The organism is Stenotrophomonas mexicanensis (assembly GCF_032911605.1).
Lineage (GTDB): Bacteria > Pseudomonadota > Gammaproteobacteria > Xanthomonadales > Xanthomonadaceae > Stenotrophomonas > Stenotrophomonas maltophilia_A.
In genome coordinates, this window is record NZ_JAWJTG010000009.1 from 55,837 (window position 1) to 101,645 (window position 45,809).

At 65.3% G+C, this 45,809-nt stretch carries 36 protein-coding genes (1 of these 36 running past the window's edge); 18 read left to right on the forward strand and 18 right to left on the reverse strand.

The annotated features are described in order from the left end of the window. From sufD to R1L06_RS06305, 4 genes are all read right to left on the reverse strand, one after another. Nucleotides 1–770, reverse strand: partial view of a Fe-S cluster assembly protein SufD gene (gene sufD / locus R1L06_RS06290; protein WP_317217212.1) — the 5' portion only. It extends 493 nt beyond the left edge of the window; the window shows 770 of its 1,263 coding nt (coding positions 1–770); the start codon lies at nt 768–770; its stop codon lies beyond the left edge, outside the window. Further along, nucleotides 770–1,534, reverse strand: coding sequence for a Fe-S cluster assembly ATPase SufC (sufC, locus tag R1L06_RS06295; RefSeq protein ID WP_019337095.1), 765 nt, complete (start codon nt 1,532–1,534; stop codon nt 770–772). Before sufC ends, sufD begins: the two co-directional genes overlap by 1 nt. A 74-nt stretch (nt 1,535–1,608) precedes the next feature. Continuing rightward, complete coding sequence (sufB, locus tag R1L06_RS06300) at nt 1,609–3,084, reverse strand: Fe-S cluster assembly protein SufB (protein WP_043396952.1); 1,476 nt, start codon at nt 3,082–3,084, stop codon at nt 1,609–1,611. Between the two features lie 18 nt (nt 3,085–3,102). Further along, on the reverse strand, nt 3,103–3,558 hold the full coding sequence (locus tag R1L06_RS06305; protein ID WP_005408436.1) for an SUF system Fe-S cluster assembly regulator: 456 nt from the start codon (nt 3,556–3,558) through the stop codon (nt 3,103–3,105). Between the two features lie 209 nt (nt 3,559–3,767). Between R1L06_RS06305 and R1L06_RS06310 the strand changes: the two genes are divergently transcribed. Further along, nucleotides 3,768–4,235 (forward strand): SET domain-containing protein, encoded by a 468-nt coding sequence (locus tag R1L06_RS06310; RefSeq protein ID WP_012479369.1) that lies wholly within the window; start codon nt 3,768–3,770, stop codon nt 4,233–4,235. A 72-nt stretch (nt 4,236–4,307) separates the two neighbouring features. On the opposite strand, the gene R1L06_RS06315 is transcribed toward R1L06_RS06310, so the two are convergent. The 4 genes from R1L06_RS06315 to R1L06_RS06330 all read right to left on the reverse strand — a co-directional run bounded on the left by R1L06_RS06315 (nt 4,308) and on the right by R1L06_RS06330 (nt 6,552). Next, entirely contained in the window at nt 4,308–4,904 is a 597-nt protein-coding gene (locus R1L06_RS06315; protein ID WP_012510326.1) for a YceB family lipoprotein, read from the reverse strand. A gap of 81 nt (nt 4,905–4,985) precedes the next feature. Continuing rightward, nucleotides 4,986–5,534 (reverse strand): hypothetical protein, encoded by a 549-nt coding sequence (locus R1L06_RS06320; RefSeq protein ID WP_317217213.1) that lies wholly within the window; start codon nt 5,532–5,534, stop codon nt 4,986–4,988. Nucleotides 5,535–5,589: 55 nt separating this feature from the next. Further along, nucleotides 5,590–5,898, reverse strand: a complete 309-nt coding sequence (locus R1L06_RS06325; protein ID WP_032129232.1) for a DUF3861 family protein — start codon at nt 5,896–5,898, stop codon at nt 5,590–5,592. 255 nt (nt 5,899–6,153) lie between these two features. After that, entirely contained in the window at nt 6,154–6,552 is a 399-nt protein-coding gene (locus R1L06_RS06330) for an HU family DNA-binding protein (protein ID WP_010483539.1), read from the reverse strand. 371 nt (nt 6,553–6,923) lie between these two features. On the opposite strand from R1L06_RS06330, the gene R1L06_RS06335 reads away from it, so the two are divergent. Beyond that, on the forward strand, nt 6,924–7,355 hold the full coding sequence (locus tag R1L06_RS06335; protein WP_005408443.1) for an OsmC family protein: 432 nt from the start codon (nt 6,924–6,926) through the stop codon (nt 7,353–7,355). 162 nt (nt 7,356–7,517) lie between these two features. Here R1L06_RS06335 and R1L06_RS06340 read toward each other — a convergent pair whose 3' ends face one another. Together R1L06_RS06340 and R1L06_RS06345 are read right to left on the reverse strand one after the other, a co-directional pair. Continuing rightward, entirely contained in the window at nt 7,518–8,396 is an 879-nt protein-coding gene (locus R1L06_RS06340; protein ID WP_317217214.1) for a PhzF family phenazine biosynthesis protein, read from the reverse strand. A 131-nt stretch (nt 8,397–8,527) separates the two neighbouring features. Next, nucleotides 8,528–9,400, reverse strand: coding sequence for a PhzF family phenazine biosynthesis protein (locus R1L06_RS06345; RefSeq protein ID WP_317217215.1), 873 nt, complete (start codon nt 9,398–9,400; stop codon nt 8,528–8,530). 75 nt (nt 9,401–9,475) lie between these two features. Here R1L06_RS06345 and R1L06_RS06350 point away from each other — a divergent pair, with 75 nt between their 5' ends. From R1L06_RS06350 to murD, 3 genes are all read left to right on the forward strand, one after another. Next, nucleotides 9,476–12,070 (forward strand): bifunctional aspartate kinase/diaminopimelate decarboxylase, encoded by a 2,595-nt coding sequence (locus R1L06_RS06350; protein ID WP_100437481.1) that lies wholly within the window; start codon nt 9,476–9,478, stop codon nt 12,068–12,070. Between the two features lie 76 nt (nt 12,071–12,146). Continuing rightward, nucleotides 12,147–13,499, forward strand: a complete 1,353-nt coding sequence (murL, locus tag R1L06_RS06355) for a UDP-N-acetyl-alpha-D-muramoyl-L-alanyl-L-glutamate epimerase (protein WP_317217216.1) — start codon at nt 12,147–12,149, stop codon at nt 13,497–13,499. Next, on the forward strand, nt 13,480–14,889 hold the full coding sequence (gene murD / locus R1L06_RS06360) for a UDP-N-acetylmuramoyl-L-alanine--D-glutamate ligase (RefSeq protein WP_317217217.1): 1,410 nt from the start codon (nt 13,480–13,482) through the stop codon (nt 14,887–14,889). The genes murL and murD overlap by 20 nt, the downstream gene beginning before the upstream one ends. A gap of 60 nt (nt 14,890–14,949) precedes the next feature. Here the strand turns inward: murD and R1L06_RS06365 are convergent, their stop codons facing one another. Then, nucleotides 14,950–15,537: an SMI1/KNR4 family protein gene (locus R1L06_RS06365; RefSeq protein ID WP_317217218.1), complete on the reverse strand. Its 588-nt coding sequence runs from the start codon at nt 15,535–15,537 to the stop codon at nt 14,950–14,952. 133 nt (nt 15,538–15,670) lie between these two features. Between R1L06_RS06365 and R1L06_RS06370 the strand changes: the two genes are divergently transcribed. Beyond that, entirely contained in the window at nt 15,671–16,462 is a 792-nt protein-coding gene (locus R1L06_RS06370) for a dienelactone hydrolase family protein (protein ID WP_125894214.1), read from the forward strand. Nucleotides 16,463–16,665: 203 nt separating this feature from the next. Here R1L06_RS06370 and R1L06_RS06375 read toward each other — a convergent pair whose 3' ends face one another. Continuing rightward, nucleotides 16,666–17,664 carry a polyprenyl synthetase family protein gene (locus R1L06_RS06375; protein ID WP_100437486.1) on the reverse strand — a complete coding sequence of 333 codons (999 nt, stop codon included), beginning with the start codon at nt 17,662–17,664 and terminating at the stop codon, nt 16,666–16,668. Nucleotides 17,665–17,878: 214 nt separating this feature from the next. Here R1L06_RS06375 and R1L06_RS06380 point away from each other — a divergent pair, with 214 nt between their 5' ends. Further along, a complete protein-coding gene (locus tag R1L06_RS06380) occupies nt 17,879–19,492 on the forward strand; it encodes an alpha-glucosidase (protein WP_032129592.1) in 1,614 nt (537 codons plus the stop codon). Nucleotides 19,493–19,737: 245 nt separating this feature from the next. On the opposite strand, the gene R1L06_RS06385 is transcribed toward R1L06_RS06380, so the two are convergent. Together R1L06_RS06385 and R1L06_RS06390 are read right to left on the reverse strand one after the other, a co-directional pair. Then, nucleotides 19,738–22,506, reverse strand: a complete 2,769-nt coding sequence (locus R1L06_RS06385; RefSeq protein WP_032129600.1) for a TonB-dependent receptor — start codon at nt 22,504–22,506, stop codon at nt 19,738–19,740. A 251-nt stretch (nt 22,507–22,757) separates the two neighbouring features. Next, nucleotides 22,758–24,809, reverse strand: a complete 2,052-nt coding sequence (locus tag R1L06_RS06390) for a glycoside hydrolase family 97 protein (RefSeq protein WP_317217219.1) — start codon at nt 24,807–24,809, stop codon at nt 22,758–22,760. A 237-nt stretch (nt 24,810–25,046) separates the two neighbouring features. Here R1L06_RS06390 and R1L06_RS06395 point away from each other — a divergent pair, with 237 nt between their 5' ends. The 6 genes from R1L06_RS06395 to R1L06_RS06420 all read left to right on the forward strand — a co-directional run bounded on the left by R1L06_RS06395 (nt 25,047) and on the right by R1L06_RS06420 (nt 31,846). Beyond that, nucleotides 25,047–27,248, forward strand: coding sequence for a glucosidase family protein (locus R1L06_RS06395; RefSeq protein WP_317217220.1), 2,202 nt, complete (start codon nt 25,047–25,049; stop codon nt 27,246–27,248). Continuing rightward, nucleotides 27,245–28,732 (forward strand): MFS transporter, encoded by a 1,488-nt coding sequence (locus R1L06_RS06400; RefSeq protein ID WP_107433653.1) that lies wholly within the window; start codon nt 27,245–27,247, stop codon nt 28,730–28,732. Before R1L06_RS06395 ends, R1L06_RS06400 begins: the two co-directional genes overlap by 4 nt. Continuing rightward, the gene (locus R1L06_RS06405; protein WP_317217221.1) at nt 28,732–30,447 is read left to right on the forward strand and encodes an alpha-amylase family glycosyl hydrolase; all 1,716 of its coding nucleotides are present in this window, start codon (nt 28,732–28,734) and stop codon (nt 30,445–30,447) included. Before R1L06_RS06400 ends, R1L06_RS06405 begins: the two co-directional genes overlap by 1 nt. 142 nt (nt 30,448–30,589) lie before the next feature. After that, nucleotides 30,590–30,976, forward strand: coding sequence for an SseB family protein (locus R1L06_RS06410; protein ID WP_049462191.1), 387 nt, complete (start codon nt 30,590–30,592; stop codon nt 30,974–30,976). 115 nt (nt 30,977–31,091) lie between these two features. Then, nucleotides 31,092–31,556: a GNAT family N-acetyltransferase gene (locus R1L06_RS06415; RefSeq protein ID WP_317217222.1), complete on the forward strand. Its 465-nt coding sequence runs from the start codon at nt 31,092–31,094 to the stop codon at nt 31,554–31,556. Next, nucleotides 31,553–31,846, forward strand: a complete 294-nt coding sequence (locus R1L06_RS06420; protein ID WP_049398843.1) for a hypothetical protein — start codon at nt 31,553–31,555, stop codon at nt 31,844–31,846. Before R1L06_RS06415 ends, R1L06_RS06420 begins: the two co-directional genes overlap by 4 nt. Before the next feature lie 115 nt (nt 31,847–31,961). Here the strand turns inward: R1L06_RS06420 and R1L06_RS06425 are convergent, their stop codons facing one another. From R1L06_RS06425 to R1L06_RS06435, 3 genes are all read right to left on the reverse strand, one after another. Next, nucleotides 31,962–35,546 (reverse strand): ABC transporter permease/M1 family aminopeptidase, encoded by a 3,585-nt coding sequence (locus tag R1L06_RS06425; protein WP_317217223.1) that lies wholly within the window; start codon nt 35,544–35,546, stop codon nt 31,962–31,964. A gap of 12 nt (nt 35,547–35,558) precedes the next feature. Continuing rightward, entirely contained in the window at nt 35,559–36,461 is a 903-nt protein-coding gene (locus R1L06_RS06430) for an ABC transporter ATP-binding protein (protein ID WP_024956967.1), read from the reverse strand. Between the two features lie 132 nt (nt 36,462–36,593). Next, on the reverse strand, nt 36,594–37,625 hold the full coding sequence (locus R1L06_RS06435) for a LacI family DNA-binding transcriptional regulator (protein ID WP_317217224.1): 1,032 nt from the start codon (nt 37,623–37,625) through the stop codon (nt 36,594–36,596). Between the two features lie 138 nt (nt 37,626–37,763). Here R1L06_RS06435 and R1L06_RS06440 point away from each other — a divergent pair, with 138 nt between their 5' ends. From R1L06_RS06440 to R1L06_RS06460, 5 genes are all read left to right on the forward strand, one after another. After that, the gene (locus R1L06_RS06440; RefSeq protein ID WP_317217225.1) at nt 37,764–38,159 is read left to right on the forward strand and encodes a hypothetical protein; all 396 of its coding nucleotides are present in this window, start codon (nt 37,764–37,766) and stop codon (nt 38,157–38,159) included. Nucleotides 38,160–38,329: 170 nt separating this feature from the next. Further along, nucleotides 38,330–38,884 carry a single-stranded DNA-binding protein gene (locus R1L06_RS06445; protein WP_317217226.1) on the forward strand — a complete coding sequence of 185 codons (555 nt, stop codon included), beginning with the start codon at nt 38,330–38,332 and terminating at the stop codon, nt 38,882–38,884. A gap of 140 nt (nt 38,885–39,024) precedes the next feature. After that, nucleotides 39,025–40,353, forward strand: a complete 1,329-nt coding sequence (locus R1L06_RS06450; protein WP_317217227.1) for a site-specific integrase — start codon at nt 39,025–39,027, stop codon at nt 40,351–40,353. Beyond that, entirely contained in the window at nt 40,340–41,884 is a 1,545-nt protein-coding gene (locus R1L06_RS06455) for a site-specific integrase (protein WP_317217228.1), read from the forward strand. The genes R1L06_RS06450 and R1L06_RS06455 overlap by 14 nt, the downstream gene beginning before the upstream one ends. Nucleotides 41,885–41,904: 20 nt before the next feature. Further along, nucleotides 41,905–43,959 carry a hypothetical protein gene (locus R1L06_RS06460; protein WP_317217229.1) on the forward strand — a complete coding sequence of 685 codons (2,055 nt, stop codon included), beginning with the start codon at nt 41,905–41,907 and terminating at the stop codon, nt 43,957–43,959. A 937-nt stretch (nt 43,960–44,896) separates the two neighbouring features. On the opposite strand, the gene R1L06_RS06465 is transcribed toward R1L06_RS06460, so the two are convergent. Next, the gene (locus tag R1L06_RS06465; RefSeq protein ID WP_317217230.1) at nt 44,897–45,754 is read right to left on the reverse strand and encodes a DUF4238 domain-containing protein; all 858 of its coding nucleotides are present in this window, start codon (nt 45,752–45,754) and stop codon (nt 44,897–44,899) included. Nucleotides 45,755–45,809 lie beyond the last annotated feature (55 nt).

The following is a 45,809-nucleotide window of genomic DNA, read 5'->3' on the forward strand; positions in this document are numbered from 1 at the left end:
CGCACGTTCAGTTCATGGCGGCTGAGCGCGGCGCCCAGTTCCAGGTCGACGCGGTGGTACTGCGCGTCGCGGGCCAGCACCGCGTCGGTGCGCAGGAAGCTGGTCTGGCGCGCGCTGCCGGCCTGCACGCGGGCGTGCTTGAGCACGGCATCACGGGCGACGTGGGCATGCAGCACGGTGTTGTCCAGGTGGGCGGAGTCACCCACGCTGAAGCGATGCTCGACCACGCCCAGGCTGGCGCCGGCACGCAGTTCGATCAGGTGACGGTGGTGCCAGGCCAGATCGGTGTCGCCGGCGACGCTGGCGAACACCAGCTGCAGCGGCACGTCGACCTGTACGCCTTCATCCACGCGCAGCACCACGCCTTCATCGGCCAGCGCGGCATTCAGGCGGGCGAAGATCTCCTCGCTGCGCTCGTAGCGGCGGCCGAGGAAACGCACGGCGTCTTCACCGGCGGCCAGTGCGGCCGACAACGGCTGCAGCTGCACGCCGGCCGGCAGCGCCTGCACGTCGCTCAGCGCGGCATCCAGGCGGCCGTTGACGAACACCAGGCGCGGCGCCGGGATGTCGTCCAGCAGCGCGGTGTCCAGCGCCGGGCCCTGCAACGGTGCCGCGGCGAACGAACGGCGTTCCAGCTGGCGCAGCGAGGTGTACTTCCAGGCTTCGTTGCGGGCGGCCGGCAGGCCGTCGCGCAGGGCCGCATCCAGCACTTCGCGGCGCGCATCGCTGCCGCAGAAGGCCTGGGCCATCGAATCAAGCAGGGCGCTCATCAGACCGCCGCCTCGGGCACGACCCGGTCCTTCAGGAAATCATAGCCGTGCGCTTCCAGTTCCAGTGCCAGCTCCGGGCCGCCACTCTTGACGATGCGGCCATCGGCCAGCACGTGCACCACGTCCGGCTTGATGTAGTCCAGCAGGCGCTGGTAGTGGGTGATGACCAGGAACGAGCGGTCGGCGGCGCGCAGTGCGTTGACGCCGTCGGCCACGCTCTTCAGCGCGTCGATGTCCAGGCCCGAGTCGGTCTCGTCCAGGATCGCCAGCTTCGGTTCCAGCACGGCCAGCTGGAAGATCTCGTTGCGCTTCTTCTCGCCACCGGAGAAGCCTTCGTTGACGCCACGGTGCAGCAGTTCGTCCTTCAGGTGCAGCACGGCCAGCTTCTGGCGCACCAGCTTGAGGAACTGCATGGAATCGAGTTCTTCCTCGCCACGTGCCTTGCGCTGGGCGTTCAGTGCCGCGCGCAGGAAGTAGGTGTTGTTCACGCCCGGGATTTCCACCGGGTACTGGAACGCCAGGAACAGGCCGGCAGCGGCGCGCGCTTCCGGGTCCTGCTCCAGCAGGTCGACGCCGTCGAACTGCACGCTGCCTTCGGTCACTTCGTAGCCGTCGCGGCCGGCCAGGACATTGCCCAGGGTGGACTTGCCGGCGCCGTTCGGGCCCATGATGGCGTGCACCTGGCCCGGCTGGACGTCCAGCGACAGGCCCTTGAGGATTTCCTTGTCGCCGATGCGGGCGTGGAGGTTTTCGATCTTCAGCATGGTGGGGGTTTCCGTGGGGCGGGCCGCGGCCCGCCGGTAAAGAGAATGCGTTTGCGAGGGGCAGGGGCGGGCGGTCAGCCCACCGAACCTTCCAGCGAGACTTCCAGCAGCTTCTTGGCTTCCACCGCGAACTCCATCGGCAGTTCGCGGAACACCTGCTTGCAGAAGCCGTCGACGATCATCGACACCGCGTCTTCCTGGCTGATGCCACGGGCGCGGCAGTAGAACAGCTGGTCGTCGGAAATCTTCGAGGTGGTGGCCTCGTGCTCGACGGTGGCGCCCGGGTTCTTCACCTCGATGTAGGGGAAGGTGTGCGCGCCGCACTGCTTGCCGATCAGCAGCGAATCGCACTGGGTGTAGTTGCGCGCGCCATCGGCATTGCGGTCCACACGCACCAGGCCGCGGTAGGTGTTCTGGCCGCGGCCGGCGCTGATGCCCTTGCTGACGATCTTGCTCTTGGTGCGCTTGCCGACGTGGATCATCTTGGTGCCGGTGTCGGCCTGCTGGCGGTGATGGGTCAGCGCCACGGAGTGGAACTCACCGACCGAGTCGTCGCCCAGCAGCACGCAGGACGGGTACTTCCAGGTGATCGCCGAGCCGGTTTCGACCTGGGTCCAGGTGACCTTGCTGCGCGCACCACGGCACTCGGCACGCTTGGTGACGAAGTTGTAGATGCCGCCGACGCCGTTCTCGTCGCCCGGGTACCAGTTCTGCACGGTGGAGTACTTGATCTCCGCGTCTTCCAGCGCGACCAGCTCGACCACCGCAGCGTGCAGCTGGTTCTCGTCGCGCATCGGCGCGGTGCAGCCTTCCAGGTAGGACACGTAGGCCTTGTCCTCGCACACGATGAGGGTGCGCTCGAACTGGCCGGTGTGGCCGGCATTGATGCGGAAGTAGGTGCTCAGTTCCATCGGGCAGCGAACGCCTTTGGGAATGAACACGAAGCTGCCATCGGAGAACACCGCCGAGTTGAGCGCGGCGAAGTAGTTGTCGCCCACCGGCACCACGGTGCCCAGGTACTGGCGGACCAGTTCCGGGTGTTCCTTGATGGCCTCGGACATCGAGCAGAAAATGATGCCCTTCTCGGCCAGTTCCTTGCGGAACGTGGTGCCGACGGACACCGAGTCGAACACCGCGTCCACCGCCACGCCGGCCAGCTTGGCACGCTCGTGCAGCGGCACGCCCAGCTTGTCGTAGGTGTCGAGCAGTTCCTTCGGCACGTCATCCAGCGAGGCGTACTTCGGGCCCTTCGGCGCGGAGTAGTAGCTGAGCGCCTGCAGATCGATCGGCGCGATCTCCAGCTTGGCCCAGTCCGGCATCGGCATGGTCAGGAAGTGGCGGTAGGCGTCCAGGCGCCACTGCGTCATCCACTCCGGCTCTTCCTTCTTGGCCGACAGGGCACGGATGGTGTCCTCGTCCAGGCCCGGCGGCAGGGAGTCCGATTCGATCTCGGTGATGAAGCCGGCCGAATACTTGCGGCCGAGCTGCTCGTGGATCTCGCGGTTGGGGGTGTCGTCGTGGGCGACGTTTTCGATGGTTTCGGTGGCCATGGGGGGGCTGCCTACGGATCAGGAGACGACGTCGACAGCGATGGTGCGGCGCTGTTCGTCATCGGCAAGGGGGAGAGGGGGCAGGATCTGCGCAAGGGTGACATCGCGCAGGGCCTCGGAGACCACGTCGTTGATCAACCGCCAGCTGCTGCGCGCGCCGCACTTGGGCGCCATGCCGCACTGGTGGTGGTCGTGGCTGCATTCGGTCAGGGCCAGTGGCCCCTCCATCGCTTCGACCACTTCGAACAGCGAGATCTCGATGGCCGGGCGGGTCAGGCGGTAGCCGCCACGCACGCCGCGCAGGCCTTCAACCAGGCCGGCCTGGGCCAGCGGCTTGAGCACCTTGCTGACGGTGGGCGGCTCCAGACCGGTGAATTCGGCCAGCTCGGTGGCACTGAGCACCTCGCCCGGACGGGCGGCGAGCACGGTCAGCACGACGGTGGCGTAATCGGTGAGTTTGGTGACGCGCAACATGGGGATGCGAGTGGTTCTTAAAGCGGACTGAAATTGTACGCTTTTATTCGCCGCCATCCAACCCGGGCATTCAGCCGGCGCTGGGGCCGGGCCGGGAGGACACACCGGGGCCGTTGCCAGGGCGCAATGCTGCGCCAACGGGGTGATTTTCGCAATCACCCGGAATGGGCGAGAATCCCTGTTCCATTCGCTGCAAACAGCCCGTGCCGATGCCGAAGAAGATCCAAGCCCGCAAGTCCGCCATCCATGGCAACGGCGTGTTCGCCGTGGCCCCGATCAAGCAGGGCGAGCGCGTGATCCAGTACAAGGGCCTGCTGCGCAGCCACGGCGACGTTGATGCCGATGACAGCGGCGACGTCGAAAGTGGCCATACCTTCCTGTTCACCCTCAACGACGACTGGGTGATCGATGCCAACTACAAGGGCAATGACGCGCGCTGGATCAACCACAGCTGCGACCCGAACTGCGAGGCGGTGATCGAGGAAGACGAGGACGGCGACAGCCGCGGCGACAAGGTGTTCATCGAGGCGCTGCGTGACATCAAGGCCGGCGAAGAGTTGACCTACAACTACGGCATCACCCTGGCTGAGCGCCACACCGCCAAGCTGAAGAAGATCTGGGAGTGCCGCTGCGGCTCGCCCAAGTGCACCGGCACCATGCTGCAGCCCAAGCGCTGACCCGCAGCGGGTAGTGCCGGCCGCTGGCCGGCACACATGTGAAAAGCGTGCCGGCCAGCGGCCGGCACTACCTTACTTACCCAGCACGCCTGCCGGCACCAGGTTGCCCAGGTTCTGGTTGAAGGTGACCACCAGCTTGCCGTTCTTCACCTGCGCCGACTGCACCTGCAGGGCGCCGAGCAGGCCGGCCACGGCCGGGTCCAGCTTGTAGATCGGTTCGCGCTGGGCGTAATCGCTCAGCCAGGCATTGAGCAGGCCGCGGGTGCGCGAATCGAGGCGACCGCCCTGGTTGGCCGGGGTGAAGTCATCCACGCTCGGCTGCTGCAGGTGGAAGCCCTGGGTCTGCGCGTCGTAGCGCAGTCCACTGCTAAGCTTCACCGTGCCCAGCTTGGCCGGGTTGCCACCGGCGGTGGCCAGTGCCACATCCATGCCCAGGTTCAACCGTTCGCCGGCCGGAAGGCTCAGCTGTGGATGGCTCATGGTCAGCGCGATCAGGCCGCCGAGGGCGTCCTGGGTGCGTGGGAAGCTGCCATCGAGGTACTGCTGCACGTCACTGGCGCCGACCGACAGTTCGCGGCCGGAGATGGAAGGGGCGGCCTGGGCGCCGATCGCAGCGGCGATCAGCACGGTGGAGGCCGCGAGGCGGGTCATCAGGGAACGCAGGCGCATGGCGGTGACCGGTGGATATGAATGGACGAATCAAAGAGTAGCCGTGCCGGCTGAATCGCGCGTGCATGCCGCTGCAACGGTTCAGTCCAGCGTTGGCCGCAGTTGCGCCGACTGGATCTGCCAGGCGCGGCCATCGGCACGGGGTTGCACCCGGTACCAGCCACCGAAGCGGAAGGTGCCCTCAGGGGTCACTGCGCGGATCTGCACCGGAACCTCCAGCAGCTGCGGCGGCTGGTGACCGTCGCGCGCGATCGGTAGTTCGCTGGTCAGGCGCAGGCTGCGCACGTCCGTGAGCTGGCGCAATGCGGCATCGTCGGCGCGTCGTGCATCGCTGGGCGGGAATGTCCACGCGGCGTCGACGGCCTTGCGATCGCGATTGAGCAGGGCCATGACATAGGCATTGAGCATTCCCGCCGGCAGCTCGGCCTCGGCCGCGACGGCGGCAAACAGGGGATCGACATCGATGGCCTGCACGGCCGGTGCATCGCCTTCTGCGGCGGTCTGTGACTTCGTGCGGGCAGCCGCCTCGGCCGTGGCCGACGGTGTGGCATCCGCTGGATCGGATTGCGATGTCGGCCGGGAACAGGCCAGCAGCACCAGCGGTGCGAGCAGTATCAGGAACCTGCGCATGTCTGCCTCCTCCCCGAGGCGAACGGAAGGAGGCAGTGTATCGGCTGTTCCGCGATCAGCGGGAGGAGGGCAGCTGTTCCAGTGCATCCAGCGCCGGCAGCACCTGCGTGGCGATGGCGGCCAGGGCATGCCCTTCGGTGTCGGCGTGGCGCTGCACGATGTCGCGCAGCAGCTGGGTGGCGATCACCAGCGTCGCGCGCTCGTCGCCGCTGATACCAGCGGTGCGCGGCGCCGCTTCCAGCAGGCGCATCAGGTCGCGGCTTGCGCGATGTTCCAGTTCGATGGTGCAGCGCCCGGTGCACTGCAACCCGTCCTTTTCGATGGGGGTCACCGAGATCCGGTAGCGGGTGGAGGGGCTGGCCATGAGGGTGTGCTCGCCGTAGCTGTGGAGGATGTGCCCACCTTAGGCAAGGCCGTGCCCGGCGGCGATGGCCGGGGCTGCACGCAGTGTTCCACCCGGTACGTTCCGGGGCCGCAATGGACCACGCCCAGCCAATGGCGACGGGCCTGTACGCGCATTCCCGGGGATGCGGCAACGCTGTGTTGCGGGCTGTGGTTGGGACAAAAAAAAACGGGACGGCCAGAGCCGTCCCGTCGGAATCCGCGTTGGGGCGCGCGCTTACAGCGCGGCGTCCTTCAGCTTCTTCAGCGGACGCACCTTCAGCTTGGTGGTGGCCGGCTTGGCAGCGAACCACTGCTCTTCCTTGGTGAACGGGTTGATGCCCTTGCGCTTCGGCTTGGCCGGCACATTGACGGTGGTGATCTTCAGCAGGCCCGGCAGGGTGAAGGAGCCAGCGCCCTTCTTGTGCACCGAGGAGGCGACGGCGCTTTCAAGCGAGGCCAGCACAGCGCGGACGTCCTTGGCGATGACGCCGGAGGCTTCAGCGATGTGTGCAACCAGGCCGGACTTGGTCAGCACTTCCTTGATCGGCTTCGGAGCGGCCGGCTTGGCGGCTGCCTTCGTCGCGACTTTCTTCACTGCCTTCTTCGGGGCAGCCTTCTTAGCGGTCTTTGCCATGGTTTCCTGTTCCGTGAACGGTTGGTTGTTTGGTCGGCGCCGAACCCCGTCGGCAAGCGCAATGTAGGGCAACTCTCGGGCGCCGCCAATAGCCCGAAGCGCGGAAAGTGCATGTTTTTTCATATCCAGGCCGATTCAGTACATGGCCGGCAGTGGGGGAAGGGGGTGTGGCAGCGCGCGCGATGGTCCGCGCCCGCGCATCGGAGGAATGCGCGAAACCACTGAAAACAAGGGAAAAATGCGCGCCGGTCTGGCGAAGAAGTGACCAGTTGTCCGGTTTCCGGCGGACCTGTGGCGTGCGGCGGAGCGACGCTGGGCTAACGCCTCCCGTGCGAGGGTGACCGTTCATCACCGTCACGCAGGAGCAGCACATGGGAATCTCGCGACACGCCACCGCGCACTGGGAAGGCGATCTGAAGTCGGGCAAGGGGCAGTTGAGCACGCCGCAGAGTGGGCTGCTGGACAAGACCCGTTACGGCTTCAACAGCCGCTTCGGCGACGAAAAGGGCACCAATCCGGAAGAGCTGATCGCTGCCGCGCACGCCGGCTGTTTCACCATGGCGCTGTCGGCCAAGCTCGGCGAAGCCGGCTTTACCCCGACTTCGCTGGATACCGAAGCCAAGGTCGATCTGTCGCTGGAAGGCGGCCCGCAGCTGTCGCAGATCCGGCTGAAGGTGAAGGCGGTGGTGCCGGGCATCGACGCGACGCAGTTCCGTGCGATTGCCGATGACGCCAAGCAGAACTGCCCGGTATCCAAGGCGCTGAGCGCGGTGCCGATCAGCCTGGAAGCCGAGCTGGGCTGAGGGTAGTGCCGGCCGCTGGCCGGCAACCGCATGATGTCGAGGTCCAGGTAACAGCCGGCCAGCGTTATGGCGGCCTTCCTGGCCGCCACCCTCCGGGCCGTCGCATCCGACGTTGGCAGCGGCTCCTGCCGCTGCCTTCGGCTCTACCACCCCCCATCACAATCACCAATCAAGGGTGCCGGTAATCACCGTCTGCACCTGGCCACCGGACCAGACTTCCCCGTCTTCATCGACGAAAAGGGTCAGGCGCGCGTCGTGGCCGACTTCGCGGCCCTGGCTGACTTCGAACGGTGCGCGACCACGGGGCAGCGCATCGCGCAGGTCCAGCCATGCGGCCAGCACCGCATTGGCAGCACCGGAGGCGGCGTCCTCGAAGCGGCGTCCATTGCCGACGAAGGCACGTACCGCCAGATCGAAGCCCTCACCGCCATCGCTGAAGGCATAGGCGAACACGCCCATGCTGTCGGTGGACTCGGCCAGTGCGGCCACCGCATCCCAGTCCGGCTGCAATGCGCGCAATGCGGCCTCATCGGCCACCTGCACCACCCACCAGCTGCGTCCGCCCTGCATCCGCGCCGGCGGCAGCGTGCCCAGCGGCCAGTCCTTCAGCGCCGCCTGCAGGCGTGGATCGGTCGCCTCGGCAGTCTCGGCCAGCTGCGCGCGCGGCGTGCGGATGGCGATGCGCTGCTGCGCACCCTCACCGCTGACGCGTAGCGGCAGGGCACCGGCAATGCCGTCCTGTACCAGCACACCATCGACCGCTGCGGCCAGGCCGGCCTGCAGCACCGCATGCGCGGTGCCGACGCTGGGGTGGCCGGCAAACGGAACTTCCTTCTGCGGGCTGAACATGCGCAGCCGGTAACTGGCACCGGCGACCTGCGGCGGGAACACGAAGGTGGTCTCGGGCAGGCGCGTCCAGCGCGCGATGGCCTGCATGCTGGCGTCGTCCAGGCCCTCGGCATCGAGCACCACGGCCAGCGGATTGCCGGCGCCGGCGCGCGGGGTAAACACATCCAGCTGCAGGAAACGGCGGGTGGACATCAGGCGGCACTCCAGTAAACAGGCCGCATAGCGTAGCGCGGGGCACCAAAAAGGGGACGGAGGGAATTAAGTCGCTTTTGCCCCATGTGCCATAAGCGACTTAATTCCCTCCGTCCCCTTTTTTCCGTGGGCTACCAGCGGATGTGGCCGTCGATGACCGGCTGCACCTGGCCGCCGATCCAGACCGTGCCCTGCGCATCGACCTGCACCTGCACGCGGCCATCGCGGCCGACTTCGCGGCCCTGGCTGGCCACGTAGTGGCCCTCGCGGCCGGGCAGGGCATCGCGCTGCCGCAGCCAGGCACCGATCAGGGCATTGGCGCTGCCGGTAACCGGGTCCTCCGGTACGGCGGCCGCATCAGCGGGGCAGAAGGCGCGCACCACACGGGTGTGGTCGCTGCCGGCCTCGTCGGCGAACACGGCCAGGCCGGTGGCATCAGTGGCGAGGCTCCAGTCGGCCAGTGCGGCCATGTCCGGCACCAGGTTGCGTACGGCGGAGGCGTCGCGCAGCGGCAGCAGCCACCAGCGAGCGCCGTTGTCCCATAGTTCGGGTACGTGCCCGCTGGCAGCCAGCGCCAGCAGCGTTTCCGGCGCTCCGTCCGCCGCTGTGTCCAGTTGCTGCGCCGGTGGGCTGGCCAGTTGGATCTGCAGCGCCTCGGCCGGGCCGCTCACCCGTACCGGCAGCAACCCCGCCGCGCATTGCTGCAGCAGGGCACCGTCGCGTGGATGCGCCAGGCCGCAGGTCACCGCCGCCCAGGCGGCGCCGACGCTGGGGTGGCCGGCAAATGCCAGCTCGCGGGTCGGGGTGAAGATGCGGATGTGGTAGTCGGCGCCCGGCGCACTGGGGCGCAGGAAGAACACCGTCTCGGACAGGTTCAGCCAGGCGGCCAGGGCCTGCATCTGGCTGCTGGAGAGCTCGTCGGCGTCCAGGATGACGCCCAGTGGGTTGCCGGTGCCGGGGCGGGGGGCGAAGACATCGAGCTGCAGGTAACGGAGGACGGCCATCTACGGGGATATTGCGCTTAGAATCAAAGGTTCCGCCCCCGAGGGCGGCTTCCCCACATTCTACATAGCCAATCCATGTCAGCTTCCCCCCTTGTCGATCGTTGGATCGTACTGAAGTTCGGCGGCACCTCGGTGTCGCGTCGTCATCGCTGGGACACGATCGGGAAGCTGGCGAAAAAACGTGCGGAAGAGACCGGCTCGCGCGTGCTGGTGGTGGTTTCGGCGCTGTCCGGGGTCACCAACGAACTGACCGCGATCGCCGATGGCGCGCCGGACAGCCGTGATCGCGTGGCGGCGCTGGTCGAACGCCACGAGGCCTTCCTGGTTGAACTCGGCCTGGGCCGCGAGGTGCTGGCCGAGCGCCTGGCGGCGCTGCAGGGGCTGCTCGACGACGCGCGCGCGGCCACCCGGCCGCTGCAGTGGCAGGCCGAAGTGCTGGGCCAGGGCGAACTGCTGTCCTCCACCCTGGGCGCGGCTTATCTGCACGCTTCGGGCCTGGACATGGGCTGGATGGATGCCCGCCAGTGGCTGGACGCGATGCCGCCGCAGCCGAACCAGAGCGACTGGTCGCAGCGGCTGTCGGTGAACTGCCAGTGGCGTGCCGATGCGGAGTGGATGCAGCGCTTCCGCGCGCAGCCGACCCGCCTGCTGATCACCCAGGGCTTCATTTCGCGGCATGCCGATGGTGGTACCGCCATCCTCGGCCGTGGTGGCTCGGATACCTCGGCGGCGTACTTCGGTGCGCTGCTCGGTGCCAGCCGCGTGGAGATCTGGACCGATGTGCCGGGCATGTTCAGTGCCAACCCGAAGGACGTGCCGGACGCACGCCTGCTGACCCGCCTGGATTATTACGAGGCGCAGGAAATCGCCACCACTGGCGCCAAGGTGCTGCACCCGCGCTCGATCAAGCCGTGCCGCGATGCTGGCGTGCCGATGGCCATCCTCGATACCGAGCGCCCGGAACTGCCGGGCACCAGCATCGATGGCAGCGCTGCGCCGGTCCCGGGCGTGAAGGCGATCAGCCGCCGCAACGGCATCGTGCTGGTGTCGATGGAAGGCATCGGCATGTGGCAGCAGGTCGGCTTCCTGGCCGATGTGTTCAACCTGTTCAAGAAGCATGGCCTGTCGGTGGACCTGATCGGTTCGGCCGAAACCAACGTCACCGTGTCGCTGGACCCGTCCGAGAACCTGGTCAACACCGATGTGCTGGCCGCGCTGTCGGCCGACCTGTCGCAGATCTGCAAGGTGAAGGTGATCGTGCCGTGCGCGGCGATCACCCTGGTTGGCCGCGGCATGCGTTCGCTGCTGCACAAGCTGTCGGACGTGTGGGCCACGTTCGGCCGCGAGCGCGTGCACATGATCTCGCAGTCGTCCAACGACCTGAACCTGACCTTCGTCATCGACGAAGCCGATGCCGATGGCCTGCTGCCGATCCTGCACGCCGAGCTGATCGACAGCGGTGCGATGCCGGTGGAAGAGACCGAAGTGTTCGGCCCACGCTGGCGCGAGATCGCCGGCACCGTGCGCCCGCGTGGCACGCCGTGGTGGCGGGGCCAGCGGGCGCACCTGCTGCAGCTGGCCGACGCCGGTACGCCGCGCTATGTCTACCACCTGCCGACCGTGCGCGCCCGTGCCCGCGCGCTGGCGGCGATCAAGCCGATCGACCAGCGCTACTACGCGATCAAGGCCAACAGCCACCCGGCCATCCTGCAGCTGCTGGAAGCCGAGGGCTTCGGCCTTGAGTGTGTATCGCACGGCGAACTGAAGCACGTGTTCCAGCACCTGCCGGAACTGTCGCCCAAGCGTGTGCTGTTCACTCCCAGCTTCTGCCCGCGCAGCGAGTACGAAGCCGCGTTCGCGCTGGGCGTGACCGTCACCGTCGACAACGTCGAAGCGCTGCAGCGCTGGCCGGACCTGTTCCGCAACCGCGAGCTGTGGCTGCGCGTGGATCTGGGCCGTGGCGAAGGCCACCATGCCAAGGTCCGTACCGGCGGCAAGGACTCCAAGTTCGGCCTGCCGATCGCCCGCGTCGATGAGTTCGTGCGCGCGGCCACCGATCTGGGCAGCCGCGTGGTCGGCCTGCACGCGCACCTCGGCAGTGGCGTGGAAACCGCGCAGCACTGGCGCCTGATGTGCGATGAGCTGGCCGGTTTCGCCCGTCGCATCGGCAGCGTACACACCATCGATATCGGCGGTGGCCTGCCGATTCCGTACAGCGACGAAGACGAGCCGTTCGACCTGGACGCCTGGGCCGAGGGCCTAGCCGAGGTCAAGGCGCTGCATCCGGCATTCCGCCTGGCGATCGAGCCGGGCCGCTACCTGGTGGCCGAGTCCGGCGTGCTGCTGACCCATGTCACCCAGGTGGTGGAGAAGGACGGCGTGCGCCGTGTTGGCCTGGATGCCGGCATGAACGCACTGATGCGGCCGGCCCTGTACGACGCCTGGCACGACATCGAGAACCTCAGCCGCCAGGGCGGTTATGCCGAAGCGGCGTTCGATGTGGTCGGCCCGATCTGCGAATCCAGCGATGTGTTCGGCAAGCGCCGCAAGCTGCCGGTGTCGACCGCGCCGGACGACGTGATGCTGATCGCCGATGCCGGCGCCTATGGCTATTCGATGGCCAACACCTACAACCAGCGGATGCTGCCGCGCGAAGACGTGATCGAATGACCACCGCGCGCGCCCTGCACCCGCCCACCGACACGCCCCGCGCCATCGCGCGGGCCCGTGCCTGACCGGATACACCATGACTGCTTTCGACAAACACCAGGTTTCCCGCTTCCGCTTCGTCCGCTGCGAATTCGCCGCGGACACCGGCGTGGCCAAGCTGGTCTACGCCTTTGATGACGGCCCGGAGATGGTGGAAACCATCACCGTGCCGGGCGCCCCGTTCGTGCTGGACGAAGCGCGTACCGCCGCTGTGCAGCGCGCGCTGCAGCTGCTGCACCTGATCGCCGGTGTCAGCTACTACAAGGCGGGCGTGCCGGAGACGGTCAGCATCGACAGCTACGCCATCGATGCCGATACCGCTGCGCTGGTGGAGACGGTCTACCTCAATGGCCTGGGTGAATTTGCCTACCGCAACGGCCTGAACCTGCGCGGGCGCTTCCGCCTGCCGGTGCAGGGCGAGGCAGTGCAGGCGCCGGTGCTGGGCCTGCAGCCGCACGCGCTGGTGGCGATCGGTGGCGGCAAGGATTCGCTGGTCAGCATCGAAGCGCTGCGCCGTGCCGGCGTGGACGAGACGGTGACCTGGATCGGTGGCTCGCAGCTGATCCGTGCCTGCGCTGAACGCACCGGCCTGCCGACGCTGAACCTGGGCCGCGCGCTGGCGCCGGAACTGTTCGAGCTGAACCGCCAGGGTGCGTGGAACGGGCATATCCCGGTCACTGCGGTGAACTCGGCGATCATGGTGCTGGCCGCGCTGCTGCAGGGCGTGGACCAGGTGGTGTTCTCCAACGAACGTTCGGCCAGCTACGGCAGCCAGATTCCGGGCACCGGCGAAGTGAACCACCAGTGGTCCAAGGGCTGGGCATTCGAGCAGGCGTTCGGCAGCCATGTGCAGACGCACGTAGCGGCGGACCTGCAGTACTACTCGCTGCTGCGCCCGATGTCGGAGCTGGCAGTGGCCCGCCAGTTCGCCAAGACCGATTTCTACGACGCGCATTTCTCCAGCTGCAACCGTAACTTCCACATCCTCGGCGAGCGCCCGGTGAACCGCTGGTGCGGTGTCTGCCCGAAGTGCCATTTCGTGTTCATGGCGCTGGCCCCGTTCATGCCCAAGACGCGCCTGGTGCGCATCTTCGGCCGCAACCTGCTGGACGATGCCGAGCAGGCCGGCGGCTTCGACGCGCTGCTGGAATTCCAGGACCACAAGCCGTTCGAGTGCGTGGGCGAAGGCCGCGAATCGCGTGCGGCGATGGCGACCCTGGCGCAGCGCCCGGAGTGGAAGGAAGACGTGCTGGTGAAGCGCTTCTGCAATGAGATCCAGCCGCAGCTGGATGCCGCCGAACTGGAACTGGCACCGCTGCTGCAGCTGCAGGGCGAGCATCGCGTTCCGGCTGCGCTGTGGGAACGGGTGCGTGAAGATTTCGAAGCTTGAAGGAAAGCGCGTTGCGCTGTGGGGCTGGGGCCGTGAGGGCCGCGCCGCGTTTGCGGTGCTGCGCGAGCGCCTGCCCACGCTGCCGCTGAGCCTGTTCTGCCCGGCGGCAGAAGTCGAGGCCGCGCGTGCGGAAACACAGGGCGTGCTGGATGTGCGTGGCGAGCCTTCTGCTGAAGCGCTGGCCGCGTTCGACGTGGTGATCAAGTCGCCCGGCATCAGCCCCTACCAGCCGGTCGCGCTGGCGGCGGCGGGGCAGGGCACCACCTTCATCGGTGGCACCGCGCTGTGGTTTGCCGAACATGCAGGTGCCGATGGCATCGTGCACGACACCGTGTGCGTGACCGGCACCAAGGGCAAGAGCACCACCACCGCGCTGGTCGCGCACCTGCTGCGTGCCGCCGGCCACCGCACCGGCCTGGTCGGCAACATCGGCCTGCCGCTACTGGAAGTGCTGGACCCGCAGCCCGCGCCCGCGTACTGGGCGGTGGAACTGTCCAGCTACCAGACCGGCGAAGTGGCGCGCAGTGGCGCCCATCCGCAGGTGGCGGTGGTGCTGAACCTGTTCCCGGAGCACCTGGATTGGCACGGCAGCGAGCAGCGTTACATCGAGGACAAGCTGCGGCTGGTGACTGAAGCCGCACCGCGCATCGCCGTGCTCAATGCCGCCGATCCGCATCTGGCTGCGCTGTCGCTGCCCGATAGCGAAGTGGTCTGGTTCAACCAGCCGCAGGGCTGGCACATGCGCGGTGACATCGTGCATCGCGGCGAGCAGGCGGTGTTCGATACCCGCAACACGCCGCTGCCGGGTCGCCACAACCGCGGCAACCTTTGTGCGGTACTGGCGGCGCTGGAAGCGCTGGGGCTGGACGCCGTGGCGCTGGCACCGGCGGTGCAGGATTTCCGTCCGCTGCCGAATCGCCTGCAGCGCATCGGCGCGGCCGATGGCCTGACCTACGTCAACGATTCGATCAGCACCACGCCGCATGCCAGCCTGGCCGCGCTGGAGTGCTTCGCCGGCCAGCGCATCGCGCTGCTGGTGGGCGGGCATGACCGTGGCCTGGACTGGACCGATTTCATGCAGCACATGGCGCACGACGTGCCGCCGGTGGAGATCGTGACGATGGGCAGCAACGGCCCGCGCATCCACGCGATGCTGCAGCCGCTGGCCGATGCCGGTCGCTTCGGTCTGCACGCGGCGGCGGATCTGCCCGAGGCAATGGCGCTGGCACGTGCCGCGCTGGGTTCTGAGGGCGGGGTGGTATTGCTGTCGCCGGGCGCGCCTAGTTTCGGCGCCTACCGTGACTACGTGGCGCGTGGCCGCCATTTCGCTGAGCTGGCTGGGTTTGACCCGGAGAGCATCAGCGCGATTCCCGGGCTGGGTATCGCTTGAAGGTAGTGCCGGCCGCTGGCCGGCAACCTCCTCAGAAGTTCATCCACGCATGGCGTGGATCTACTGCTCCTCATCGATGAACGCGTAGCCGCCGTCGATCAACTGCTGCAGGTACGCATCGAAGCTGGGCGCGATCACCGCATAGCTGTCCGGATCGTGCAGGTAGCGCACCACCTGGCCGACCGTACCGCCCGGCGCGGGATCAAAATCCAGGTACAGCATCGAGGTGCCGCCGTTGTTCATGCAGTGCGAGAAGCACAGGCGGCGGTTCATCGGCAGATCGGCGTCGATGCCCTCACCCAGGATCTCCGGCTCGTCATCCAGCCACTCTTCGTAGATGGAACGGATGCTGTCGTCCCACTGCTGCTGGTCCTCGAAGATCTGCCCGACCGAGCGCAGGTAGTAGGGGTAATCGCCCACATCTGAACCCAGCATCAGCACGCAGACCTCGCCGCCGGGGTACTCGCGGAAATGGGTACCATCCACGCGGGACAACAGTTCCGCCAGGCTGTCCGGCACCTGCGGCCACTGCGCACGCAGGCGCTGCAGGTATTCGGCGCTGGCGCCCTGGACCCAAGCCCACTGGGCGGCATCGTCGGCAGGCAGACGCGGAACAAGGCCAGACAGGAAGCGATCAACAAGATTCATGCGAAAAAAGGGGACGGAGGGGATTAAGTCGTATCCAACCACACCTGCGTCACGTCGCCAATGCAGAATGCGACGCGGGAGGGGTGAATACGGCTTAATCCCCTCCGTCCCCTTTTTCTTGCGGAGCAAGCGCATGAATCGTTGGCGATGCGGTGTGGCGGTGGTTCTGGGGCTGGCAGCGATGCCGGCGTGGGCGGCGATGAAGACGCAGCCGGTGGAGTGGAAGCACCAGGGCACGACTTTCAGCGGCGTGCTGGTCTATGACGACGGCGACAATGATAAGCGCCCCGGGCTGGTGATGGTGCCGAACTGGAAAGGCGTGAACGAATCGGCGGTCGAGAAGGCCAAGCAGCTGGCTGGCGATGACTATGTGGTGCTGGTGGCCGATGTCTACGGCAAGAGCGTGCGGCCGAAGACCGATGCCGAGGCCGGGCCGGTGGCGACCAAGCTCCGCAACGACCGGCCGCTGCTGCGTGCGCGCGCGCTGGAAGCGGTGAACGTGCTCAAGGCCCAGGCCGGCAAGGCGCCGCTCGATGCCAGCCGGATCGGTGCGGTGGGCTTCTGTTTCGGTGGCACCACGGTGCTGGAGCTGGCCCGTGCCGGTGCGCCGCTGGCAGGGGTGGTCAGCCTGCACGGCGGGCTGGGTTCGCCGCTGCCGGCACAGGCTGGTGGCAGCCACCCGTCGGTGCTGGTGCTCAATGGCGCCGACGACACCAGCGTGACCGCCGAGGACATCGGCAGCTTCCAGAAAGAAATGGACGCGGCCAAGGTCGATTGGGAGTTCACCAACTACAGCGGCGCGGTGCACTGCTTTGCCGAGCGCGATGCCAACAGCCCGCCGGGCTGCCAGTACAACGAGCGCGCGGCGAAGCGCGCGTGGAAGGCGCTGGATGAGTTCTTCGAGGAGCGCTTCGAGAAACGTTGAACCGTGCAGCGGTAGTGCCGGCCGCTGGCCGGCATTCCCGTGACATCCGCAGCATCATGAGGTTGCCGGCCAGCGGCCGGCACTACAATGCGGTCAATGCGATCGGTCGGTAGTCACCGATGTTTCCGTGCCGACCAACGGTCGGCAGCCACCGGAATGCCGGTTTGGTGGGTGCCGACCGTTGGTCGGCACGCCTCAACCCATCAATGCGAGCGCTGCACCGCGTAGCGGGCCAGGCCGCGCAGGGCAGCCACGGCATCATTGTCGGCCAGGCCATCGAGCGCGCGCTCGGCGGCCTCGGCATATTCCTCGGCACGCGCGCGGCTGTACTCCAGGCCGCCGGTAGCGCGGATCGCGGCCAGCACTTCCGGCATCGCCGAGGCGTCGCCGTCCTGCACGATGGTGCGCAGGCGCTCGCGGGTGGCGGCGTCCGAATGGGCCATGGCATGGATCAGGGGCAGCGTGGCCTTGCCCTCGGCGAGGTCGTCACCCAGGTTCTTGCCCAGCTCCTCGGCATTGGCCGAATAGTCCAGCACGTCGTCGGCAATCTGGAACGCGTAGCCCAGGTGCATGCCGTAGTCGAACAGGGCCTGCTGGGTGGCTTCATCCACGCCGCTGGCCAGCGCGCCCAGGCGGGTGCCGGCGGCGAACAGCACCGCGGTCTTGCGCTCGATCACGCGCAGGTAGGCGGCTTCGTCGGTATCCGGGTTGTGCACGTGCAGCAGCTGCAGCACTTCACCCTCGGCGATGCGGTTGGTGGCATCGGCCAGGATCTGCATCACCGACATGCGCTCCAGCTCGACCATCAGCTGGAAGCTGCGTGAGTACAGGAAGTCGCCGACCAGCACGCTGGGCGCGTTGCCCCACAGGGCGTTGGCGGTGCTGCGGCCACGGCGCAGGCTGGATTCGTCCACCACGTCGTCGTGCAGCAGGGTGGAGGTGTGGATGAACTCGATGATCGCCGCCAACTGGTGGTGGTCCGGGCCGGCCTGGCCGACCGCATGGCCGGCCAGCATCACCAGCATCGGGCGCAGGCGCTTGCCGCCGGCGGAAATGATGTGGTCGGCGATCTGGTTGATCAGCACGACGTCCGAGGACAGGCGGCGCCGGATCAGGGCGTCGACGGCGGCCATGTCGGCCGCGGCAAGCGACTGGATCTGGGGCAGGCCCAGGGCGGGACGGGTGTCTTCGGTGATGGTCATGCGATCAGGCTTTCAGGCTCATCGCTGATTATAGGCGTTGCCTGTGAATTCGGGCGCAAACCGGGCAGGCCGGCGTCCGCGGCCCGGCCACGGATGCCGCCTGCGTGAATACGTATGCAGGTTGCGCCATGCCCGTGAGGCCACCGCTAAGCTTGCGGCATCAGGATTTCGGCCCGCTCCCGGCGGGTCCCGCACGCCCGGAGGGGGGCTGTCGATGTCGCACTATCCATGGTGGCGCGGAGCCGTCATCTACCAGATCTACCCGCGCAGTTTCCTTGACGCCAACGGCGACGGGGTGGGCGACCTGCCGGGCATCATCCAGCGCCTGGACCACATCGCAACGCTGGGCGTGGACGCGATCTGGATCTCGCCGTTCTTCAAATCGCCGATGGCCGACTTCGGCTACGACATCGCCGACTACCGCGACGTCGACCCGCTGTTCGGCAGCCTGGACGACTTCGACCGCCTGCTGGCCAAGGCGCACGGTCTGGGCCTGAAGGTGATGATCGACCAGGTGCTGAGCCATACTTCGATCGAGCACGCCTGGTTCCGCGAGAGCCGCCAGGACCGGACCAACCCCAAGGCCGACTGGTACGTATGGGCGGACCCGCGCGAGGACGGCACACCGCCCAATAACTGGCTGTCGCTGTTCGGCGGCGGTGCCTGGCAGTGGGAGCCGCGCCGCGAGCAGTACTACCTGCACAACTTCCTGGTCGACCAGCCGGACCTGAACTTCCATCACCCGGACGTGCAGCAGGCCACCCTGGACAACGTGCGCTTCTGGCTGGACCGCGGCGTGGATGGCTTCCGCCTGGATGCGATCAACTTCTGCTTCCATGACGCGCAGCTGCGCGACAACCCGGCCAAGCCGGCGGAGAAGCGCTTCGGTCGCGGCTTCAGCCCGGACAACCCGTACGCTTACCAGTACCACTATTACAACAACACCCAGCCGGAGAACCTGCCGTTCCTGGAGAGGCTGCGCGCGCTGCTGGACGAGTATCCGGGGGCGGTCAGCCTGGGTGAGATCTCCTCGGAGGACTCGCTGGCCACCACCGCCGAGTACACCCGCGATGGTCGCCTGCACATGGGCTACAGCTTCGAGCTGCTGGTGGACGACTACAGCGCGGCCTATATCCGCGACACGGTCTCGCGCCTGGAAGCCGTGATGACCGAAGGCTGGCCGTGCTGGGCGGTTTCGAATCACGACGTGGAGCGGGCGGTCAGCCGCTGGGGCGGCCACCCGGCTGACCCGCGCCTGGCGAGGATGCTGGTGGCGATGCTGTGCTCGCTGCGCGGCTCGGTCTGCCTGTACCAGGGCGAGGAACTGGGCCTGGCCGAGGCCGAGGTGCCGTTCGAGGCCCTGCAGGACCCCTATGGCATCACCTTCTGGCCCAACTTCAAGGGCCGCGATGGCTGCCGGACCCCACTGCCGTGGACCGACGCGCCGCTGGCCGGTTTCACCGCCGGCCAGCCGTGGCTGCCGATCCCGCCCGAGCACCGCGCCGCGGCCGTGGCGGTGCAGGAGCGCGACCCGGACTCGGTCCTGGCTGCGTTCCGCGGGTTCCTGGCCTGGCGGCATAGCCAGCCGGCACTCCTGCATGGCAGCATCCGATTCATCGAAAGCGCCGAGCCAGTGCTGCTGTTCGAGCGTATGCTTGCAGATGAAACCCTCCTGCTGGCCTTCAACCTGTCGGCCGAGGCGGTGAGCCATCCGCTGCCGCCGGGCAACTGGCAGCAGGTGGCGGTGCCGGGCCCGGATGCGGGCACGGTGCAGGGCAATGAACTCCAGCTGCCGCCGCGCGCGGTGTATTGCGCCCGACGCAGCTGACCGTTTTCTCCGGTGGCGGTACTTGCGGGGACGGGGCCGAAGCGCCCCGTCCCTTTTTTGTGGGTGGGCTTCCGGCGAAAGGCATCCACGCATGGCGTGGATCTACCCAGAGACACCCCAACCAGTAGATCCACGCCATGCGTGGATGGGCCTTGCCGGCCAACGGCCGGCATCCGCGCAAAAGAAAACCCGCTGCCTGCGCAGCGGGTTGCCGATGAGTCGCTGCCGCCACTACCCGGTCGTGGTCAGAACTTGTAGTTCACGCCCAGCATGTAGGTGCGGCCCCACTCGATGTATTCCAGCGGGCGGTCCTTGCTGCCGGCGTAGGTGCGGTACGGCTCGTTGGTCAGGTTGCTGCCCTGCAGCAGCAGGGTCAGCCCGCGCAGGCTGCTGCTGTCGCTGAAGGTGTAGCTGACCTGTGCATCGGTCACGTTCTCGCCCACCACGTAACGCAGGGTGCGATTGCCGTTGAAGTTGCCGATCTCACCGATGAAGTCCGAACGGCGGCGCTGGCTCACACGTGCTTCAAAGCCGCTGCGTTCGTAGTAGGCGGTGAAGTTGTACACGCGCTTGGACAGTCCCGGCAGGCTGATCGGGTCGGTGCCCACACTGGAGGCGCTCTCCGGATCCAGGATGGTGATGTCGCTCTTGTTGAAGGTCGCGCTGGCCTGCACGCCGAAGCCGCGCAGGCTGTCGGTCAGCATCTCCAGCGGGAACGACCCGGTCAGCTCCAGCCCCTTCAACGTGCCGCCCTTGCCGTTCTGCGGCGTGGAGAAGGTGCCGGTGGTCAGCACCGGTGCGGTCATGCCCGGCGGTGGCACGTAGTTGCCGAGCAGGCCGCTGAAGTCGTAGTTGTCCACCGACTGCGTGTAGACGTAGCTCTTCAGGTCCTTGTAGAAGATCGCCGCAGCCACGTAGGCCTTCTCGCCGAAGTACTTCTCATAGGACAGATCCAGCGCGGTGGCGCGCCACGGATCCAGCAGCGGATTGCCACCGCTGCCACCGGGGCGGCCGTTGTTGGTATCCACGCCGAATTCCAGGCCGGCACGCATCTGGTCCACGCGCGGGCGCGCGACCTGCTTGGCGGCGGCGAAGCGCAGCGTCTGCTGGTGCGGGAACATGAACACCAGGTTCAAGCTTGGCAGCCAATCCTTGTAGGTCTTGCCGGCAGAGAAGGGCTGGATGTTGCTGCCCGCCGGCTGCGAGCTGTCCCAGTAGCGCGAATCCGAGCTCTGGTCGGTGTGCTGCATCTGCACGCCGATGTTGCCGCGCACGCCGACCACGCCGATGTCGGTATTGATGTTCAGGCGTGCCCACGCCGTGGTGATCTTCTCCTCGACCGTCCAGGATTTCGGAATCAGGTAGTCCAGGTTGTCGACCGGGTTGAAGGTCATGTAACGACCGACGGCTGCCGGCACATTCCACGACGGGATGTAGCCGATGCCGGCGAAACCGAGGTTGACCGGGCGGTACTGCAGGTCCGGTGCGATGGTGGATTCGCCTTGGGCGCCGAGCAGGATGTTGCCTTCGGCCTGGGCCTTCTGCTTGCGACGGTCGGCATAGTTCACGCCCACGTCCACATCCGAGAACCAGCTGGACATGGCCTCGGGAACCGGCAGCGTCGCCGCCAGCTTGGCACCCTTCAAGCGATCTTCCACCTCTGGCACCTTGCCGTAGCCGGAACCATAGATCGTGTTGGTCAGGAACAGGCTGTCCGGATTGGAATAGTCGCGCCCCGGCGTGATCTGCGAGAAGCTGTTGTTGTTCACCACCAGCCCGATCGTGTCGAACTGCGGGCGCGGCACCAGCTGCAGGTTGTTTTCCAGATTGATCTCGCGGCGGGTCGCCTTGGAGTAGTTCAGGTCGGCGACCAGCTTCACGCCACCGACGTTGAACTCGTTGTTCCAGCCGAACGCATCGATCTTGTCCTTCCGCTTGTTGTACATGCCGCGCACCAGCGGGTATGCATTGTTGATCGTGCCGCCGGTGAAGCTGCCATCGGCATTGCGGCCGACATTGCTGAACACCGGCAGGATCGCGTTGGGGTTGTTGCTGTCCTCGCCGTTGCCGCTGAGGCTCAGCTCGAACTGGTTGGCGGTGTCGATCTGCTCGGCTTCGGTGTGGAACGCATCGAAGGTGCTGGTCCAGCTGTTGCTGGGGCGGAACTGGATCGTTGCCATCACGCCGTCGCGCTTGTTGTTGCCGGTGCGACGCAGGGCCTTGATGCCATCGGTGAAGTAGGTGCCAGGTGCGATTCCGCGACGCTCGCCCTTGTCGGTGTGTTCGGTGGTCCAGGGCTCGTACAGGCCGACCTGGTTCTCCTGGATCGGCATGTCGCTGTGCGCATAACCAATGGCGATGCCCAGGGTGTTGTCGAAGAACTGGTCGATGTAGCTGGCGCTGAAACGGTTGCCATACGGGTCGATGTTGGCAGCGCGGCCCAGGGAGCTCTTCTGGTAGCGGCCGCTGACCGCGATCACGCGCTCGCCGAAGCTGAGCGGGCGTGCGGTCTGCATGTCGATGGTGCCCGACAGGCCCTGCCCGACCAGCGCCGCGTCCGGGGTCTTGTACACGGTCACGCCGTTGACCAGCTCGGACGGGTACTGGTCGAATTCGACGCCGCGGTTGTCGCCGGTGCTGACCACTTCACGGCCATTGAGCAGGGTGGTGGCGAAGTCGGGCGACAGGCCACGCACACTGATCACCTGCGCACGGCCGGCCACGCGCTGGGCAGCCAGGCCGGGCAGGCGCGAGATGGATTCGGCGATGCTGACGTCAGGCAGTTTGCCGATGTCTTCGGCGGAGATCGCTTCGACCACCGAGGTGGCGTCCTGCTTGATCGCGATTGCGTTCTCGATGCCGCGGCGGATGCCGGTGACCTGCACCGTATCCAGGTTGGTGGCGGCGGTGGCGGCCGGCGTGGTGGTGCTCTGCGTGGACTGTGCCGACGCCAGCGTCGGCGCCAGGACAACGGCCAGCGCGATGCTCAGCGCGCTGCGCTTGTGGTTCAACATTTTCCCCTCCCAGGCAATGTTGCAGATCGATTCGTGAACGTCCCGGAGTGACCGTGGACGTGCGACGCGGTGGCCGCTGTCGTCGCCGCTATGGTAGGCAGCGCGTTCTTCGCGGGAATCACCCTGCATACGTATTCAATGGCGTTTGCAGGGATGTAATCGCTTTCAGGTTCTGTTTGCGGTAGTGCCGGCCGCTGGCCGGCAATCGCGTTCACCGGGTTGCCGTCCAGCGGCCGGCACTACCGCGGCATTCAAAGCGGCGTGAAACGAATGGCCTGCCCACCCCCCGGTGCCAGCACCAGCGTCAGCACGTCGGCGCTGGTCACCTCTCGGGTTTCGCGCGCGAATGCGAAGGGATTGCTGCGGAAATCCGCGCCCTCGCCATCGCGGTAGATCTCGGCGCGATAGCGCACGCCCGGCTCCAGGAAGCCCAGCGACACCGGCAGCACGCGGCCGTGCTCGTCGGTGATGCTGCCGAGGAACCAGTCGCGGCTGTTGCGGTCGCGTCGCACGATCGTCGCGTAGTCGCCCACTTCGCCATCGAGCACGCGGCTCTGCTCCCAGTCCACCGCGACGTCTTCGATGAAACGGAATGCCTCGCGATGCTGCAGGTAGTGCTCGGGCAGGTCGGCGGCCATCTGGATCGGGCTGTACAGCACCACATACAGCGCCAGCTGGCGTGCCAGCGTGCTGGGAATGGCCTGGCCGTGGCGGCCCTTCAGGCTGAGGATGCCGGGGGTGTAATCCATCGGCCCGGCCAGCATGCGGGTGAACACCAGGTTGACCTCATGTTCCGGTGGGTTCGGCGGCTGGCCCCAGGCGTTGTACTCCATGCCACGTGCGCCTTCGCGCGAGATCCAGTTGGGATAGGTGCGGCGCAGGCCGGTGTCCTTGATCGGCTCATGCGGGTTCACCGACAGATGGCGCCGCGCTGCTTCCTGCACCACCGTCAGATGGTGGCGGGCCATGAACTGCCCGTCATGCCACTCACGCCACAGCGAGCCGCCCGAGGGATTGCGGCGGTCGACCTGGCCGTCGTCACAGACGTAGCCGGTCTTGAACTGGTCCACGCCCAGCCGCGCGTACAGGTCCAGCGCAGCGTCCAGCTGCTCCTCGTAGTGCTCGATGGCGCAGCCGGTTTCATGGTGGCCGATCAGGTGCACGCCCTTGTTCAGGCCATACGCCGACAGCGCTTCAATGTCGAAATCGGGCGTGGCACGGGTGAAATCGAAGTCGTAGCCATTGCCCACCCACATGCCGTCCCAGCCCGGATTCCAGCCTTCCACCAGCACGCCACGGAAGCCGTGCGCGGCGGCGAAGTCGATCACCTTCTTCGTCTTCGCGGTGGTGGCCGCATGCTTCGGCCCGGTCGCCCAGCTCTCGTTGTCCAGGTGCATCGACCACCACACCCCCAGGTACTTGGCCGGCTTCACCCAGCTCACATCACCCAGCGCATTGGGCTCGTTGAGGTTGAGGATCAGGTCCGATTCGACCAGGCCACCGGCACGGTCGGCAATCTGCAGCGTGCGCCACGGCGTGGCGAAGGGCAGGGCGCGGCGCACCTTCCAGCCTTCGGCCGAGGGCGATAGCTGCGCGCGCAGGCGCTGGCCCTCGGTTCGCCGCAGCCACATGCCGGCATAGTCCACCAGCGCCGCCTCGTGGATCGCCACGTGCAGGCCATCGCGGCTGCGCAGGGTCATCGGCGTATGCACCAGCGGAACCTCGCGCAGCGGCGTGCGCTGGTACAGGTACTCGTAGTGGATCGGTTCGCCGGCAGGGATCCACCACGCGGTGGAATCCTGCGCGATGGCGAACTCGGTCAGCTCGTCATCGATGATCGCTTCGTGCAGGTTCGGCTGCTCGGGGAACACGTAGCGGAAGCCGAGGCCATCGTCGTAGACGCGGAACACCACATCCAGCCGGCGCTTGCTGCCGGTGGTCTCGGCCAGCTGCACGGTCAGTTCGTTGAAACGGTTGCGGGTAATCCGGCGCTCGCCCCAGGGCTGTTCCCAGCGGTCATCGACGCTGCGTTGCTGTTGGCCGAGCAGGGCGAAATCCCGGTCCAGGCGCCCATCGCGCAAGGCAAAGCCCAGCTTCGAATCTTCCACCACGGTCTCGCCGAAACGCTCGACGCGATAGCGCGCGGTGCCACCGTCCAGCAGCAGGCTGACCTTGAGCACCTTTCCCGGTGATTCGACGCTGGCCACCTGCGGCGCGGCCTGCGCCAGCGTGGCCAGGCCCAGCAGAGCCAGACCGAGCAGGTGCGCGAACACCGCGCGTACAGCAGTGGGTGACATCGGCATTTCCCCTCCCAAGGCGCCGTTGGCAGACCCGGACCATAAGCCAGCGCGGCAGGCCCACTACCGCGCAACGCCATGAATACGTATGCAGCTGGACGCAGCCGACAGCCCCGCGTCTACCATGGGGCCAAGGCACCTTGAGGGAGGGGCCGCGCCCGCCCGCCGACAACGACGGTGCGGACCTACAACGCGTGCAGAGAGGGAGGGAGGCCGACGGGCGCAAGCCGGTCCGCCGCTTCGATGCTGAAGATCATTTGCCTGACCGCTGCCCTGGGGGCAGCGCTGGGATCGACCGCGCAGGCGGCCGACCTGCAATTCGACGGCCGCCATGCGCGCGCCGAAACCGCTGCCAACGGCAGCTTCGTGCTGCATGCGCCGAAAGGTGAGGTGCGTATCGCGCCCATGCCGATGCGCAGCCAGACCGGCAGCGTGATGTTCGATGCACTGTTCGCGCTGGCCCAGCAGGAGATGGACCAGGACCGCGTGGATGCGATCCGCGATCCCGCGTTCGACGAAGGCCGGCCGGTGCCATGCGAGTGCTTCCAGACCGGCGCGCGCTGGCCCTACGTGTGGACCCGCGATGTCAGCTTCGCCGCCGATCTGGCGCTGGCGCGGCTGGACCCGCAGCGCACCCGGCAGTCGCTGCAGTTCAAGCTCTCGGCAGCGCGCGATGGCCATACGCCCGGCCTGTTCGTGGCGCAGGACACCGGTTCCGGCGGCAGCTGGCCGATCAGCAGCGACCGCGTGGTGTGGTTCCTGGCGGCACGTCACCTGCTGGACGATCGCGCGTTTGCCGACCAGGTCTGGCAGGCGCTGCAGGGCACGCTGGCGCAGGATCGCGCGATGGTGTTCGACGCGCAGATGGGCCTGTACCGTGGCGAGACCTCGTTCCTGGACTGGCGCGAGCAGACCTATCCGGACTGGACCCGTGAGGACGTGCGCTTCATCGGTGACTCCTACGCACTGTCCACCAATGTGCTGCACTACCAGGCGCTGCGCCTGGCCGAACGGCTGGCCAGCCAGCACGGCGACGCCCGCGCGGCCGACTACAAGGCGTGGGCCGATGCGTTGGCGCAGCAGATCGATGCACGCTTCTGGCGCGAGGATATCGGTCAGTACATGAGCTACATCGGCGAAGCCGCGCACCCGGTGCCGTACGCCAAGGTTGATCTGCTCGGCCTGTCGCTGGGCATCCTCGCCGAGGTGCTGCCGCCGGAGCGCGCGCGCCGAGCACTGGCCGCCTACCCGATGGGGCCGACCGGCAGCCCGGTGGTGTGGCCGCAGGAGTCGCAGCAGCCGATCTACCACAACCGCGCGATCTGGCCGTTCGTCAGTGCCTACTCGCTGCGTGCGGCGCGGCAGCTGGATGATGCACCGCGCATCGCCGCCGAGATCCGTTCGCTGATGCAGGGCGCGGCGCTGGCCGGTTCCAACATGGAAAACTACGAACTGGTCAGCCAGGCCGTGCATGTCGAGGAAGGTGCGCTGAGCGGCCCGGTGGTCAACTCCGAACGCCAGCTGTGGTCGGTGGCCGGCTACCTGTCGATGGTGCTTGAAGGTGTGTTCGGTGTGCAGGACGATGGCCGCGTGCAGCCCAAACTGCCCGTCACACTGGTGCCGGAGCTGTTCGGCACGCAGCGTCGCATCAGCCTGGAGGCCGGTGGCAAGCGCTACGTGCTGGAGCGCCCGCAGCAGCTGGGTGATGGCTTGCTGGTGGCCGGCAGCACCACCACGCGTGGCACGACCACCACGGTGCAGCTGGTCGCCGCCCCGGCAGCAACCGTTTTTTCTGCCACGACTGCGGATGCCAACGCACGTGCGCCCGCAACACCGGCGGCACCGCAGGCCCTGCGCAAGGGCACGGGCTGGAACGTTCCGGTGCCAGCCGAGCAGGCTCTGTGGAAGGACGGCAGGGCCGTCGCCGCCAGCAATGGCCAGGTGTACATCAGCGACGATGGCCTGCAGCACTGCCTCAGCCTGACCCGGCGCGAGGGTGCATTGGAATCACTGCACAGCCCGACGCTCTGCGTCGGTCCGCAGCAGGTGCTGAAGGGCGAGGAACGCTGGCAGTTCACCGCGGGCCAGGCCGGGCAGGTGCGCCTGCGCCTGCAGTACCGCAACGCGAACGGGCCGATCAACACCGGCGTCACGGCTGCGGTCAAGCAGCTGGTTCTGCAGTGCCCGGGCCAGCCGTTGCAGCGGCATACGGTCACCCTGCCGCACAGCGTGGCGGTGCAGGATTCGACCTCGGCAACGTTCGCAGTGCCCAAGGGGCGGTGCACGGTCACGCTTGAAGATGGCTTCAACATGAGCGCGCTGCAGCACTTCGCGCACTACACCGGCGGCAAGGGCGGGCGTGATGGTGTGCTCAACCAGGCCCAGGTGCAGGCACTGACGGTGGCGCCGGTGGCGCCGGTGGCGATGGAAGAGGGCGCACGATGAGTCGTCCCGCCAAACCGCAGCTGTCGTTCTGGCAGATCTGGAACATGTGTTTCGGTTTCCTCGGCATCCAGTTCGGCTTCGCCCTGCAGAACGCCAACGCCAGCCGCATCTTCGAGACACTGGGCGCGGACATGGACGCGGTGCCCGGGCTGTGGATCGCGGCGCCACTGACTGGCCTGCTGGTGCAGCCGGTGATCGGTTACCTGTCCGATCGCACCTGGACGCGCTGGGGCCGCCGCCGCCCGTTCTTCATGATCGGTGCGGTGCTGACCACGCTGGCGCTGCTGGTGATGCCGAATTCGCCGACGCTGTGGATCGCCGCCGGAACCTTGTGGGTGCTGGACGCCTCGATCAACGTGTCGATGGAACCGTTCCGCGCCTTCGTCGGTGATCAGCTGGCACCACGCCAGCGTCCGGCCGGCTATGCCATGCAGAGCTTCTTCATCGGCGTGGGCGCCATCGTCGCCAGCTTCCTGCCGTTCATCCTGGCCCACTTCGGTGTTGCCAATACCGCAGCTGCCGGCGAAGTGCCCGATACCGTGCGCTATGCGTTCTACTTCGGCGCGGTGGTGCTGCTGGCGGCGATCACCTGGACGGTGGTCAGCACCCGCGAGTACTCGCCGGCAGAGCTGGCCGGGTTTGACGATGCCGAGCCGCCGGCGCACCACGCAGGGGCTGCGATCAGTGGCCCCGCACCGTGGACGCAGGTGGCGCTGTGGCTGGGGCTCGGCGTGGTGCTGGCGCTGTTGATCGCCTGGCGGCAGGGCGACAGGATGCTGTATGTGCTGGCAGGACTGTGCGCCGGCTACGGCCTGCTGCTGGCGGCCGCGCGTGCCTTGCCGGCCACGCATATGCTGGCCGCCATCGTCGGCGACCTGCGCGCGATGCCGGTGACCATGCGTCGTTTGGCGTGGGTGCAGTTCTTCTCGTGGTTCGCGCTGTTTGCGATGTGGATTTACACCACCGCCGCGGTGGCGGGTATCCACTTCGGCTCGACGGATCCGCAGTCGGCGGCCTACAACGAGGGAGCCAACTGGGTGGGGGTGCTGTTCGGTGCCTACAACGGCTTCGCTGCGCTGGCCGCGGTACTGATCCCGCCGATGGTGCGTGCGATCGGCCTGCGTTGGAGCCACCTGGTCAACCTGTGGCTGGGCGGTGCCGGCCTGGTGTCGCTGATGTTCATCCGCGACCCACACTGGCTGCTGCTGTCGATGGTCGGCGTCGGCTTCGCCTGGGCATCCATTCTTTCGCTGCCATACGCACTGCTGTCCGACAGTGTGCCGGCATCGAAGATGGGCGTGTACATGGGCATCTTCAATTTCTTCATCGTGATCCCGCAGCTGGTCGCGGCCAGTGCGCTCGGCTTCGCCCTGCGCGCCTGGCTGGGTGGCCAGCCGATGCATGTGCTGGTGCTGGGCGGCTGCAGCCTGTTCGTCGCCGGCCTGTGCGTGCTGCGGGTTCCGTCCCGTCCGGAGGTGGTGTGATGCGTGGTGCGCTGTCTGTTGCTGTTTCCCTGGTGCTGCTGGCCGGCCATGCGGCGGCCGCGCCGCGCCCGGACTACGTCGGCACCACTGAGCCGTTCGCCAGCGATGCGGTGTACTTCGTGGTCACCGACCGCTTCGTCAACGGTGACCCGTCCAACGACCACCGCGACCAGGGCGGCACGCATCGCACCTTCGATATCCCGGTGCCGTGCCCGGACAAGGTGGACGGCAACATCGGCTATCTCGGCGGTGACTTCCGCGGCGTGCTCGACAATGCGAAGTACATCCGCAACCTCGGCTTCGGCGCGGTATGGATCACGCCGATCGTTGACAACCCGGACGAGGCGTTCACCGGCAGCAAGCCGATCAGCTGCACCAGTACGCTGACCGATCGCGGCAAGACCGGCTACCACGGCTACTGGGGCATCAACTTCTACAAGCTCGATGAGCACCTGCCCAGCAAGGACCTGGACTTCGCGGGGTTGACCAAGGGCCTGCACGGCGCAGGCCTGAAGGTGGTGCTGGACATCGTCGGCAACCACGGCTCGCCAGCCTGGACCATGCCGACGCGGCAGCCGCAGTTCGGCCAGATCTTCGACAAGGACGGAGCGCTGATCGCTGATCACCAGAACCTGCCGCCGCAGAAACTGGACCCGAAGCACAACCCGCTGCACGCGTTCTACAACAACATCGGTCCGGTCGACGGCAAGAACGGATCGATCTTCGACGGCAACCTTGCCGAGCTGTCCGACTTCAATCAGGACAATCCGGCAGTGATGGACTACCTGGTCGGCGCTTACCTGCAGTGGACCGCGCAGGGCGTGGACGCCTTGCGCATCGACACCATCGGCTGGCTGCCGCACCCGTGGTGGCATGAATTCGTCAAGCGCATCCGCGCCGAGCATCCGGGCATGTTCATGTTCGGCGAAGCGTTCGACTACAACGCCGCGAGCATCGCCGAACACACCTGGCCGGCCAACGCCAATGTCAGCGTGCTCGACTTCCCGCTGCGCGGCGCACTGGAGCAGACCTTCGGCACCGCCGGAAAGGGCTTCGAGACCCTGGCCGAGCCGCTGCACCTGAGCGGTGGCCCGTACGCCAATCCGTACGAGCTGATGAGCTTCTACGACAACCACGACATGCCGCGCCTGCAGGCCAGCGACAGCGGCTTCATCGATGCGCACAACTGGTTGTTCACCGCACGCGGCATTCCGGTGGTCTATTACGGCTCGGAAACCGGCTTCATGCGCGGCCGCGCCGAGCATGCCGGCAATCGTGCCTACTTTGGCCAGCCGCGCGTGGACGCCGCGCCGCAGAGCCCGATCTTCGCGCCGCTGCAGCGTATCGCGCGATTGCGCGAAGCCACGCCGGCGCTGCAGCGTGGCCTGCAGGTGAACGAGCGCCTGCAGGGTGATGAGGCGGTGTTCTTCCGCGTGCTGCAGCATGGCGACGTGGCGCAGACCGCGCTGGTGCTGCTGAACAAGGGCGACCGGACCAGGACCCTCACCGTGTCGCGTTACGTGCAGGCGGGCCGCTGGCGTGATGCACTGGACGGCGGTTGGTTGCAGGTGGATGCCTCCCTGAAGGCCGACGTGCCCGCGCACGGCGTGAAGGTCTACGTGCTGGACGCCGCCGTGCAGCAACCGGCATTGCAGGCTGAGCTGGACAAGGCGATGGCCGACCAGAAGGCGCGGGATCAGCGGCTGGGGCGGTAGTGCCGGCCGCTGGCCGGCAACCCATGAATCCATGGCACCTGCCTACCGCTCTGGTGGGTGCCAACCTTGGTTGGCACGCTTTTCGAGCAGTCGAGCAAGCTCGACTCTACAATAGGCACCCCTCACGCCCCGCCGTACCGCCATGACCGACCTCGCCCCGCAGACCCCGATCGAAACCCTGCTGAAGGCGGCGATGGACGGGGCGGTGCCGATCCGCGCCTTCATGGAGGCCTTCGTCGCCTCCGAAGTGGTGCTGCTGACCGGCAGCCTGGTCACCCCCGACGGCAGCGGCTTCGACCCGCTGCTGTTCGACAAGCAGGGCACCCTGCACGTGGCCGTGTTCACCGACCCGTCGCGGGTGGGCATCTACAGCCAGCAGGCCGAACACCAGATCCGCTGGCTGATGCTGGACGTGCTGCGCCGCGTGCCGGGTGGCTATGGCGTGGTGATCAACCCGGGCACTTCGCTGGGCTTTGAGATTTCGCCAAGCGGCGTCGGCGAGATCCTGAAGGACTTCGCCCAGGGCTGAACCGCCACCGCGCTATATTTGTAGAGTCGAGCCATGCTCGACTGCCTTTCGCACAGTGCCAGATCAGTCGAGCATGGCTCGACTCTACAGAACGCTTCCCCATCGAGGCATTGCCATGGAATTCAGGGTATTACCCGCCGGCGCACCGGGACGGCAGCAGTTGGCCCGGTGGTACCACGCCGAATGGGGCCGCGACGCCGGCCTGTCGCTGGAACAGGAACTGCAGCGGCTGAACACACCTCAGGATGCCGAGGGTTTCCCGCACCTGATCGCCGCCTTCGATGGAGACCAGGTGGTCGGTGCCGTGCAGCTCAAGCGCCGGGAAATGCAGGCCTTCCCGCAGTACGAGCATTGGCTGGGCAGCGTGTTCGTGGCCGATAGTCATCGCGGGCGTGGGCTGGCTGGCGCGCTGGTCGAACAGGCCGCGGCGCAGGCGGTGCGGATGGGCGTTTCCGAACTGTACCTGCAGACCGAATCGTTGGATGGCGGCCTGTATGCGCGGTTGGGCTGGAAGCCGCTGCAGGAAGCCGACAACCGCAGCCACCGCGTGCTGGTGATGGTGCGCAGGTTGGCCGCATGAGCGCCGCAACGGCCCGGCACTCCCGCTCAGCACTGATCTTCCTGATCGCAGCCATCGTTGCCGCACTGGTCTCCATGCCCCTGCTGCGCGCGGTGGGCATGGTGCTGTGGCCGGTCTTCGTCATTGCCTGGCTGATCAACCTGGGCGCGGCCTGGCATCTGGCCCAGTGGGCGCGCCAGCAGGGCCGTTCGGCGTGGGCATTCGGGTTGCCGGCGGCGCTCGGCACCGTCGCCTCGATCGTGGTCTTCGTGCTGCTGGCGTTGCTGGGGCCGAAGGCGACGGTGCGCTGAAGCTTCGCGGTCACCGTGGGCAGTATGCCGAGCATGGCTCGGCACTACAGTAAGGCCGAGCCAAGCCCGCACGTGTTGCATGGAGCGCCGGCGCATAGGCCGGCGCCCCGTTGCCTCACATCGTTACCTTGCGCCGGTTGTCATCGCTCACCCTGTCGATCAGCTTGTTGTAGGGATCGAAGCCTGCTTCGTCCGGCTTTTCATCCACCGTCACTGTGATCTTCGGATCGGCACTGGTGACGTGATGGCGCTGCAGATACAGCACCTTCTGGTCGCGCTCCTTGCCCGACGGACCATTGGCGAACACGCCGACCTCGACCCAGTCATCCATCTTCCCGTCGCTTTCCTTGCCCTTGCCGTCGGCGTACTGCTTGGCCGCGTGCAGGTCCAGAGTCACGTCGTAGCGACCGTCATCGCGCTTGCGGGCGCTGGCGGCCATCACGCGGTTGTCGTAGAAGCTGATCTTCTCGAACAGGTCGGTGACCAGCTGCTGGCGATCGGCCGGGGTGTCGGCGCGGATGTAGCCCAGCAGTTCGCGTGAGGTGGTGTACGGCGGCTGCTGGTACCCCTTGTCCTGCAGGAAGCGCTTCAACGCCCGGTTCAGCGCCTGCTCGCCGATTTCCTCGCGCAACCGGTAGAACACCAGCGAACCCTTCTGGTAGTGGATGTACTGCTGGTTCTCCACACGTTCCAGCGGCTGTTCCTCGATGGCCTCGCCGCCGCGGCCGGACAGGTAGCCGTCCAGTTCGCGCTTGAGGAACTGGCGCATGTGCTGGCGGCCGTACTCCTGCTCCATCACCATCAGTGCAGAATACTGCGAAAGCGATTCGGACAGCACCGTCGCGCCCTGCACGTTGGCACCGATCACCTGGTGCGCCCACCATTGGTGCGCGATCTCGTGCGCGGTTACGTAGAACACATAGTCCACCTTGTCCGGGTCACGCAGGTCGGCGATGAAACCGATGGCCTCGGAGTAGGGGATGGTGTTGGCGAACGACTGCGCGAAGCGGGCATAACCCGGGAACTCGATGATGCGCACCTGGCGATGCTGGTACGGGGTGAAGTTCGCCTCGTAGTAGGCCAGCGATTTCTGCACCGCTTCGATCATCCGGTCCACGTTGTAGCCGTGCGCCGGGTCGAAGTAGACCTCCACCGGGATGTCCTTGTACTTCGCCTTGCGCACCTCCCATCGTGCCGACAGATAGGCGTAGAAGTTCAGCATCGGCCGGTCCATGGCATAGCTGAAGCAGCGTCGGCCGTTGACCGTGGTCTCATGCTGCAGGTAGCCCGGGGCCAGCGCCACCTGGTCCGGTGCCGTGCAGACCGTGGTGCGGAAGTCGAGCCAGTCGGCATCGTTGGAGATGTAGGTGTTGGCACGTGCGGCTTCGTCTTCCAGCTTGGGCATGCGCCGCGGCTCACCCAGGTCGCGCTTGCGCCGCTCGTTGCGGTCGCTGATCTCGGCGCCTTCGTTGTAGCCGAACGACGGCAGTACGCGGCTGTTGAAGAACGTGCCGTTGTCGACGATGTTGCTCGGCGCCTGGCCGGCGGTGATGCCATTGGGTTTCTGCACCACCCGGAAGTGGACGTTGCGGCTTTCACCCGGTTGCAGTGGCGCGGCCAGGCGGTAGATGCGGTAGCCAAGGTCGGCGTCGTGCATCGACAAGGTCTGCCCACCCAGGTCAGCCGCGACCAGCTGCTTGTCGTCGCCCATCGAGACATGCACGTCCTGGATCGGCACGGCATGCGTGTTGCGCACCGTCCAGTTCGCATCGATCACCATCGACTGCGATTCGGGGAACAGGTCAACGCGGTTGTCCACCGCCACGATGCGAGGCTGCGGCAGGTTGCGGTACTTCGACAGTTCACGCTCGTAGCGGGCCTGCAGATCCAGCTGCTGGTCGGGCGAGATGAACTCATTGCGGATGTTGGTGCTCCAGTACAGCCAGCCACCCACGCCGACGAAGGCCAATGCGGCGACTCCGGCGAAGACCCCGGTCGGGCCGCGCAGGCGGCGGCCGGCCAGGGCCAGGCGCTGACGCAGGCCCTGGCTGACACCTCGTACCCAGAAGGCTGACGCCAGGCACATCAAGGTCAGCAGGAACAGGGCCCAGTAGCCCTGGAACGCCAGTTGCCCGGTCAGGAAGTGGCCGTAGCCGTTCATGTCCGAATAGGGCGCGTTGGGCCAGCTGCCGAAGTTGTACAGGTTCTGCGTGTAGTCGAGCAGGCCGAGCACACCCTGGCCGATCATCACCACGATCAGCAGTGCGTAGCCGACGAACTTGTTGTTGGTGAGCACCTGCAGCACCAGCGCCAGGCCGCCCATCAGGATGTAGACCACCGAATCCAGGGCCAGGCTGCGCAGGTACAGCAGCGGCTCAAGATGCGTGTAGCCCTTGGCCAGCTGCACACCCATCGCCGCCAGCGCGCCGGCGGCCTGGAAGCAGACGATCACCGCCAGCAGTGCAGTGAACTTGGCCAGCAGCGGCACCCAGTTCGGCACCGGCATGGCATCGGTCACTTCATTGATGCGCGCGCTGCGTTCCTTCCAGACCAGCTCACCGGCGAAGAACAGCACGATGATCACCAGCAGCCAGCTGAAGGCGCCCTGCAGGCCCATGATCATCTGCGAGGTGACCGGCCAGATCGAGGTGCCGTACAGGGTCTGCCGGAACAGCGCGCTGGGCAGGAAGTTGGCCAGGCCGAGCACGAGCAGCACGATGAACGGCACGCTGCGCAGGACGCCACGTGTATCGAAGCGGAACTGGCGCAGGAACTGCTGCCACGCCGTGGTGGTAGTGAACGCCGGTACCACGCGCGGCAGCGTTGCGCGGGTGGGGCGGACGGCGCCGGCATCGGCAACCGGTTGCGCCTGCCTGCGGCCCCAGCGCCGACGGCCACTGCCGCTGCGTTCGGTGCGGAACAGCGCGAAGGTGGCGGCGAACAGCGCGGCAGCCACGCCCAACCACAGGGCGCGATTGGCCAGCAGGTAACCGGCCAGCTCGGGAATCCCGTTGTTGCGTTCGGCGGTGGACCAGTAGCGGATCGTGCGGCCCAGTGCGCGCATGCCCAACGGTTCGCTCAGCACCGCGATCCACGTGTTGTCGATGTCGCGCAGCAGGGCCGCGCTGGCACCGTACAGCACCAGGTAGGCCACCAGGCCGATGTAGACCCACAGGATCGAGCGCGTCAGCGCCGCCAGCAGCGACAGCAGCGCGGTGGTGAACAGCAGGTTCGGAATGACGATGACCGCGAACGTCCACGCATAGCCCTGCCAGCTGATCGGGCCCATGCGCTCGGGATCGACCCACGGCATGAACGGCGCCAGCCACAGGCCGAACGCGATCAGGACGTAGACCAGCAGCCCGGCCGCCAGGGCGGCAGCGATGCGCCCGGCCAGGTAATCGCGGCGCTTCACCGGACTGGCGAAGATCAGTTCGGCGGTGCCTAGCTCGAAGTCACGCAACAGCGCATTGCTGACGAACAGTGCGGTGACCAGCATGCCAAGCAGGGTGAAGATGCCCAGCATCTGCGCGATCACGGTGGGCGCGTTGCTGTGCACGTTGCCAGTGCCGCCACCGATCTGCACGGCGTCGCTGGAGGCGGCGGCGAAGGCGAGCAGGGCGAACAGCCCGGCCAGCAGCCACAGCAGCGGGGAACGCAGCTGCTCGCGCAGCTCGAAGCGGAAGAAGTTGAGGATCATGGCGTGCTCCGCTCAGGCTGCCGCGCGGGCACGGGCCTGCAGGCGCAGGCGCTGGAAGTACACGTCCTCGAGGTCGGGAGCCACGGCTGCGAAGCCGTCGCCGGGGTCGTTGGCGCTGTGCACGTGGATCACCGGGCGACCACCGACCAGGCGGGTGGACAGCACCACGTAGCGTGCCTCGTGGTCGGCCAGTTCCGAAGGATCAACCTGCTTGCGCCAGACCTGGTGCTGCAGGGCGTCGATGGCTTCGGCAGGACGGCCGGTCAGCAGCACCTGGCCCTTGTTCATGATCGCCATCGTCGGGCACAGATCGGTTACGTCCTCGACGATGTGGGTGGACAGGATCACCGCCACGTTCTCGCCGATGGCGGCCAGCAGGTTGAGGAAGCGGTTGCGTTCTTCCGGGTCGAGGCCGGCGGTGGGTTCATCGACGATCACCAGCCGCGGGTCACCCAGCAACGCCTGGGCAATACCGAAGCGCTGGCGCATGCCGCCGGAGTAGGTGCCCAGCTTGCGCTTGCGGGCGTCCCACAGGTTCACCTGCTGCAGCAGCCCATCGACCACCTCGCGGCGCTGCGCGCGCTGGGTCAGGCCCTTGAGCACTGCGAAATGTTCCAGCAGGTCCAGCGCGCTGACTTTCGGGTACACGCCGAAATCCTGCGGCAGGTAGCCCAGCCGGCGGCGCACCGCGTCCTTATCGCGCAGTACGTCGATCGGCGCCTCGCCTGGAATGGTGAGGGTAGCCGTGCCGCTGTCGGCCTCCTGCAGGGTGGACAGCGTGCGCATCAGCGACGACTTGCCGGCGCCGTTGGGGCCGAGCAGGCCGAACATGCCGCGCGGGATGTCCAGGTTGACGTTGTTGAGGGCATGCACGCCGTTGGCGTACGTCTTGGACAGCGAATCGATCTTCAGCATGCGACGTACACCTTTCCATGGGCGATGTCTGCGCGTTATCCGCGCATCAGCCTCCGTGCGCATCCGCCGTTGGTCATGGGGGGGAGAATTCCGCCGTCGCACGTTGGGGCGGGGCGGGAGGCCTGGCGGCGCTTACCGGCGCAGCGACGATTCCCGCACCGCCAGCTTCACCGGGATGCTCTGGCTCTCCACCGGCTGGCGACCGATCAGTGCCAGCAGGCGCTCCACCAGCAGCTGGCCGGCCTGCTTGGTGTCCTGCTGCACGGTGGTCAGCGCCGGGGATACCGAGGCCGCCAGCGGGATGTCGTCGAAGCCGGTCACCGCCACGTCCTGTGGCACCCGCAGGCCGGTCTCGCGCAGGGCGCGCATCGCGCCGATGGCGATCAGATCGCTGGCGGCGCAGATCGCATCGATCGGTTCACCGCGTGCCAGCAGCACCTGGCAGGCCTCCTGGCCGGAGGCCTCGGTGGTGATCGCATCGTGCTGCAGCGCCGGTTCGGCGCCCAGGCCGTGGTCCTGCAGGGCCGCGACATGGCCGCGGTAGCGTTCCTGGAATTCGGGGTAATGGCTGGAGGCATGGCCGAGGAAGGCGATGCGGCGGCAGCCCTGCTGCAACAGGTGGGTGGTGATGTCATGCCCGCCCTGGAAGTTGTCGCTGCCGATCGACACGCCGGGCTGGCCGGGCAGGGCGGCGCCCCAGCGCACGAAGTGCGTGCCCTGTTCAACCAGCCGCTGCAGGCGGTCGCGCGATTCGTGGTAGTCGCCGTAGCCGAGCAGGATGATGCCGTCGGCCTTGTTGCTGTCCTCGTAATCGGCCTGCCAGTCGGTGGACAACTGCTGGAACGAGACCAGCAGGTCCTGCCCGTGCAGGGCGCAGGCGCGGGTGATCGAGCCCAGCATCGAGTGGAAGAACGGGTTGATCAGCGAGTCGTCGTTGGTCGGGTCCTCGAAGAACAGCAGCGCCAGGGTGCCGGCGTTGCGCAGGCGCAGGCTGGAGGCGTTCTTGTCGACCTTGTAGTTCAGTTCGCGGGCGATGCGCAGGATGCGCTCGCGGGTCTCGGCATTGACCATCGGGCTGCCACGGAGCGCCCGCGACACGGTCGGCTGGGAGACCCCGGCCAGGTGGGCGATGTCCAGGGAGGTGGCTTTGCCTTTGATCGTCATGGGAACGCGGAAGGGGGCAGGCGGAAGGTGCCTGGGCATGATGCCATGCGGTGGCTGCCGGCCGTCCTGGCGGTCACTGCTTGTGGCCACGGTCGCGGTCGTGCGACGGTCAACACCATAGCCTGACGGAGCCAAGCGGTGACCTTTCGCCTGTACCCGGGTGTCCCCGACGATTTCGAGGCGCGGATCCGCATCCTTGCGCCAGAGGAGGGGGGGCGTCGCAGCCCCGCCCGGAATGGTATCCGCTGGGATTTTGCCTATGCCGATGACGCCGGGACACCCGAGCTGTTCATGATCTGGCCCGACTTCCGGCACGCTGAGGGCGACAGCTGGCCGACTGAGCTGCCGCTGCCGGTGGGAGAGTCCCTGTTGGCCGGCCTGACCGTGGTCAATGAGGTGCTGAGGGCGGGGCTGCACCGGGAGCGTATCCGGCCGGGCGTGCGCTTCCACTGCCATGAAGGGCCCAAGGTGGTGGCGGTGGGGGAGGTTACGCGGGTCACCGGCCTGCTGCTGGATCGCCCCCTGCTTCGTTGAGGCCGGTTCCGACCCGTATCGGCCGGATTCCCGACGGGCCGGGGGCGAAGGGAATGGTAAGATGCCTCGTTCCGATATCCCCCATTCGCAACCGTGGGAGGTCCAGCGTATCGGCACCCCGTCGGGTGTGCTATCACTGGTCCAGCCCCGGACAACGGAAGAATCCATCTATGGCGCGCGGCATCAACAAAGTCATCCTGGTCGGCAACCTCGGCAACGACCCGGACGTGAAGTACACCCAGAGCGGCATGGCGATCACCCGCATCAGCCTGGCCACCACCAGCGTCCGCAAGGACAAGGATGGCAACCAGCAGGAACGTACCGAATGGCACCGCGTGGTGTTCTTCGGCAAGCTCGGCGAGATCGCTGGCGAGTACCTGCGCAAGGGCAGCTCGGTCTACGTCGAAGGCAGCCTGCGCTACGACAAGTACACCGGCCAGGACGGCGTGGAGAAGTACTCCACCGACATCGTTGCCGATGAAATGCAGATGCTGGGCGGCCGTGGTGAAGGCGGCGGTGGCGGCGGTGGCGGCAACTACGGCGGCGATCGCCCGCAGCGCCAGCAGGCGCCGCGCCAGGAGTACGGCGGCGGTGGCGGTGGCCAGCGCGGCGGCCAGGGCGGTGGCTATGGCAACCAGGGCGGCAACCAGGGTGGCTACCAGCGCCCGCAGCCGCAGCAGGCTCCACCGATGGACGACTTCGCTGACGACGATATTCCGTTCTAGACCACACTTAGTAAAAAGAGTAGATATAAGGAGAGGAGGAGCCCCGTAGCTGGGGCTCCTCCTCTTTTTTTGTACGTTCCCAGGATGGTAAGAAATACGGCTATAGTCATACATACGTGAAATCAGGCGAGCAAGGGATGATGCCCAAGCTGTCGGTCCATGTGATGCAAGACGGCGAGCGAGTTCCGATGCTCCACGACGAGTTGGGGCTGCCGCTGTTTTATCCCACGTTGTTTGTAACCTCCCAGCTGCGAAACGCTGGCGTGGCCGTCAATACCATCCGCAACAAGCTTGCCGATCTGATCGTGTTGTTACGATGGGAATTCGCGAATCGTCGTAACTTGATTTCGGACTTCCAGGCTGGTCGCTTTCTGACCATCGCCGATGTGGTTTCGCTGCGCGATTTCGCCAAGCTTGATATGCGGAACTGGAAATCCGATGGGCACAGCACAGGGAAACCAGGTGTCCGTGTCCCGAGCTTTTTGGAAGCGACGATTGCTTCGAGCCGAGCTCTCGCCGCAATTGGCCCGCAACAGCATTTCAACCGTTTGAGTACGATTGCCGACTACCTGGAGTTCACGGCAAGCGTCGTCACGCATTACAGGGGCTCTCACCAAATCGCTCAAGAAATCGCGCGGATGGTGACTGCCATTCGTAAGCACCGACCGCGTGGTCTAGCGAAGCACCTTGAGGAAGAGTCGGAGCGCCGCTCTCCTCCGACCGAAGTGGTGAACCGATTCATGGCGGTGGGATCGGAACATGACCCAAGGAATCCGTTCAAGCACCCGGATATCAGGCTACGCAATGCGATCATCTTCGGCCTGTTGAGACATACCGGTATGCGACGCGGTGAACTGTTAAGTCTCCGACTGGACCAGTTTGACTTGGGTCACGAGCCTCTTGTCTGGGTTAGGCGTAGCCAAGATGACAAGCTTGATTCTAGGCGTCATCAGCCCGTCGCTAAAACCAAGGAGCGACCGCTTCCGCTGCCGGATGAGCTCGCCACGCAGCTCGGCCGATACATGCTGCAAGTGCGTGCGCCGATCACGCCTGCTAGAAAGCATCCGTATCTTCTGATCTCGCACCGGAAGGGCACTGGCTGGGGGCAGCCACTCTCCATCTCTGCTCTTAACAGCCAGATCTTCGGCCGAATGCGGGCTGTGGACAGGGACTTTGAGCTGATCCATCCCCATGCATTCCGACACCATTTCAACTATGAACTGTCCAGAAGCATCGATGAAAACAATGCTAAAGCTCAGTCGGGTGCCGATACTGCCTGCGCAACGCCGATCAGTGAGCATAGAGAATTGGATGTAAGAGCATTTCTGAATGGTCATCGACATAGGGCTTCCGGTGCGACATACAACCGCCGACATGTCCGCGAAGTCGGCAACGAAGCTGCTCGAAGTTTGCAAGCAAAAATGATGCGCAAGGCCCCTACCAACGAGGATGGCGATGAAGTCAGCTGACCCTCGGCCGTTCGGAAAGGTAGGGCGGCAGGATAGTGCAGCGGTATCTAAGGATGGCTACCTCTTCAATCCTTCGGACGCCTATTGGCGTCTGAACAAAGACGTGCAGTTGTCGCTAGCCCTTCCTGTAGCAGTCATGCCGGTCGTTGAGGCTGGCTTTCGTGCGACTCTATTGCGCTACGCTGAAGAGGCATCAGCAAGACATTGCGAGAACATGGCCACCCGATTCAAGAGATACCTTCGTGACACTGGTGCGTCGCAGGTGTCCGTGGCTGATCTCATCAATTGGCGTGCCGTTCTCGGCGTCCGCGAAGAATGGCAGCTTGGTGGATTAAAGGGATTCTTGCTGGCATGGCACGACTACGGCTTTGGCGGTGTCTCAAAGGATGTCGTCGACCTCCTGCAGGGCTGGCGGATTCAGGGCAACGAGAAGGGGGCGGCGGTTGCTAGTGGTTGTCCGGACAGCGGGCCGTACACCGACCTCGAGATGGCAGCCCTGCTTGACTGGGCAAATCTGGCAGTCACACGCAAGGACGTCTCTCTGGAGGACTACGCCTATCTACTGGCGCTGGCAATGACGGCACGGCGTCCGGTCCAGCTCGCGGCCCTTCGGGGGCGAGACCTGATCCGTGGCAACAGCAACGGCGCTGAAGCATTCAGCCTTCGAGTTCCCCGAGCGAAGCAGAGAGGGATCAAGTTTCGGGGCGAGTTTCGTACGCTAGCTGTAATTGAAGACCTCTACCTGGTGCTTCAACAGCTGCACCAGCGCTCCATCGTCCTAGCCAGCGAGACAGTAGGGCAAGCGATCGAGCCAGACCTGGCGGATGAACTACCAGTCTTCATCAATCGGCAGCGCCTGCTGCAGGTGCGCAGCATTCGTGAAATGAAAGAGCTTCTAATGGGTGATGCGCCGGATCAGCTGCATGCAAGCACCTCCTCCCTCTCATTGGCTTTGCAGCGCTGCGCGAGAGCGTCGACCGCTCGCTCAGAGCGGACCGGTGAGTTCATTCGGCTGTCCGCGACTCGCTTCCGACACACCCGGGGAACAAAGCTGCGTCGTGAGGGGTTTGGCGCCTTTGTGATCGCAGAGCTTCTCGACCATTCTGATGTTCAGAACGTCAGCATCTATACCAAGAACACAGCGCAGGAGGCCGTTCTGATCAACGAGCTGGTTGGTGCCCAGCTGGCTCCTTTCGCGCAAGCCTGCCTGGGCAAGCTTGTAGCATCGGAGAGGGAGGCGATCCGCGGCGGTGATCCTAGGAGTCGTGTAGCCAACGAGCGTCAGAACGCCGTTGGAACCTGTGGCAACTATGGGTTCTGTGCTAGTGGGTATCGCGCCTGCTATACCTGTAGTCACTTTCAGCCTTGGGTTGATGGACCTCACGAGGAAGTTCTGGCTGATCTTTACGCCGAGAAGGACCGAACTCGAGCTGCAGGATGTGCCGATGCGGTTGTGAATGCGAATGATCAACTGATACTTGCGGTTGAGCACTGTGTGGCAATGTGCAGAACCGCAAGGTCAACTGCGTAGCCTCCTGGGAGCGAGTACTCATGGGTGACATCGTTCAGTTCGTGCCCCGCGTTGAGAAGGACGCAGATGCGAACCTCATGGAGTTCATCCGGTTGACGAGGGAGGAGCTCACCGCTTTTGGAGGTGACGGCTCTTGGGTAGATGATAGATGGCAGGACGGGGCGACGACGGTCGTGTTTGCGACAAAGACGGCGCCGCTCGATCCCTACAGCTTCACTCCCATGGCTGAGCCATTCAAGCAGTTCGCCAAGGCTTATGTTCGTTACTCATGGAGCCACAGGCCCGTCAGAAATCTGTCCTCTATGATCCTGGCGCTCCGATGCGTAGAGGCCGGATTGCTCGCGGCCTGTGGGAGAGCGGATGTTGGACTTCTCGGCATTGCAGTTATGGACGTGTGCGCGAACAAGTGCGCTGAGTTCTGCGGCACCAAGCAGATTCAGTACGCGGTTGGTCGCCACACTCAATTGATCTTCGACTTTCTGCGTGACAAAAAGCTTGTTCGATTCCTGCCGCCTTGGAAATCACCCTTCAAGAAGCCGGCGATCCTGACAGAGGGCGTGGGCGAAGCCGGAGCAGCATACCGTGCATCGAAACTTCCTTCCACACAGGTCATGTTGCAAGTTGCCGATCTCTTTGCAGTGGCCGACGACGTCGAGAGTCGCTACTTCAGCTCGCTGATCATCATTCTGATGGCCACCCCTAGCAGGATCTCCGAGGTGCTTCGGTTGCCGGTTGACTGTGTGCAATGGGAGTTGGATGAAGCCGGGCAGTCCCAGATGTACCTACGCTGGAGAGCGGCCAAGGGCAAAGGGGGGATGAAGAAATGGGTTGTACCCGCAATGCATGAGGTGGTTCAGGAGGCCGTAAAGCGTCTTCTTGAGATAGGTCAACCTGCACGCGATGCAGCGAAGTTCGCTTCGGCGAATCCGGGGCACTTCATGTATCACTCGGGCTGTCTGCGAGAGACGAAAGGCGTCGATGAGACACCCCTCACCCCGGAGCAATTTTGTGCCGCGGTGAATGTTCGGTACCCGAGGCATAAGCCACGCGCCGGCCTCCGCGCCTGGCATGAAGTTCGCTTGGACAGCAGGTTGAAGGCTCTTGTTAATCAAGGAAAGACCAGCTACCGGGATCTAGCCGAACACGTGCTGAGCGAGTGCAGTGATGCCTATTGGCCGCACATTGACGGCGAGCGAACTGTCCTAGCTTGGGATTCATTGTGCTTGCACAGGATCAATGAATTTCATATGGAGTTCGAGGCCAAACAGTTCTCGTGGCGGCTTCCCAACGCCAACGAAGTCAATAGCCGCCTAGGTAAAGCGGGCCGCCCGTCGTTGTTCGAACGAAAGGGGCTGAAGGGGGAGGGCGGGCGTGCGGTCAAGCTGACTACCCATCAGCTACGACATTGGCTCAGTACGATGTCTGAAAGGGCAGGAATGGACGATTTCACTCTCGCCCAATGGGCCGGGCGTGCGAGAGTTTCAGACAATAGGCACTACGACCATCGCAGCCCACAGGAGCGCCTGGCGGGTGCGCGAGAGCTCCTGCCCCTGCGCCACATATCGCTGTTAGAACGCTTCAGTCAACGTGCGCCGGTCACCTATCAGGAGCTTGGTGTTGATCGGCTTGGAACTGCCAAAGCTACTCTCTACGGCATGTGTGTCCACGACTACGCCATGGCACCTTGCCAGAAGCAGAGAGAGTGCATGACCTGCAAGGAGCATGTCTGTATCAAGGGAGATCATGTGACGCTTGAACGAATTCGCTTGCTGGAACTGCAAACCGAGGCCCTTCTCGCACGCGCGAGGAGAGCGCATGCTGAAGGAGATTTCGGTGCGGATCGCTGGGTCGATAGCCACAAGTGGAAGCTTGCGCACGTCAGGACTATGAGGCTCGCACTCGAGCATCCTGAGGTTTCGTCAGGAGCTGTTCTTAGAATACCCGAGGGGCACGATCCCTCACCGGTTCGTAGAGCGTTGCTGGATCTTGGATTGATTGAACATCCCGCCTCAGAATCAGTTGACACCCTCAACATCACAATGCATGGGAGTACGGATAAGTGCCCAGAATTGTAGTGACAAAGGCAGCTCTGCCAAAAATACTGCGTGAACTTGACCGCTGGGAGGGGAAGCTCACCTGGCCGTTGTTCTGCGCGCGAGTCGCATTGGTGCTGGGCGTCGGTTCAGTATCCAAGCACACGATGTATCTATATCCCACGATCAAGGAGCGTTTCCAGCAACGCCAACGGGACTTGAGGGAGACAAAGGATGCACTTCCCAGGGACTTCACTCTGAGTGGGGCAGTCCGACGTATTGCAGATCTGGAGGCTCAGGTCCGTAGGCTTGAGGAAACGAATACCCTACTGCTGGATCAGTTTCGTCGTTGGCAGTACAACGCCTATGCCAACAATGTTCGGATTGATCTACTCCAGTTAGATCACCCACTACCATCATTGGATCGCGCGAACAGTCTGTCCGGACGACGCTCTAGCTAGCGTAAGGAGAGGGGAGATTGATGGAGGTCAACATGTGCACGTGGATATGCTGGGCACGACACGCGTGCCGCCGGAGGCGCGCACGTCACTATCTCTAGTTGTCTTTTTTTGTGTAACGCCTAGCTCTAAGGCGCTTGCGAGCAGCTAGCCAGATCGCCCACAGCGTGAACGATACCGCGCAGGTGGTGATGAATAGGCCAACGATTAGGATCGCCTGATCAGTCGCGTTCAACGGCGTTTGCTCCATGAATGGATCAGATTCGCGCTATCTTATCTGGGGATATCGGTAAGCAGTGCGGGCAAGATGGCTGCATTCAGCGGCTACCTTGAGGGAATTCCCATTTGAAGGGATAAATTGCGGGCAGTATGGCTGCATGTCCTTGGCGCCTGTTGCGTGACCACATGTTGCATAGAGCTCGTCATAGGAAGAGTTGCATGCTTGTCTATGTGCATGAATCTGGTAGCTTTGGCTATGAGATTGTATTGAGCCAAGCAACCTGATGACATCAGGCGCGACTTCAGAACTTGATGCTATCTAGTCGGATCTTCCTGAACGACTGCGACGATGTCGTACGGTTCTGCGCGTGAGCGCGACGAACGAACCCCATCCCTGTTCCGTTCGAGTACGTTGCGGCACTTGCACGCCAGCGAATGAAGTCGGGCCAGCCGCTTGGTCGTGGGTACAACGTTTCCGAGTGGAATATTGCGTCTTGGTGGTTGCGGGCTTCCTCAGCCGTGGTAACGCGATATCGCTTCATCACCCCATCGTCCCAATCCAGGATCGCGTGATTCAGCCGGTGCTTACAGGGAATGCGCCGATCCGCCATTGCGTCAAACTGACGGCCGATGGAGGGGGCATCTGCGGCTTCTCGGAAGTAGACGTTGGCCATTGCGTTGAGCAGTTGCTGTTGATTGAGTATGTTCACGTCGCTCACCTTTCTGACGTCGACCCAGCGTTCATTTACCGGTAGCGAGTAGACATCTCCGTCGTATGCGAGAAAGAAGTATCGGGGGCTGAGGGGCATCAAGCAGAGCGTGCCTGATTTTGCCAAGCCGGGTGTTCCTAGGCGCTCATTTCCGGGTCGCAGGTGCCATCGATTCGTATGGATAGCCGGATCGTCGCTCGTGATGAAATCAACGGCTGTTCGATTCCGTAGAAGACACACTTTGAGGTCCTCTACGACAGACACCATCTCGGGGACTGTCGACATCACCACTTGCACGGCCTGTGCGATAGACGTCCGGAACTCCTCAGGCGCTCCTGTAGTTTCGACGACTTCATCTGACAACGCTGCGAAGGCGCGTGAAGCTGCCTCGGTCCTTAGATGCTGCAGTACCCAAAAAGCTCTAAAGAGCTCAAGATCGTCGTCGGTCAAGGGGTTCTACCCCGTTTTCACGGACACTTACAAGAAGGCCGATTCAGGCCATGAG

Bases quoted from the DNA above. Each gene is read 5' to 3' on its own strand.
- sufC (WP_019337095.1), bottom strand. From the start codon at position 1,534: ATGCTGAAGATCGAAAACCTCCACGCCCGCATCGGCGACAAGGAAATC.
- sufB (WP_043396952.1), bottom strand. From the start codon at position 3,084: ATGGCCACCGAAACCATCGAAAACGTCGCCCACGACGACACCCCCAAC.
- R1L06_RS06305 (WP_005408436.1), bottom strand. From the start codon at position 3,558: ATGTTGCGCGTCACCAAACTCACCGATTACGCCACCGTCGTGCTGACC.
- R1L06_RS06310 (WP_012479369.1), top strand. From the start codon at position 3,768: ATGCCGAAGAAGATCCAAGCCCGCAAGTCCGCCATCCATGGCAACGGC.
- R1L06_RS06315 (WP_012510326.1), bottom strand. From the start codon at position 4,904: ATGCGCCTGCGTTCCCTGATGACCCGCCTCGCGGCCTCCACCGTGCTG.
- R1L06_RS06320 (WP_317217213.1), bottom strand. From the start codon at position 5,534: ATGCGCAGGTTCCTGATACTGCTCGCACCGCTGGTGCTGCTGGCCTGT.
- R1L06_RS06325 (WP_032129232.1), bottom strand. From the start codon at position 5,898: ATGGCCAGCCCCTCCACCCGCTACCGGATCTCGGTGACCCCCATCGAA.
- R1L06_RS06330 (WP_010483539.1), bottom strand. From the start codon at position 6,552: ATGGCAAAGACCGCTAAGAAGGCTGCCCCGAAGAAGGCAGTGAAGAAA.
- R1L06_RS06335 (WP_005408443.1), top strand. From the start codon at position 6,924: ATGGGAATCTCGCGACACGCCACCGCGCACTGGGAAGGCGATCTGAAG.
- R1L06_RS06340 (WP_317217214.1), bottom strand. From the start codon at position 8,396: ATGTCCACCCGCCGTTTCCTGCAGCTGGATGTGTTTACCCCGCGCGCC.
- R1L06_RS06345 (WP_317217215.1), bottom strand. From the start codon at position 9,400: ATGGCCGTCCTCCGTTACCTGCAGCTCGATGTCTTCGCCCCCCGCCCC.
- R1L06_RS06350 (WP_100437481.1), top strand. From the start codon at position 9,476: ATGTCAGCTTCCCCCCTTGTCGATCGTTGGATCGTACTGAAGTTCGGC.
- murL (WP_317217216.1), top strand. From the start codon at position 12,147: ATGACTGCTTTCGACAAACACCAGGTTTCCCGCTTCCGCTTCGTCCGC.
- R1L06_RS06365 (WP_317217218.1), bottom strand. From the start codon at position 15,537: ATGAATCTTGTTGATCGCTTCCTGTCTGGCCTTGTTCCGCGTCTGCCT.
- R1L06_RS06370 (WP_125894214.1), top strand. From the start codon at position 15,671: ATGAATCGTTGGCGATGCGGTGTGGCGGTGGTTCTGGGGCTGGCAGCG.
- R1L06_RS06375 (WP_100437486.1), bottom strand. From the start codon at position 17,664: ATGACCATCACCGAAGACACCCGTCCCGCCCTGGGCCTGCCCCAGATC.
- R1L06_RS06380 (WP_032129592.1), top strand. From the start codon at position 17,879: ATGTCGCACTATCCATGGTGGCGCGGAGCCGTCATCTACCAGATCTAC.
- R1L06_RS06385 (WP_032129600.1), bottom strand. From the start codon at position 22,506: ATGTTGAACCACAAGCGCAGCGCGCTGAGCATCGCGCTGGCCGTTGTC.
- R1L06_RS06390 (WP_317217219.1), bottom strand. From the start codon at position 24,809: ATGCCGATGTCACCCACTGCTGTACGCGCGGTGTTCGCGCACCTGCTC.
- R1L06_RS06395 (WP_317217220.1), top strand. From the start codon at position 25,047: ATGCTGAAGATCATTTGCCTGACCGCTGCCCTGGGGGCAGCGCTGGGA.
- R1L06_RS06400 (WP_107433653.1), top strand. From the start codon at position 27,245: ATGAGTCGTCCCGCCAAACCGCAGCTGTCGTTCTGGCAGATCTGGAAC.
- R1L06_RS06405 (WP_317217221.1), top strand. From the start codon at position 28,732: ATGCGTGGTGCGCTGTCTGTTGCTGTTTCCCTGGTGCTGCTGGCCGGC.
- R1L06_RS06410 (WP_049462191.1), top strand. From the start codon at position 30,590: ATGACCGACCTCGCCCCGCAGACCCCGATCGAAACCCTGCTGAAGGCG.
- R1L06_RS06415 (WP_317217222.1), top strand. From the start codon at position 31,092: ATGGAATTCAGGGTATTACCCGCCGGCGCACCGGGACGGCAGCAGTTG.
- R1L06_RS06420 (WP_049398843.1), top strand. From the start codon at position 31,553: ATGAGCGCCGCAACGGCCCGGCACTCCCGCTCAGCACTGATCTTCCTG.
- R1L06_RS06425 (WP_317217223.1), bottom strand. From the start codon at position 35,546: ATGATCCTCAACTTCTTCCGCTTCGAGCTGCGCGAGCAGCTGCGTTCC.
- R1L06_RS06430 (WP_024956967.1), bottom strand. From the start codon at position 36,461: ATGCTGAAGATCGATTCGCTGTCCAAGACGTACGCCAACGGCGTGCAT.
- R1L06_RS06435 (WP_317217224.1), bottom strand. From the start codon at position 37,625: ATGACGATCAAAGGCAAAGCCACCTCCCTGGACATCGCCCACCTGGCC.
- R1L06_RS06445 (WP_317217226.1), top strand. From the start codon at position 38,330: ATGGCGCGCGGCATCAACAAAGTCATCCTGGTCGGCAACCTCGGCAAC.
- R1L06_RS06450 (WP_317217227.1), top strand. From the start codon at position 39,025: ATGCCCAAGCTGTCGGTCCATGTGATGCAAGACGGCGAGCGAGTTCCG.
- R1L06_RS06455 (WP_317217228.1), top strand. From the start codon at position 40,340: ATGAAGTCAGCTGACCCTCGGCCGTTCGGAAAGGTAGGGCGGCAGGAT.
- R1L06_RS06460 (WP_317217229.1), top strand. From the start codon at position 41,905: ATGGGTGACATCGTTCAGTTCGTGCCCCGCGTTGAGAAGGACGCAGAT.